Here is a 55,525-nt window from a genome sequence, read left to right as displayed (position 1 = left end):
CTCGTCCGTCAGGCGGGCGCCGTCGACCTCGGCCGCGACGAGACTGGTCATCAGGTCGTCGGTCGGGGTTTCGCGGCGGCTCTCGGCGAGCTCCAGGCCGGCGATGATCAGCGTCTGCGTCGCGTCGTTGATGATCTCGAGCGGATCGAGGTCGCCCCGCACGTCGGCGTCGTTGCTCGAGACGATCAGGTCCGCGGCCCGCGCCACGGGAACGCGCTGGTCCTCGGGCAGCCCGACCATCTCGTAGATGGTCCACATCGGCAGCTTCGCCGAGACGGCGTGGACGAAGTCGCAGTCGCCCGTGTCGAGCAACTGGTCGACGATGCGGGCGGCCTGGCTGCGGATCTGGTCCTCGATGGTGCGCACGCGCCGCGGCGTGAAGGCCGAGCTCACCAGTTTGCGCAGCAGGGTGTGCCGGGGCGCGTCCATGGCCAGGAAGGACTGGGTCGCCTCGAGGAACATCTCGGGGATGTTCTCCAGTTGGACGCCCTGGCCCGAGCAGTAGAGCTCGGGGTGGTGGCTGACCTCGCTGATGTCGGCGTGCCGGGTGACGGCCCAGTAGCCGTCGTCGTCCTCGATGGGCATGAGACCGCCGTCGGCCGGCCGCTGCCAGCTCACCGGCTCGTCGGCCCGGAGCCTCGCGAAGGATCGCTCGCGCACGTCGGCCGGCTCGGCCCAGAACGCCGTGGACGACACGTCGATCGATGAGTACTCGCGCACCTGAGCGGTCATGCCTGACTCCTCCACCCTCGACTGGCGGGAACGTACCATAGAGCACTGTATGTTTGCGCTCTCAGCTCACATTGAGCGATCCAAGATCAACGCGTAACGTAACCTACGGTATGTCTGCCACCAGACATGTCCGCCGGCGAAGGGATCGACCCATGACCGTCTCATCACGCAGCTCCGCGGCCACCCAGCGCAGCATCCCCGACACGGTGGCCCAGCTGCGGGCCACGTTCCGCAGCGGCCGCACCAAGCCGGTCGAATGGCGCCTGGCCCAGCTCCAGGCGATCGTGCGGATGGTCGAGGAGCGCGAGTCCGAGATGGCGCACGCGCTCGCCCAGGACCTCGGCCGCCCGGCGGTCGACGCCTGGCTGGCCGATCTCGCCCCGGTCACCTCCGAGGCCAAGTACGCCATCAAGAAGCTGCGCAGCTGGATGCGTCCGACCCGGGTGGCCGTCCCGATCGGCGTGCAGCCGGCCAAGGCCTGGTACCAGTACGAACCGCTCGGCGTCGCGCTGATCATCGGCCCCTGGAACTACCCGCTGCACCTCGTGCTGGCCCCGCTCGTCGGCGCGGTGGCAGCCGGCAACTGCGCGGTGCTCAAGCCGTCCGAGCACACCCCGGCCTGCTCGGCCCTGCTGGCCCGGCTTGTCCCCCAGTACCTCGACACCGAGGCGATCGCCGTCGTCGAGGGCGCGGCCGAGGCCACCCAGGGGCTGCTCGACCAGGCCGTCGACCACTGCTTCTTCACCGGCGGGCCCGAGATCGGCAAGGCCGTCATGGCCGGCGCGGCCAAGCACCTCACGCCGGTCACCCTCGAGCTCGGCGGAAAGAGCCCGGTCATCGTGGCCGACGACGCCAAGCTCAAGGTGGCCGCGCGGCGCGTCGCCTTCGCCAAGCTGCTCAACTCGGGGCAGACCTGCGTAGCGCCCGACTACGTGCTCGTCGACCGCTCGATCCGCGACCAGTTCGTCGACGAGCTGAACAAGGCGCTCGACGCCTTCACCGACAAGCCGACGCTCCCCCTCGTCAACACCCGCCAGGCCGGACGCATCGCCGGGCTGGTCGAGAAGGCCGGCGGGCGCACCGTGCGCGGCGGCACCGTCGAGGCCGACGCCAAGCGGGCCCAGCTCACCGTCATCGTCGATCCGGACGCCGAGTCCGACCTCATGCGCGAGGAGATCTTCGGCCCGGTGCTGCCGCTCGTCACCGTCGACTCCATGGACGACGCGATCGCCCACGTGCAGCGCGGCCCCAAGCCGCTGGCGGTGTACCTGTTCAGCGAGAGCCGGGCCAACGAGGAGCGCGTGCTGAACGAGATCAGCAACGGCGGCACCGTCATCAACCAGCTGATGTACCACCTGCTGGTCAACGACCTGCCGTTCGGCGGCGTCGGCAACAGCGGCACCGGCGCCTACCACGGCAAGTGGGGCTTCGAGACATTCAGCCACCGCAAGGCCGTGCTGCGCAAGCCGACCTGGCCCGACCCGTCGCTCGCCTACCCGCCGTTCACCAAGATCAAGCAGATGATCATGCGGAAGGTCTTCTGACCCAGCGAAGGGATTCACCGTGCGACTGGTCGTGACCAAGGACGACTACTTCGCCGCCGCGCTCGACGTGCTCGCCACCCAGGGGCACGGGGCGCTGAAGATCGGGTTGCTGTGCCGCACCATCGGCGTCACGACCGGCTCGTTCTACCACTACTTCGGTAGCTGGGACGGCTTCGTCGACGAACTGCTGAACCACTGGGAGCAGGAGAAGACGCAGCGGGTGTTCGCTCTCGCAGCGGCCGAGCCCGACCCCACGGCCCGCATCCGGCTCATCAAGAAGGCGGCCGTCGCGCTGCCGCACGAGGCCGAGACGGCGATCCGGGCGTGGGGGCACATCAACCCCATGGTCGCGACGGTGCAGCGACGGGTGGACGAGGAGCGTCTCGAGGCCCTGCGCACCGTCATCATGGGCGTCGTGCCGAACCGGCGCGAGGCCGAACAGCTGGCCATCATGGGCATCTCGCTGCTGGTCGGGCTGCAGCAGTGGCGCAGCCCGGTCGACCTCCGCGAGCTCGGCCGGGTGCTCGACGACTACGAATCGCTGATGCTCGGCCGGGCGGCCGCGCTCGCGCACTGACCGCCGTCGAGCGCCGACGTGGGACGGGGAGCCCCCCGGCCTCCCCGTTCCGCCCGCGCTCAGTCGCTCTGCGGCGTCCCGCGCTCGTGCACCTGCGCGGCGCGGCCGGCCGCCTCGCGGATCTCGAAGACGTCCGAGGCCCACTCACCGACCTCGTGGGTGAGGTCGCGGACGGCGCCGGTCAGGATGGTCGCGATGCGCCCCACGTGGGTGGCGGCCGACTCGGCGATCACCTGAGCGGTGTCCTTGCGGATCTCGAACCTGCTGACCATGACGTCCTCACCTCGACTCGCGCGGCTGACCGGCGGGTCACGCCGCGACGGGCACCAACTCGGGCCCAACCGTAGCCGCGGTCGGCGCGTCCGAGCCGCCCCGCGTGCCGAAGGGCACAGCGAGCCGGAAGATCTTGGCCCAGGTCGAACCGATCTGCTTGGAGAACCGGCCGGAGTTGTACGGCAGGCCGTACTTCTCGCACACCGCCTTGACCTCGGGCGCGATCTGCGGGTAGCGCCGGGCCGGGATGTCCGGGAAGAGGTGGTGCTCGATCTGGTGGCTGAGGTTGCCCGACAGGATGTGGAACAGCTTGCCGCCGGTGATGTTGGCCGAACCCATCATCTGCCGCACGTACCAGGCCCCGCGCGACTCGTTCTCCGTCTCCTCCTGGGTGAAGGTGGCGGTGCCGCTCGGGAAGTGGCCGCAGAAGATGATCGAGAACGACCAGAGGTTGCGCACCAGATTGGCCGTCGCGTTCGCGGTGACGGTCGAGACGAACTGCGGGCCGGTGAGCGCCGGGAAGAGGACGTAGTCCTTCAGCGTCTGCCGGCCGATCTTGCGGACGATGCCCTTGCGCAGCTTCTCGTTGTCCGACCACGACCGCTTGCCCGAGAGCAGGTTCTCGGCCTCGAGGTCGTGCAGCGCGACGCCGTACTGGAAGAACGTCATCAGCAGGAAGGCCCACACCGGGTTGAAGAAGTAGTACGGATTCCACTTCTGGCTCTCGTCCATGCGCAGGATGCCGTAACCGATGTCGCGGTCCTTGTCGAGGATGTTGGTGTACGTGTGGTGCATGTAGTTGTGCGAGTGGCGCCACTGGTCCGACGGGCACGCGGTGTCCCACTCGAACATCTTCGAATTCAGCGCCGGGTCCCGCATCCAGTCGTACTGGCCGTGCATGACGTTGTGGCCGATCTCCATGTTGTCGAGGATCTTCGACAGGCTGAGCGCCGCGGTGCCGAGCAGCCAGAACGGCGGCAGCACGCTGAGGAACAGCGACGCGCGGCCGCTGACCTCGAGCGCGCGCTGCGCCTTCACGATGTTGTAGATGTAGTCGCGGTCCTCCGTGCCGAGGTCGGCGACGACGCGCTGCTTGAGCGCGTCGAGCTCGCGGCCCAGCTCGTCGAGCTGCTGGTCGGTCAGGGTGATGGTCTTGCCCATGATGATCTCCTCGGAGATTCGGTCGGGTCAGAGGTCGAGGGTGACGTCGCCGACGGCGCGGTTGATGCACAGCTGGATCTCCACGTCGGGATCGCTGTTCACCTCGCCGGTGCGCACGTTCTGGGTGCAGCCGGTGGTCTTGATCTGGGTGCAGGAGAAGCAGATGCCCATGCGGCAGCCGTGCTCCGGCGAGAGGCCCGCGGCCTCGGCCTGCTCGAGCAGCGTCTCGCCGGCGTTGGTCGCCGTGACGTCGCTGCGCAGGTAGGTGACGGCTCCGGTGACGTCGCCGTCGGCGGGGACGACCGGGGCCGGCGCGAAGTCCTCGCTGTGCAGGTGCCCGGCGAGCCCGTGGGCGGCGTAGTGCGAGGTGATGGCCTTCATCAGCCCGGGCGGCCCGCACAGGAAGGTCTCGGCGTCGGCGTGCCACGGCGCGGCGGCGGTCAGGTGCTTCTGGTGGAACAGGCCGTGCAGGTCACCGCCGGTCGACTGCTCGGTGTAGGCGAGCACGACGCGGACGTTGTCGCGCGCGGCGTCGAGCTCGCGCAGCTCGTCGAGGTAGGGCACGTGCTTCTCGGTGAAGGCGTAGTGCAGGAACACGACCTCGCCGGCGTAGTCCTCCTCGCACAGCGTGCGCAGCATCGACATCACCGGGGTGATGCCGCTGCCACCGCTGATCAGCACGATCCGATCCGGTCGCGGGGTCGGCAACCGGAAGACGCCGTCGGCCTGGGCCAGCCCCACCACGAGCCCGGGCGCGGCGTGCGCGTTGAGGTACTGCGACACCAGCCCTTCGGGGTGGGCCTTGACGGTCAGCTCGAAGCGGCCGTCGGCGCGGTACTGCGAGCAGGCCGGCGAGTAGCAGCGGGTGCGCCGCACGCCGTCGATCTCGACGGTGAGCTGGACGAACTGGCCGGCCTCGAAGCCCTTCCACTGGCGGGTCGGGCGCAGGGTGAGCGTCACGCTGTCGGCGGTGTTGCGGCGCACCTCGGTGACCTCGGCGCGCAGCTCGCGCACGGTCAGCATGGGGTGGACGAGCTCGAGGTAGCGGTCGACGCCGTGCGGCGTGGCGAGGGCCTCGAACATCGCGAGGGGGGCGAGTCGGCGGGGCGAGAAACGGCGACGCGCGGGGGTCAGCAGGGACATGGCGTCACTCCTCACTCAAGTAGGTAAGCCGGCACTGTTTTCAGTGCACGTTTGTACACTCACTAGTCTCGCGAGATTGCCGAGCCCCTGTCAATTCAAGACACGCGTGACGGCCCCCACGTCGAGCGCCGGAACACACGGGTGTACGCGCGTACGCTCGGGACCGTGGGTGATTCCAGGTCGCAGTCCCGCTCGCACGGTGCGTCCGGCGAGCGGCCGGAGAGCACGTCACGCGCCGAGCGCAAGGAGCGCACCCGCCAGCGCCTGCTCGACGTGACGCTGCACCTGGTCAACGAGCGCAGCCTGTCCGCCATCAGCCTGCGCGAGGTGGCCCGCGAGGCCGGCATCGTCCCCACCGCGTTCTACCGGCACTTCGCCTCGATGGACGAACTCGGCGTCGCCCTCGTCGACGAGAGCATGCGTCCGCTGCGGCAGATGATCCGCGACGCACGACGGGGCCGGGCCGCCCACAGCGACATCATCGTCGACACCGTGGCAGTGCTCGCGAAACAGGTGCGCGGGCACTCCGACCAGTTCAGCTTCCTGACCCGCGAGCGCTTCGGCGGCGTGGCGGCCGTGCGCCGCGCCATCGCCACCGATCTGCGTCTGTTCACCAGCGACCTGACCGTCGACCTCGCCCGGCTGACCGCCGGTTACGACTGGTCGACCGACGACCTCGAGATGGCGGCCGACCTGATGGTCACGTCGATGCTCGGGACGGTGATGGACCTCCTCGAGGTCGACGAGCGGCATCCCGAGGACACCGCGGCGATCCTCGACCTCGCCGAGCGACAACTGCGGCTCATCGTGCTGGGCATGGGGGCCTGGCGCAGCAAGCCCTGAGGTTCAGCCGGCCCTGAGGATCAGCCGGCCCTGTAGTTCGGCCGGCCCTGTAGTTCGGCCGGCCCTGAGCGCTCACCCGCCGGCGAGGGGCAGGTCGGCCGAGTACTCGTCGATGATCGCGGCGAGGTCGAGGTCGAGGTCGGTGACACCCCCGGCGCTGTGCGTCGACAGGTCGACGTGCACCCAGCGCCAGCGCAGCGAGAGGTCGGGGTGGTGCTCCATCTCCTCGCAGCGCGGGGCGAGCCGGTTGATGAACTCGACCGCGGTCGGGAAGTCGGCGAACTCGATGGCCCGGGACAGCTTCTCCGGCGTGCCCGTCCAGTCGGGATGGCGGCCGGCCAGCGCCGCGTCGATCTCGGCCTGGTCGAGCAGATGGGCTGCCATGATCGCCTCCGAGGTCGGTCTGCTCACCCCACCGTAACGCCGCCGTATAGCCTCAACCCTCATGGCTGATCGTCTGGTGTGGATCGACTGCGAAATGACCGGGCTCGATCTGCGCCGCGACGCGCTGATCGAGGTCGCGGTCGTGGTCACCGATGCCGAGTTGAACCTGCTCGACGAGGGGCTGGACGTGATCATCCACGCCGCCGACGACGTCCTCGACACGATGATCCCGTTCGTCCGGGACATGCACGCGTCGTCCGGGTTGACCGAGGCGGTGCGCACCTCGACCGTCGGCCTCGGCGAGGCCGAGAAGCTGGTGCTCGACTACGTGAAGTCGCACATTCCGGACGCCCGCTCGGCGCCCCTGTGCGGCAACTCGATCGGCACCGACCGCGGCTTCCTCGCCCGCGACATGCCGGCCCTCGACGAGCACCTGCACTACCGCATGGTCGACGTCTCCTCCATCAAGGAGCTGGCCAAACGGTGGTACCCGCGGGTCTACCAGTGCCAGCCCGAGAAAGGCCTCGCCCACCGCGCGCTCGCCGACATCCTCGAGAGCATCCGCGAGCTGGCCTACTACCGCGCGACGCTGTTCGTCCCCCAGCCCGGGCCCAACACCGACGAGTCGCGGGCGGCGGCGAATGCGGTTCTCGGCATCCAGGTGGGCCAGGTAGACTGACCGCGCTCGGCGACGTTCCCCCGGGAACGACGACGGCATGGTGGGTGTAGCTCAGCTGGTAGAGCGCTGCGTTGTGGTCGCAGATGTCGCGGGTTCGAGTCCCGTCACTCACCCCATCCCCGCAGCCCCCGGATCGCTCCGGGGGCTGCGTCCGTTTCCGGGCGCACTCAGAGGGTGGTGACGAGGCCGCCGTCGATGACGTTGTCGCTGCCGGTGGTGTTGCCGGCCCGATCGCTCGCGAGGAAGACCACGAGGTCGGCGATCTCCTCCGGCTGGGTGAACCGGCCGGTGACGCTCTGGCTCGCGGCGCCCTGGGCCACGCTGTCGGGCGTCGTCCCGCCGGCCTTCGCGAACGCGGCGGCGACACCGTCGTGACCCAACCAGAGGTCGGTCGCCACCGGACCGGGGCTGACGGTGTTCACCCGCACCCGCCCGCCGAACTCCTTCGACAGCGACTTGCACACGTTGGTCAGCGCCCCCTTGGCCGCGCTGTAGTCGATGACCGCCGGGTCGGGCAGGAACGCGTTCACGGAGCTGACGGTGACGATGCTCGGCCCCTCGCCGTCGAGCAGGGCCGGGAGGGCGGCCCGCATCGTCCGGACCGCGGCGAGAAGGTTGATCGTGAGCGTCCACTGCCACTCGTCGTCGGTGACGGCGAGGAAGCCGTCGACCCGGGGCCGGACCCCGCCGACGTTGTTGACGAGGATGTCCAGGCGGCCGTGACGTTCGAGGGCGGCAGCCACGAGACGGCCCGGGCCATCGGGATCGGTGAGGTCGACCGATACGGGATGGACGTCGTGTTCCGCGCTCAGCGCTTCGAGTTCGGGGCTGCCGCGCAACGCTCCGGCGACGACGCGCACGCCCTCGGCCGCCAGTGCCCTAGTGACGGCCAGTCCGATGCCCTTGCTGGCTCCGGTGACGACCGCGACCCGCCCCTGCAGTCCGAGATCCATGGCTCAGAGACCCTGCTGGGCCAGCCAGCCCAGGGCGGCGTCGGCGACCTCGGCCCACCCGTGATCGACGGTCAGCGAGTGACCGCGGTCGGGGAACTCGAGCAGGTCGGTCACGGCCTCGCTGTGCCGGTACTGCTTCAGCGTCGCGCGGGTGACCGACTCGGGCACCGTGTGGTCCTTGCCGCCGGTCATGAGCAGCAACGGGCCGCGGCCGGAGTTGTCGGTGTCGACCTTCGCCGGCGAGTGCGGGTTGAAGTTGGCCGCGGCCGCCTCGAACAGCGGCTTGCCGGGCGCCGGGATCACCCAGCGCCGGAACAGCTCGTCCGACTCCTCCGGCGGCAGGGCGTTGCCGAACGCGTAGCGGAACTGCTCGACGGTCAGCTCGACGGTCCGGTGCTTGTTCGCCGGGTTCTTGAAGACCGGCAGGGTGGCCTTCAGGGCCGAGAGCGGCAGCGGCAGCACACCCTTGATCTGGGCCGCGTCGATCGCCACGACCGCCACCGCGCGGTCCTGCCCGAGCAGCTTCTGCGCGATCATGCCGCCGAAGGAGTGCCCGATGAGGATCGGCCGGCTCGGCAGGTCGTTGATGAGCTTCGAGTAGTGCTCGACCACGTCGTCGATCCCGTGGTCGGCCATCTCCTCGGGGCGCTCCCGGGCCGCCTCGAGCTCGGCCGGCTCGCCCGGCCAGCCCGGGGCCGACGTGGGATAGCCGGCCGCCTCGAACCGCTCCCGCCAGGACGCCCAGGACGTCGCGTGCAGCCAGAGGCCGTGGATGAACAGGACGGGGGTCTCGGAACTCATCAGGTGCTCTCCTCGGTGGCGGTGACGTAGGTATACCGACCGTTCTACCTACCGTGCTGCCTACACTAGGACCACAGACGCGTCGACGGAAGAGGTTGGGAGTCACCCGCGATGTCACCACGCTCCGCCGCCCGGCAGCGCATCCTCGACACCGCGGATCGGCTCTTCTACGACGAGGGCATCCGTGCGGTCGGGATCCACCGCATCGTCGAGGAGGCCGGCGTCACCCGGGTCACGCTGTACCGGCACTTCCCGTCCAAGGACGACCTGATCTCGACGTATCTGGAGAACCGCGCGCAGTACGACCGCGATCAGGTCAACGGGCTCGTCGCCCGGCACGCCGACAACCCGAGACAGGCCCTCGTCGAGCTGGCCACCGTGCTCACCGACGACGACTTCGCCGCGATGCAGCGCGGCTGCCCGTTCATCAACAGCTCGGCCGAGTTCACCGGCGCGCACGTCGCTCGCGAGCACTCCCGCACCCACCGGGCCTGGGTGACGTCCGTGCTCGAGGAGCTGCTGACCCGGATCGGCCACCCCGCCCCCCGGTCGGCCGCGCATCAGCTCATGATGGTCCGCACCGGGGCGGTCGTGTCGCGGGCGCTCGACCGCAACCCCGAGCTCAGCGCCGACTTCCTGGCCGGGTGGAACCTGATCATCGATGGTTCGGTCTCGGCGTAGCCGCCCGACGGTCCTATCCTGGGATCAGCGGCACCTCTCAGGACGGACGCCATGACCGGGTTCCTCGAAGCTGTACTGATCATCCTTCTCGTCGTCGCTGCCCTCGGCGCAATCGTGGTGTGGGCCGGGCTGCGGCTCGTCCGCCGCACGGTGGCACTCGGCCGCCGGCGCGCCCTCGAGTTCCGGGCCCGGTTGCTCCCGCCCGGTCCGCGCCGCGATGCCGCCGCCCTGCGCCATCAGCTGGCCGCCGAGCTGCACGCGATGCAGCAGGCGATCGCGGCTGCGCCGCCCGGCGCCCGGATGTTCCGCGCCGACCCGGTGGCCGTGCTCGCCGAGGCCACCCGCATCGCGACCCGGCTCGATGCCGACCTCGCCACCATCGAGACCTTCCTCGACCGCGCCCGGCAGCGGACGGCGCTGGCCACGGTCACCCCGCAGGTCGTCCAGCTGATCGACTCGATCTACTCGGCCCGCCAGACGGTGCTGCAGACGGCCGCCCTGGATCGCGAGCGCGACCTCTCCGTGCTCGGCAGCGCTGTCGCCGACGAGGCGGCATCGCTGCGCAACTACGAGCAGAACCGGCGCGACCTGACCATCTGAGCGGCTACTCCCAGGCGAACACCGGCGCCTCGTAGTGGGCCACGCGGGTCGCCCGGCCGCGGATCGCGACCTCGCAGAACTGGTGGACGACAGCCGCCGTCGGCGCGTGCAGGTGGCGGCCGAACAGCGGAAGGCGGATGACCGGCCGATCCGATTCGGGGATCGTCTCGAACTCGGGCTCGACGTCGAAGTCGGCGATAGGGACGCGATGGACCCGGGCGACCTCGGACTCCGGGCCGGCCAGTGGGGCGGCCGAGACCGGCGCCCACAGCACGACCGGGGACATCACGTAGCCCGACCGCGTCACGTAGTCGTCGAGGCACCCGAGCACCGCGTCGGGCTCCACCTGCAGGCCGGTCTCCTCGGCGAGCTCGCGCCGCGCGGCGTCCTCGATCGACTCACCGGCATCGCGGCGGCCGCCCGGCAGGGCCCACTGGCCGGCGTGCGCGCGCAGGCCGCGGGCCCGGCGGGTGATGAGCAGCGTCGCGCCGTCGGTGCACAGCGCCACCGACGCGGGCAACAGATCCGGCCGGTCGGCCGCCCGACGCTCGAAACCGGCGAGGTTGGCGGCGACGGACTCCCGGGTCGCTGTCATCCGACGCGCAGCCCGGCGAAGGCGATGGCCGCGACCGTGCCGGCGAGCTCGTCGGCGTCGTGATCGGCGCCGGGGCGCAGCCACTCGGTCAACGAGTTGACCATGCCGAACAGCAGCCGGGAGGTGAGCGCCGGGTCGAGATCGGGCCGCAGCTCCCCCGCGCCGACCGCCTGGCGCACCAGTTCGGCGCCGAGGCGGTCGATGCGGCGGCGGCGCACGAGCGCCTCGCGCTCGACCTCGCTGTTGCCGCGAACCCGCAGCAGCAGCGTGACGTAGGGCAGCCGCTCGACGAGCACCCGCACACTGCCGCGCACGAGGGTCTCGAGCCGGTCGACCGCCGGGCCGTCGAGGCGGCGCACGGAGTCGGCGACGTCCTCGAGGCCCATGAGCGCGCGGTCCAGGGCCAGGCCGAGCAGCGCGTCCTTGCTCGGCACGTGGTGGTAGATCGCCGACTTGCCGGTGCCGAGCGCGCGGGCGAGGTCGTCGATGCTGGTGCCCTCGTAACCGCGTTCGGTGAAGACGGCGACCGAGGTCGTCAGCACCGACTCGAGGTCGTGCCCGGGCCGCCCGCGGCGGCGGGTGAGCGGCACGGTCACGGCCGGCGCTCCGCGAGCTGGTGGCTGCGGCCGCGGAACTCGGCGACGACCTCGTCGCCGCGACGCACGGTGACGTCGTAGATGCCGTGCCGCTTGTAGCGGGTGCGGGCCTCGGCCCGGGCCTCGAGGACGTCACCGAGCCGGGCCGCCGCGACGAACGTGATCTCGCACCCGGCCGCGACGGTGACCGGCCCCCAGCTGTTGCATGCGCAGGCGAAGGCGGTGTCGGCGAGGGTGAAGACCAGCCCGCCGTGGGCCATGTCGTGCCCGTTGGTCATGTCCGCGCGGACGGTCATCCGGGTGAGCGCCCAGCCGGGGCCGTGGTCGACGAGCTCGATGCCCAGGGCCGCCGAGGCCCGGTCGTCGGCCATCATCCGCAGCACCGAGGAGCGGGTTGACTCGGTCTCCGTCATGGGCCCAGAATAACTGAACGATCGTACAGTTTGTCTACCGAACGCTCGGAGGTTCTGGTGCCGGTACTCCCCAGCTACGTCGCCGGTGCGTGGCGCGCGCCGTCCACCGACGGCGTGCCGATGCACGACGCGGTCACCGGCGAGGAGATCGGGCAGCTGTCCACCCAGGGCATAGATCTGTCCGGCGCGCTGGGGCACGGCCGGGCGGTCGGCGGCCCGGCGCTGCGCGAGCTGACCTTCCAGCAGCGGGCGGCACTGCTGAAGTCGCTCGGCTCGTTCCTGCGCGAGCACCGCGAGGAGCTCTACGCCGTCTCGGCCCGCACCGGCGCGACGCTCGGCGACTCGAAGTTCGACATCGACGGCGGCATCGGCGTGCTGCTCACCTACGCCAGCAAGGGCAAGCGCGAGCTGCCGGCCGGCGGCGTGCTGGTCGACGGCGCGGTCGAGCCGCTCGGCCGCGGGGGCACCTTCGTGGGCCAGCACATCTGGACCTCGCTGCGGGGCGTCGCGGTGCAGATCAACGCGTTCAACTTCCCGGTCTGGGGCCCGCTCGAGAAGTTCGCGCCCGCCTTCCTCGCCGGCGTCCCCAGCCTCATCAAGCCGGCCTCGCCGACGGCCTTCCTCACCCACCGCCTGGTCGAGCTGATCGTCGAGTCCGGGCTGCTGCCCGAGGGGTCGGTGCAGCTGATCGCCGGCAGTGCGGGCGACCTGCTCGATCACCTCACCGAGCAGGATCTCGTCGGGTTCACCGGGTCCGCCTCGACCGCGGCCAAGCTGCGCACCCACCCGGCGGTGGTCGGCAACGCCGTGCGTTTCACCGCCGAGGCCGACTCGCTGAACTGCTCGATCCTCGGCCCCGACGCCGAGCCGGGCACACCCGAGTTCGACCTGTTCGTCAAGGGCCTCACCACCGAGATGACGGTCAAGGCCGGGCAGAAGTGCACGGCCATCCGCCGCGCGCTCGTGCCCACGCATCTGGTCGACGCCGTGGCCGAGGCGGCCGCGGCCCGGCTGGCCAAGGTGACCGTCGGCAATCCGGCCAACCCCGATGTCCGGATGGGCGCGCTGGCCGGGCTCGAGCAGCGCGAGGAGGTGCGCCGCTCGCTCAAGGCGCTCACCGACGTCGCGTCGATCGTGTTCGGCGACCCCGAGCAAGTCGACGTCGTCGATGCCGACGCCGACCGCGGCGCGTTCCTCTCCCCCGTGCTGCTCAAGGCCACGGACTCCGACCGCGACGAGATCCACAGCGTCGAGGCGTTCGGACCGGTCAGCACGCTGATCGGCTACGGCTCGCTCGACGACGCCATCACCCTGGCCGCGCGCGGCCGCGGCAGCCTGGTCGGCTCGATCGTCACCGCCGACCCCGAGGTCGCCCGCGCGCTCGTGCTCGGCGTCGCGCCCTGGCACGGACGCCTGCTCGTGCTCGACCGCGACGACGCCGGCGAGTCGACCGGCCACGGTTCGCCCCTGCCGACGCTCGTGCACGGCGGCCCCGGCCGGGCCGGCGGCGGCGAGGAAATGGGTGGCATCCGCGGCGTGCTGCACCACATGCAGCGCACCGCCGTGCAGGCCTCCCCCCAGGCGCTCTCCGCGATCACCGGGCAGTGGGTGGCGGGCGCCGGGCGCACCGTCACCGACGTCCACCCGTTCCGCAAGTCGCTCGCCGACCTGCGCGTGGGCGACACCGTCGTGGCCGGCCCGCGCACCGTCACCCTCGACGACGTCGACCACTTCGCCGAGTTCACCGGCGACACGTTCTACGCCCACACCGACGAGGACGCCGCGAGGGCGAACCCGTTCTTCGACGGCCGCGTGGCGCACGGCTACCTGGTCGTGTCGTTCGCGGCCGGGCTGTTCGTCGATCCCGAACCCGGGCCGGTGCTGGCGAACTACGGCCTGGAGAACCTGCGCTTCCTGACCCCGACCTACCCGGGCGACTCGCTCACCGTCACCCTCACCGCGAAGGCGATCACGCCGCGCGAGGGCGAGTACGGCGAGGTGCGCTGGGACGCCGACATCACCAACCAGGACGGCGCGTCGGTGGCCAAGTACGACGTCCTCACCCTCGTCGCGAAGGAGTGGCCGCAGTGACCGCTGTTGATGACAACACCGTGCTGGAGCAGCATTTCGACGCGACGATCGAGCACGAGAAGCGCATCGAGCCGCGCGACTGGATGCCGGACAAGTACCGCGCCTCGATGATCCGCCAGATCGCGCAGCACGCGCACTCGGAGATCATCGGCATGCAGCCCGAGGGCAACTGGATCACCCGCGCGCCGTCGCTGCGGCGCAAGGCGATCCTGCTGGCCAAGGTGCAGGACGAGGCCGGCCATGGCATGTACCTCTACTCCGCGGCCGAGACCCTCGGCGCCGATCGCGCCGACCTCACCGAGCGGCTGATCGGCAATCGGCAGAAGTACTCGTCGATCTTCAACTACCCGACTCTGACCTACGCCGACGTGGGCGTGATCGGCTGGCTCGTCGACGGTGCCGCCATCTGCAACCAGGTGCCGCTGTGCCGCTCGTCGTACGGGCCGTACGCGCGGGCCATGGTGCGCATCTGCAAGGAGGAGTCGTTCCACCAGCGGCAGGGCTACGAGCTGTTGATGACGATGATGCGCGGCACCGAGGCGCAGCGCGAGATGGTGCAGGACGCGACGAACCGCTTCTGGTGGCCGTCGCTGATGATGTTCGGGCCGCCCGACGACCAGTCCCCCAACACCGCGCAGTCGATGGCATGGGGCACCAAGCGGCACACCAACGACGAGCTGCGGCAGCGTTTCGTCGACATGTCGGTCCCGCAGGCGGAGAAGCTCGGCGTGACGCTGCCCGACCCCGACCTGCGCTGGAACGAGGTGCGCGGTCACTACGACTTCGGCCCGGTCGACTGGAGCGAGTTCGCCGAGGTGATCAAGGGCAACGGACCGTGCAACGTGCAGCGCGTCGCGCACCGCAGGGCCGCGCACGACGAGGGTGCCTGGGTGCGCGAGGCCGCGCTCGCCCACGCCGCGAAGGGACGAGCATGAGCACCGGCTGGCCGTTGTACGAGGTCTTCCTTCGGGGCAAGCGGGGGTTGAACCACGTGCACGTCGGATCGCTGCACGCCGCCGATCCGCAGATGGCGCTGCACCACGCGCGGGACCTTTACACGCGCCGCAACGAGGGCGTGAGCATCTGGGTCGTCGCGGCCACCGACATCACCGCGTCCAGCCCGGACGAGAAGGACCCGTTCTTCGCGCCGTCGGGCGACAAGGTGTACCGGCACCCGACGTTCTACGAGATCCCCGACGACGTCCCCCACATGTGATGGGCGCATCGATGAGCGACGAGGGCGGCACCCCCTACGACGGCCTGACCGACGAGCACGGCGAGGATCACCGCTGGGCGTTCGGCACCGGCTTCACCGACCCGCTCGAGGGCATCGACACATCCGTACCTCACGGTATGGAAGCTCCGGAACTCGCGGCCTACTGCCTGGCGCTCGGCGACGACGCGCTCATCTACAGCCACCGGCTGCAGCAGTGGATCACTCGCATGCCCGAGCTCGAGGAGGAGACGGCGCTCGGCAACATCGCGCTCGACCTGCTCGGCCAGGCCCGCATGCTGCTCGCGCGGGCCGGTTCGATCGACGGCCGCACCGAGGATGAGCTCGCCTTCTTCCGGGCCGAGAAGGAGTTCCGCAACGTCCGCCTCGTCGAGCGGCGCGACGAGGACTTCGCCGAGCTCGTCGGCCGGTTGCTGGTGTTCTCGACCTGGCGCCTGGCGCTGTTCGACCACCTGCGCGACGCCGCCGATCCGGTGCTCGCCGCCATCGCGGCCAAGGGCGTCAAGGAGTTGACCTACCACCGCGACTACGCGGCCCAGTGGGTCGTGCGGCTCGGTGACGGCACCGAGCTGTCGCACGAGCGCATGCAGGGCGCGCTCGACCGACTGTGGCCGCTCGTCGACGAGCTCTTCACCCCGCGCGCCGGCGACCTGGCCGACCCGGCCCGACTGCGGGGCGAGGTGGACGTCGTGCTCGACACCGTGTTCGCCACCGCCGGGCTGGACCGGCCCGACGGCGCGCCGCTGGCGTTCGTCGGCGGCCGGGCCGGGCGCGACGGCGTGCACACCGAGGCGCTGGGCTACGTGCTCGCCGAGTTGCAGAGCGTGGCCCGGGCGCATCCGGACGCGACGTGGTGAGCACCGCCTGGGACATCGCCGCGACGGTGCCCGATCCCGAGCTGCCGATGCTGACGCTCGCCGACCTCGGCATCCTGCGCGATGTCGACGAGACGGGCGGGCGGGTCACGGTGACCATCACCCCGACGTACTCGGGCTGTCCGGCGATGCGCGAGATCAGCCACGACCTGCAGCACCAGCTGCGGCGCGCCGGCTACGACGAGGTGTGCGTGCGCACCGCCCTCGCCCCGGCCTGGAGCAGCGACTGGATCACCGCCGAGGGCCGGCGCAAGCTGGCCGCCGCGGGCGTCGCGCCGCCGAACCCGGCCGGCCCGGCCCGCGGCCCGATACCGCTCACGCTGACCCCGCGGCTCCGCTCGGTCACCTGCCCGCACTGCGGTTCGGCCGAGACGGTCGAGACGGCGGCGTTCAGCGCGACGGCCTGCAAGGCGCTCTACCGGTGCACCGCCTGCGCCGAACCGTTCGAGTACGTGAAGGAGATCTGACGGTGGCCCGCACCGACTTCCACCCGCTGCGCGTGGCCGCGATCGATCCGCTCACCGACGACTCGGCGGCCGTCACCTTCGCCGTGCCCGACGACCTGCGCGACGTGTTCGTCTTCGCGCCCGGGCAGTCGTTGACGGTCAAGCACGGCGACGAGCGCCGCTCCTACTCGATCTGCGCCCCCGCCGGCCGCGCCCCCCGCATCGGCGTGCGCGAGGTCGCCGGCGGCGCGGTGTCGGGCTGGCTCGTACACCAACTGCGCCCGGGCGACACCGTCGAGGTACAGGCGCCGAGCGGCTCGTTCACCCCCGACCTGACCCGGGCCGGGCAGCACGTGCTAATCGCCGCCGGGTCGGGCATCACGCCGATGCTGTCGATCGCGGCGTCCGTGCTCGCCGCGAACGACGACTCCACCGTCACGTTGCTCTACGGCAACCGGCGCAGCGACTCGGTGATGTTCGCCGACGACGTCGCCGACCTCAAGGACGCCCACCCGGCCCGGATGCGGCTCGTGCACGTGCTCTCGCGCGAACCGCAGGAGGTCGAGCTGTTCACCGGCCGGCTGGACGCCGCCAAGCTGCGTGAGCTGCTGCCGGCCACGGTCGACGTCGCCGAGATCGATCACTGGTGGCTGTGCGGTCCGTTCGGCCTGGTCACCGACGCCATCGACGTGCTGCACGGCTTCGGCGTCGCGAACGAGCGGATCCACCGCGAGCTGTTCTACGTCGAGGACGCCCCGCCGGACGAGGTGCACCACGTCGATGCACCGGCCGGTCCGGGGGCCGAGGTCACCGTCGTCCTCGACGGCCGGGCCAGCACCGTCACCGTAGGCCCGGACACCCCGGTACTGGACGGCGCGCAGAAGGTGCGTCCGGATCTCCCGTTCGCCTGCAAGGGCGGCGTGTGCGGAACCTGCCGCGCCCTCGTCACGCACGGTGAGGTGCGCATGCGGCGCAACTACGCCCTCGAACAGTCCGAGATCGACGCCGGCTACGTGCTCACCTGCCAGGCCCTGCCGATCACCGACACGGTGACCGTCGACTACGACAGCTGAACGTCGTCGCGGGCCGATTCCTTGCGCAGCGCGACGATCTCGCGGGTGAGAACCTCGATGCGCCGCGCCATCTCCTCGAGGTCGTGCTGGGTGGCGGCCTGGGCCTCGACCTCGGTGTCCCGCACGCGGTCGATGAACCACGCGGCGAACGACGCGGTGACCACGCCGATGAGCGCGACCCCGCCGATCATCAGGCCCACCGCGATGAACCGCCCCTGCACCGTGACCGGGTAGTGGTCGCCGTAGCCCACGGTCGTGACCGTGGTGACCGCCCACCACATGGCGTTGCCGAAGCTGGTGATGTTCGAGCCGTTCGCGTGGCGCTCGGCGTCGAGCACGGCCAGACCGGCGCAGAAGACCAGCGTCGCCGCCGAGATGGTCACGTAGCTCGCGACCCGGCCCTGCATCGACGCCGCCGCCTTGCGGTTGAGGATGCGGAACAGGACGACCAGTCGCATCAGCCGCAGCGGACGCAGCAACGGCAGGGCCACGATCACGAGATCGAGCAGGTGCCGGGTGAAGTAGCTCCTCCGGTCGGCCGCGGCGTAGACCCGGGCCATGTAGTCGAGCGCGAAGACCAGCCAGGCCACGAACTGGATGGTGCTGCACACGTGCTTGAGCGGATGGTCGAGCTGCGGCCGGAGGATCGGCGTGGCGTAACCGACGAGGAACAGCACCGCGAAGGCGGCCAACACCCAGTCGCCGGTGTCGAGCCAGCGCCGCAGCCGCCGCCGGTCGAGCGCGGCGCCGCGCCACAGGCCCCGGCCGGAGTCGGCCACGTCGTCGGTCATGGTCCCCGAGGATAGGTGGGGCATGCGGACTTATGCCCTGAATGCACCGTCGCGCCGCGGCGTGCTCTCAGCCCCGGGGCCGCGATACGGGGCCGCGGCCTCGTGATAACGTTTGTGCTCGGCCCGCTGCGGTGGGCCGATTGCATGACACGCGCCGTTAGCTCAATTGGCAGAGCAGCTGACTCTTAATCAGCGGGTTCGGGGTTCAAGTCCCTGACGGCGCACCGACACCAGGCCCCCGGTTCTCCGGGGGCTTTCGTGTTCCTGCCGGGCTTCACCCCTCCCAATCCGGACCGCGAGGAGTCGATCGTGACCGACACCGCCCCCGACCTGCAGGATCTGCTGAGGGACTCGCCCAGCAACTGGGGCAAGTGGGGCGACGACGACGAGGTCGGCTCGCTGAACTACCTCGGCGCGGAGCAGGTGCTCGCGGGCGCGGCCCTCGTCCGGTCGGGCAAGACGTTCACGCTGCAGCGCCTGATCGGCGACCCGAAGGGCGACCCGGTGTGGCCCGGTCGCGCGCCGGCCGAGCGCACCCAGATCCGCGACGAGTCGACCTGGGACGCCACTGACGCGCCTGTCGCCCCCGGCGGTCTGCACTACGCCGACGACAAGATCGAGGCCTTCCTGCAGGGCTCCACGCAGTACGACGCGCTCGGGCACGTCTGGTACGGCGGCAAGATCTGGAACGGCTACGACGCGCGGACGACGATCGGCGGTCTGACGAAGGCGAGCGTGGAGCCGATCGCCCGGCGGGGCGTGGTCGGGCGCGCCGTGCTGCTCGACATGGCGCGCTTCCGCGGCAAGGACAACCTCGACGCGGGTGAGACCTTCACCCACGAGGATCTCCTCGCCTGCGCCGAGGCGCAGGGCGTCACCATCGAGAAGCGCGACATCCTGATCATCCGCACCAACTTCCTCAAGCTGTTCCACGACCTCGGTGACACGTTCTACAAGGGCTTCTGCGAGCCCGGCCTCGTCTACAGCCCGGAACTCGTGCAGTGGTTCCAGGACATGGAGATCCCGAACCTCGTCACCGACACGATGGCGAACGAGGTCACGACCGATCCGAACAACGGCGTCACCCTCGTGCTGCACAACGCGCTGATGCGCAACCTCGGCCTCGCCTTCACCGAGATCGCCGACCTCGAGGCCTACGCCGCCGACTGTGCCCAGGACGGTCGGTACGACGGCTTCTACGTCGCCGCGCCGCTCAAGGTGCATCGGGGCAGCGGCTCGCCGGTGAACCCCATCGTCATCAAATAGGAGCCGGAACTCTTCGCGGGCGGCGATATCCCCGTAGCCTCGGGATCGTGGACGAGCGACCGAAGTCGGTGACCGGCAAGATCCCGCGGCGCGAGCCGCGCGACCGGGCTGCGGCCGAGGCGAGAGCCTGATGGCCGGCACCGAGGAGACGATCTTCACCTGGGGTGCGCCGCCGCTGAAGTTCGGGCCGGGTGCGTCGGACGAGATCGGCTTCGACATGGCCCAGTTCGGCGCGCAGCGGGTGCTGATCCTGACCGATCAGGGCGTCGCTCGCAGCGGGGTCGCGCACCGCATCGCCGACGCCCTGACCCGCTATGGCATCACGTCGGAGATCTTCGACGGGGTGCACGTCGAGCCGACCGACGACAGCATGCACAAGGCGGCCGAGTACGCCCGGCAGCAGGGTCCGTGGGACGGCTTCATCGCGGTCGGCGGCGGTTCGGTCATCGACACCGCGAAGGTGGTCAACCTGCTCACCGAGCAGGGCGGCGAGCTGATGGACTACGTCAACCCGCCGATCGGCGGTGGTAAGGCCCCGACCGGCCGGCTCAAGCCGCTGATCGCCGTGCCGACGACGGCCGGCACCGGCTCGGAGAGCACGGCCATGTGCGTCATGGACATCCTGGCCATGAAGGTGAAGACCGGCATCAGCCACTGGCGGCTGCGCCCGACGATGGCCGTCGTCGATCCCCTGCTGACGATGACGCTGCCGCCCGAGGTCACCGCTGCTTCGGGCATGGACATCGTCTGCCACGCGCTCGAGTCCTACACCGCCCGGCCGTACGCGACCTACCCGGCGAAGACGGCCGAGCAGCGGGTCACCTACTGCGGCGCGAACCCGGTGTCGGACGTGTGGTCGGAGCGCTCGATGTCGCTGATCGCGTCCTCGTTCCGCCGGGCCGTCTCGCACGGCGCCGACGACCGCACCGCGCGCAGCGACATGATGCTGGCCGCGACGTTCGCCGGCATGGGCTTCGGCAACGCCGGGGTGCACATCCCGCACGCGAACGCCTACCCGATCGCCGGCATGGTGAAGGACTACCGGCCGTCCGGCTACCCGCCGGACGAGCCGATGGTGCCGCACGGGCAGGCGGTGTCGCTGACCGCGCCGGAGGCGTTCCGGTTCAGCTTTCCCAGCGCGCCCGAGCGGCACCTGCGCGCGGCCGAGCTGCTGGCGCCGGGGGCCGACATCGCCGACAAGCCGTCCGAGCAGCTGCCGTCGGTACTCATCGACCTCATGCGCGAGATCGGCATCCCCAACGGCATCGGCGCGGTCGGCTACAGCGAGGCGGACGTACCCGATCTGGTGCCGGGCACGATGAAGCAGCAGCGGCTGCTTTCCACCTGCCCGCGCGAGGTGACCGAGGACGACATCGCCGGCATCTTCAGCCGCTCGATCAGCAACTGGTGAGCAACGGCGCTCGACGCCGGTCGGTGCGTCCCGCGCCGAATGTCCCGTCCCGTCAGTGCCGTTGGCCCGGTGGCGCCGACGGGCGGACGTAGGACGCTTGACGGGCAGGCACCAGTTCGTTCCAGGGTGAATCCGACCGGTACGGGCCGTGACGGGGTCGGTGCCGCTCCGGAGGCGCGGCGGCCGGTCCTTCGAGGCGGTGAGTCGGACATGACCAGAGACCGACGGCGGGCGGTCGTGACGGGTGTGCTGTTGATCCTGGCCACCGGAAGCAGCCTGTCGAGCGCACCATTCCTCGCTCCGCTGGGTGCCTCGGACTACCTCACGCAGGTCGCGGCGCACAGCACTCGAGTGGAGGTGGGCGCGTTGCTGGCCTCGATCGCCGCGCTGACCGCCCCGGCGATCGCCGTCGCGCTGTACCCGGTCGTGCGGCGCGTCGGCGAAGCCCGCGCCCTCGGCGCCGTCGCGTTCCGGGTCATCGAGGGCATGTCCTACCTCGCGAGCGCGATGCTCGTGCTGTCGCTGGTGACGCTGAGCCGCGACTACGTCTCCGCCGGACGGCCGGACACGCCGGATTACCGCCCGGTCGCGGGCACCGTGCTGTCCGCCTATCGAGTACTGGGCAACGTCGCGCTGCTGCTGGCATTTGCCGTCGGCGGCCTGCTCTACTACCTGGCCTTCTACGAGGGACGCCTGGTGCCGCGCTGGCTGTCCGGCTGGGGCATCGTCGGCGTGGTTCTGCTGTTCGGGGCCGGGGTGCTGGTGACCCTGCGCGTGATCGCCCCCGAGTCCGCCACGCAGTTCGCGCTCGCCGCCCCGATCGGGGTGCAGGAGATGGTGCTCGCGGGCTGGCTGATCGCCAGGGGCTTCGCGGTAGCGCCGTCCGAATCGAATCTCTCACCCGCCGTCGGTGCGGGGTCAGCGGCCAGGACCGGTGGCCCGGAGGGCAGAGAGGTAGATCCTCGTCGCCCACGACTCGGCCATCCCGATGGCGCTCGCGAACCCGTCCCGGGGGTACGCCATGAACCACACTGACGTGACCTACGTCGATGCCCGGCCGTCAGCGCGCACCGTTCTCGCCGCGCTCTGGACCTCGACGCTGTTCGTGTTCGCCTACGTCGACATCTTCACCTTCTTCCGCGCGGATGTGATCAAGGGCGCGCTCGCCGGCAAGGTCGCCGGCCCCGGGTTCGAGATCGATCAGGGCTACCTGCTGCTCACCACGGTCTACATCGTCGTGCCCAGCTTGACGATCGCAGCGACCATGCTCCTGCGGGCCGACGTCGCGCGGATGCTGAATATCGTGATCAGCGGCCTGTACCTCGCATCGATCGTTGTCTCGGTCGTCGGTGAGCACTGGGCGTACTAACTGCTGGGCAGTGCCGTGGAATGCGCCCTGCTGTTGACGATCGCCTTCGTGGCTCGGGGCTGGCCGCGTCGGTCGGCGCCTCTCCACGGGGGCGTCGGGTCGGACCGTGCCGGCACGACGTCGGCGAAGTCGCAGGAGCGCTGACGACCCGCCCGCTCGGTCAGAACGTGAAGCGGGTGCAGTCGGTCGGGAAGGCGAACCAGGCCAGCGCCCGCTTCGGGGTGATCACCCGCAGGCCCCCGCCGCCGTCGCCGGCCCACGAGTCGGGGCCGGGGGCGTACTCGGGGTGGTACTTCGCGAAGGCGGCCGAGATGCGAGCGCCGAGGCTGTCGGGGTCGGCGGTCGTCGCCATCGAGTCGCCCTCGACGATGACGACCTCGGTGCCGCTCTCGAGAGTCAAGGTGCAGGCCGGATTGTGGGTCAGGTTGCGCACGTGGCGGGTGGTCGGCGCGCCGTCGTAGTAGAAGCGGCCGTCGACCCACACACCCCAGCGCGGCACGGAGTGCGGCGTGCCGTCGGGCCGGACGGTGGCCAGCCAGTAGTGCTTCGACGCCCGCAGCCGGGCCTCGACGTCGGCCCAGCTGAGCAGCCCGTCGGTGGTCGCCGGCAGCCCGTAGCCGTCGGGCATCGTCGGACGCGAACTCCGCGGCGTGTCGGTCATGGCGCGAGGTTAGCTCCGGACGCCGACAAACGGGCGCCGGATCAGTGCCCCGCAAGGGAATCGAACCCTTGCCATCGCCCGTGCTGTACTGCCGATGCCTGCCCGATCAGGGGCGGGCCGTGTCCGTTTCTCGCCGGTGTCCGTGTTGTCCGACTGCGCATCCAGGGGAGGCTTGCCCCCTCAGTGTGCCGCTCGCCCGGCGTGATCACCCGAGGCGTTCGGCGGGGGCGGCGCGGGCTCTTCGGCACCGACGGCCCAGGTCGAAGCGACCTCAGGCGTAGACGTAGCGCGCCACGAAGTCGTTGCCGAACCGGCGCTCCGGGTCGTGCCGGTCGGCGAGGGCGCGGAAATCCGGCAGGCGCGGGTAGATCGACTCGAACGTCGACCGGTCGGCGGCGAGGAAGACCTTGGCCCAGTGCGGCCGCGCGTCGAGCGGCCCGAGCGCGCGCTCGACGGCCGCCAGGGCCGGCCGCACGAGGTCGAAGTCGGAGACCCAGGTGAAGTGGGCGGCGACGGTGTCGCGGCCGTGACACGGGCTCAGCCAGAGGTCGTCGGCGGCGATGGTGCGCATCTCGAACACCTGCAGTGCCCCGGCGAAGTCGGCGGCAGCGGCGCGCAGCGCGGCCAACCCCGCCCCGGCCCGGTGACGCGGCAGGAAGTACTCCGACTGGAGCTCGTCGCCGGTGCTCGGGTTGTGCGACGGGTCGAAGTGCGGCAGCCGCTCGTGCCACGGGCCGACGGCACCGAGTTGCGGCGACGTGCCGGTGGCCGCCAGCCCCGGCGTCGGGTGGCGCTCGCGGTCGGCCGGCGTACCGAGGAAGGCCGCCGACGGCGGTGCGTCGCCGCGGCTCTTGCACCACACGAGATCGAGCACATCGGGCCGGGCGAAGTCGCTGAACAGGCTGACGCTGTACGCCGCGGCGAAGATGTCGTCGACCCGCTCGGCCGCCCGGTCGAGCGGCAGGTCGGTGAAGACGTCCTGCCGCATCGAGTAGGCCGGCTCGAGCCGCAACGTCATGCGGGTGGCGATCCCGAGCGCGCCGAGGGCGAGGACGCTGCCCGCGAACTCGGGCTCGCCGAGCGCGCAGCGCACGAGCTCCCCGTCGCCCCGCACGAACTCGACGCCGACGACCGCGCCGGCCAGGTTCCGGTTGCGGTCGCCCGAACCGTGCGTGCCGGTGGCGCAGGCGCCGCCGACGGTGATGTGCGGCAGCGACCCGAGGTTCGGCAGGGCCCACCCGCGCGCGTCGAGGTCGGCGGTCACCTCGGTGTAGCGCGCGCCCGCCGGCACCGTCGCCGTCCGCGCCTCGGCGTCGATGACGGTCGGCAGCGCGAGGTTGCGCAGCGACACGAGCGTCCCGGTCGTGTCGGCCACCGGGCTGAACGAGTGGCCGGAGCCGACCGCGCGCACCGCCGCAGCTCCGGCGACGATCGTCTGCAGTTCCTCGACCGACTCCGGTTCAGCCAGCCGGGTAGCCGAGTAGGTGATGTTTCCGGCCCAGTTCTGCACCGTTCGAGACTCCCATGATCGTGCGGCGGGCGGCAGTCACGCGGTGTCGAACGGGATGGTGCCGGAGACGTAGCCGGGCACCGATACGGTGCCGGTGGGGAGCACGGCGTCCCACTCCCAGCCGTCGGGCGTGTTCACCCGGTGGGCCGGGACGGTGAGCGAGAACGGGGCGTCGGTGTGCCCGACCTGGATCCCGTTCACGGTCACTGTGCCGCTGAGCGTCGCCGCGCTGACCGCGTCGACGGCGTGCACGGTCACCATGACGGCGCGACGCGTGGGCAGGATCGCTGGGGTGACGGAGACCGTCATCGACGGCTGCGGCGGGGCCGGCACCACGACCGGCGTGTCCGGGCTCGTGTCGCCGAACCAGGTGACGAGTTCCTGGACCATCCGCCACGCGAAGTGGTACGTGCCCGGCGTCGACGGCACCGTGACCGGCACCGTGAACGTCACCTGCTCGCCCGGGGCGACATCGTTGGGCAACTCGACGCGGTTGGTGCCCCACGTCGTGTTGTCCTGCGGGCTCTGCGCACCGAGCCGGAACGGGTTGGCGCCGCCCGACGTCCAGGTCGTGCCGCCGATGTTCTCGAAGGTGAGCTGCGCGCTCGTCACCGCGCCGGGAGGCTGCGGCGAGGCGATGCCGCCGCCGACGAAGAACGCGTTGGACGGCAGCGGCGTCGTCGGCTCGAGCGCGGCCGGGTTCGAGAACGCGTAGGTGGTGCGGAAGAACCCGCGGATCGAGCCGGAGATGTTCACGTTGTGCGTGATCGGCGACGTGTGGGTCGGGTTCGACAGATCGAGGCTGAGCCGCACGTCGTCGGCGCCCGTCGGCGAGGTGTTCGGGTCGTAGAGGTGCAACGTGAGCACGTTGCTGTCGTCGACGTCGTACGCGTAGGCCAGCACCTGATGGTTGTGCCCCATCATCGACGGGTCGGTGGTGTACACCGTCACGAGGCCGAGCGGCGACAGCACGCCGGCGTCGATGTCGGCCTTCACCCTCGGCCACTCCTCCATGATCGTGTGCCACGCGACACCGCGACGGACGAACATCCACATGCCGGTGTCGTGGTCGGGTGTGTTCATCCAGTCGTAGTACTTCAGCACGCCACCCGGGATGTCGAAGCTGGCGAACAGCCGCGAGACGAGGTAGTTGAACAGCGGAGTGCCCTGCGCGGGGTTCGTCGTGTCCGGGATCGGCGGCAGCGCGGCACTGAACACGTCGATGACCGTGTAGACCATGCCGCCGCACAGGCCGTTGCTGGCGTCGCCGATCGGGACCTTCCCGAGCGGGCTGACGTCGATGATGATGTCGGGCTCGCTCGGCCACGCGTTGGTGAAGTGCAGACCGTTCACACTGGCCCGGAACCCCGGGACCGCATTGTGCTGTGCCATGACGTGCCTTTCGTTGCCGACGACGGACACGACAGCAGAGCCTCGGCCGGCCGGCGTTGATACGTGCCCGCGCCGACAACAGTGCCCCTGGCCGGTCCTCCCGGCCAGGGGCACTGGTCACTGCTTACCGGTCGGCGTCAGTTGCCGCCGTCCGCCGACGGGATGTAGGCCCCGGGCACCTGATCGGGCGCGACGATCGCGCGCTCGCCGGGATAGGGCTTCGTCCACCCGTGCGTCTCGTACCACGTGAGGTGGTTCATCTGCTCGGGGTTCGCGTAGTCGGGCGTCGCGCTGCCGCCGGTGAGCCGCTGGTGCGACTGCCACTGCCGCCACTGCGCGGCGACCTTCTGCTCGCTCGCGGGCACCGCCGTCGACGGCTGCGCCGCCGCGTACTGCGGAGCCACGGTGTCGACGCCACAGGAGGGCGGCGTCGACAGGCCCAGGGTCAGCGAGGTGCGATTCGGCACCGCTGTGAACGGCGTGTAGTTCGCCTTGGCGGTGAACGCCGCGCTCATCGGGGTGGCCGCGGTGTCCTTCTGGTTCATCGGGTGGATCCCGAGGATCTGCTCGATGGTGCGCATCATCGTGATCTGCGAGTAGTAGTGGCTGTCGACCACACCGTGCCGCGCGTACGGGCTGATGATCTGGATCGGCGCGCGGTGGCCGTCGACGTGGTCGAGACCGGCCTGGCTGTCGTCCTCGACCACGAAGATCGCGGAGTCCTTCCAGTACTTGCTGTGCGAGATGCGGTCGACGATCTTCCCGGTGGCGAGGTCGTTGTCGGCCACCTGCGCCGCCGGGCTCAGCGGGCCGCCGGTGTGGTCGCTAGAGAGCCACAACATGTTCAGGTCGGCCGGGCCGTTCTTCTCGAAGTCCTGGTTCCAGATCTCGTAGCGGTACTGGTCCGGCACCGAGGTGTCGAACTTCGGGAAGCCGGGCACCGAGACGCTGTTGAGCGACGGGATCGGCGAGGACGACATCATCGGGTAGGCGCTGGGCTGCCCGGTCGCGTCCATGTTCTTGGCGTCGCAGTACAGGTTCTGCCACGTGGCGCCGGCCGGCTTGGTGAGGAACTGGTGGAACTCGCCGAAGTCGCGCACCGACTTGCCCGCCGCCTGGGCCCCGCTCCAGATGAAGCCCGAGCTCTGGTGGCCGAGCGCGTCGTCCTCGGTGTCGTAGCTGCGCAGGTACTCACCGGCCGAGGACTCGGTGTACTCCGGGTCGTCGGCCTGCATGAGCCAGTTGTGCCCCTCGGCGGAGTTGGTGCCGATGTCGTAGGTGTTGTCGTAGAGCCCGAACTGCTGGGTCAGCGCGTGCTGGTTGGGGGTCACGTTCTCGCCGAACTGGGCGAGCGCCGGGTTGCCGTTGCCGCTCGCGATGTCGCCGAAGTCCTGGTCGTACGTGCGGTTCTCCTTCACGATCAGGAAGACGTGCTTGATCGTCGACGGGTCGCCGAGCCGCTGCGGGACCGGCACCGGGGCCACGTTGCCGTGCCCGGTCGCGTAGCGCACCGAGTTCGGCGTCCAGCCGTTCTGCCGGAAGACCTCGGCCGTGTCCCGCCGGACGACCCGATCGGACGGCAGCGTGAAGCGGGTCAGGCTGGACGTCGTGTCGTGGGTGCCGTGCCCGGCGTTCGTCGTCGGACGCAGGGCGCCGATGCCGCGGGTGTTGGACACCAGCACCTGGCCGCCGACGGTGGCGACCGCGGTCGGGAAGTAGTCGGTGGGCAGCAGGCCCACGTAGCTCGCCGGCTCCTGCGCGCTCGTGTAGCGGTAGACCGCGACGGCGTTGGCCCGGCCGAGCGTGACCAGCAGGTGGCCGTCGTCGGTGAGCGTCACGCCGTCGGGCTCGTAGCCGATCCTGGCCTCCGGCCAGGGTTGGGTGGCGATCGTCTGCACGACCTTGTCCTTGGCCGTGTCGACGACCGACACGGTGTTGCTGTTGGTGTTGGTGACGAACAGCGCGCCGCCCTTCGCGTAGAGCGCGGTCGGGTGCAGGCCTACGTCGATGCTCGTCGGGGTGGCCGCCGGGTTCGCGAGATCGATGACGCTGACGGTGCCCGTCGTGGTCGAGCCGGTGACCGGGCTGGCCGGCACCTGGGTGTTGTAGGAGTTCAGCGTCGAGTCGCCCGGCCGGGCCGGGCGCCCGCCCTCGTTGCCGACGTAGATCTTGTCGCCGACGCGGACGAGGTCGCGGGGTGCGTTGCCCACCGCCCAGCTCTGGCCGAGCGCGCCGGTGGCGGCGTCGATCGCGACGACGCGGTTCTGGCCGTTGATCGCGGCGTAGACCGTCGAGCCGTCGGCCGAGAAGACCGCCTGGGCCGGCAGCCCGTGCTTGGGGCCGTCGGCCGGGATCGGCACGAACGTGGGTGCCCCGACGCTGCCGTCGGCGTTGACCGGGAAGCGGCTGTAGCCGTCGGTCTGGGCCATCCACAGTGTCTTGCCGTCGGGTGAGTACGAGGGCCCCTCCTGGCCGACGTCGTTGCCCTTGATCTTCAGGTCGGCCGTCGCCGAGTTGCCGACGAGTTGCTGCACCTTCCAGCTCTTGAGGTCGACGATGGTCAGCGCGATGCCGCCGTCGGTGGTGAGCGCGGCCAGATGGCTGCCGTCGGGGCTGACGGCCGAGGCCATGATCTTGCCGTTGTTGATGACGAGGCGGTCGCCGACCGGCTTGATGTACTGGTCGTCGGCGACGACCTGGCCCCTGTCGGTCACCTGGCCGACCTGCTGGGTGCCGAACTGGTGGGTCGACGCGAGGCCGATCCCGGAGCCGACCGCGACGAGCGCGAGACCGGCGGCGCCGGCGGTGACGAGGCGGGTCCGGCGGCCGCTGCTGCGGTCGGGGGTGCCGGAATCCTTCTCGTCACGCCGATAGTGGCGCGTTACCTGCATGGGTCATCCCTTCGTGGTGGAAAGCAGACCGACATTGGCGTCGAACTGCCAGAGGGGGTTCGGTTCGTCCCCGGTGGGGGTCCGCACGGGGTAGTAGCCGTTGACGTCCTTCGGGCCGTCCCCGTCGGCGGTGAAGCGGCCGTCGGACTTCACGTCGAGCTGGTAGATCGCGGTGCCCTGCGCCGCAACGCGCGGCAGGTGCCAGGTGACGACGCAGCGCCAGTCGTTGCCGGATCCTTCGGCGGCGATCAGCCCGTCGCCCTTGTCGCACGACGAGGTGACCGCGAGCCGCGCCTCGGTGACCGCCGGCCGGTGCAGTAGCGCCGCCTGCAACCGGTACAGGTGGCCGAACGCCACCGAGACCGAGCGCTGCACCTTGGCCTGGTCGATGCCCGAGCCCGAGGCGGGGCTCACCGCGGCGACGACCGCCACGGTGGCGCCGAGCAGGGCGATCAGGGGTAGCGCGCCGGCGGTGACGGCCCGCCGTCCGGAGCCGTCGTGGCTCAGGCTGGTGAAGTCGCGCCGCACGAACACGACGTAGGCCAGGGCGGTCGCCGCGACCGCCCACACCAGGCTGACCGCGACGCCGACGAGCAGCGGACCGAGTTGCCCCGGAACGGTGAACAGACCGTTCCAGGCGACGAAGGCGTAGCCGGGCAGTGAGAGCCGCACCGCGACCGGCAGCGGCAGCATCTGGGCGAGCTGCATCGCGAGTGCCACCGCGGTGGGCAGCAGCAGACCCATCGGGGAGCCGCCGAGAGCGACCGAGCCGAGCAGTCCGATCGCGGCCAGGGCCAGGGTGGGCGCGAGCACGGCGAGCCAGGCGAGCAGCACCTTGCCGGCCGCGTCGCCCGGGGTCAGGAGGTGGCCGTCGAGGCCGACGAGCGGTCGGTTTCCGACGGTGAGCAAGCCACCCAGCACGCTGGACGTCGCCAGCCCGACGACGACCAGCAGGATCACCGACAGGCTGGCCAGCGCCTTCGCCACGAAGATCCGCCGGGTCGAGCGGACAGCCACCAGCAGATGGCGCCAGGTGCCGAGCCGGTCCTCGGCGGCGAACACGTCACCGGCGACGACCGAGGTGACGAGCGGCAGCGCCCAGGTGCCGCAGAAACCGAGCATGACGAGCGCGCCGGCCCAGCCCGTGGTGTGCATCCATCGGCCGAACAGGGTGTCGGTCGGCAGTGACGACTGCTCGCTCACGAAGGCGATGAAGACGGCCGGCGCGAGCCAGCAGGCAAGCAGCAACAGACGGACGCGCCATTGGGAAAGCAGCTTGACCAATTCGAAACGGTAGCCGCGGCCGACCGGTACGCGCGTCGCGACCGGTGTGACAGTCGTCCGTTCGAGGGTGGCGGTCATCGGTCGCCCTCCTGCTCGGTGAGGGCGAGGAACGCGGCCTCCAGCGGCGACACCACCGGGGCGATCTCGCGGATCGCGATGCCGGCGTTCACGAGCCGTACGACGAGTTCGTCGAGGGCGGGAACGGCCGTCCGGACCACGAGGTGTTCCGAGTCGGCGCGGCCCGCCGGCGTGCCGTCGTCGACGACGCGGAGGCCGGGCAGGTAGCCGGTGAGTTCGCGGGCGCCGTCCGGGTCCGAGGTGAGGATGCGGTAGTCGAGCTCGCGGCTCTCGGCCGACAGCTTGCCCAACGGTCCCGAGAACACGACCCGTCCGGTGGCGAGGATGGTCACCTCGGAGCACAGGGCCTCGAGGTCGTCCATCCGGTGGCTGGACACGACCACGGCCGAACCCCGCGCCGCGAGACGGGTGAGCACGCCGAGCACCTGCCTCGTGCCGGCGGGGTCGAGGCCGTTGGACGGTTCGTCGAGCACCAGCAGCCGCGGCTCGGTCAGCAGCGCGGCGGCCAGGCCGAGCCGCTGCCGCATGCCGAGGGAGAAACCGCGCACCCGTTCGTCGGCGACCGCGGTGAGCCCGACGTCGCGCAGCACCTCGTCGATGCCGGCGGTGCGGGCGGCGCGGCCGCGGAGCCCGGCCAGGGCGGTCAGGTTCTGGCGGGCGCTGAGCGAGGGGTACAGGCCCGGGCCGTCGACGAAGCCGGCGACGCCGTCCGGGACGGCCAGCGCCCGGCCGACCGGCGACCCCAACAACTCGAGGTGGCCCCGGTCGGCGACGGCCAGGCCGAGCAGCAGCCCGAGCATCGTCGTCTTACCGGCGCCGTTCGGCCCGACCAGGCCGTGGATCTCGCCCGGCGCGACGTCCAGGTCGACGCCGTCGAGCGCCACGACGTCGCCGAAGCACTGGGTGATGCCGCGGGCCCGCACAGCGAGGGTGGGTTCCATGCCTGCCTCGTTTCTCGACATATCGCGAGAAACGTAGAGCGGGTGAACGACCCAAAAGGTGCACTTCGGCAAACAGCGGAGGAACGCCAGCCGACCGGATCGCGCCACCGGCGGCCGCGTAGCCTGATCGCGTGGCGGGGCGTTGATCAGGTTGTCCGATCCCGCCGTCGCCGTCGCCGCACCGTCGCCCCCCCAGATCACGGCCGGGGTGCGCAGCACCTACATCGCCTTCGCCGGCAGCGGGTTCGCCTTCGCCAGCTGGGCCTCGCGCATCCCGCAGGTGCGTGACCACCTCGACCTGACCCCGGCCCAGCTCGGCCTGGTGCTGCTGTCGATCGCGGCCGGGTCGGTGATCGCCCTCCCCCTGGCGGGTCCGGTCATCCACCGCCTCGGTTCGCGCTACACCGTCGCGGCCATGGCCCTGCTGCTCGGGGTCGGGCTCGCCACCGTCGCGATCGGCTACCTCGTCGGGATCGTCGTGGTGGTCATCGGGCTGTTCCTGCTCGGGTTCGCCAACGGCGCGTGGGACGTCGCCATGAACGTCCAGGGCGCGCTGGTCGAACGGCATCTCGGCCGCTCGATCATGGCCCGCTTCCACGCCGGCTACAGCCTCGGGACCGTCGCGGGCGCACTCATCGGCGCCGTCCTCGTGGCCGCGCACACGCCGGTCAGCGCCCATCTGGCCGTCGTCGCCGTCGGCGTCGCAGCGATCGTGTGCTGGGGCACCCGCGGGTTCGTCCACGACAGCGCCGGCCTGGACGAGCCCGACGAATCGACCCCGCAGCGCAGCGCCCTCGCCGCCTGGCGCGAACCTCGCACCCTGCTCATCGGACTCTTCGTGCTGGCGTTCGCGTTCGCCGAGGGCACCGGCAACGACTGGATCAGCGTCGCCACCATCGACGGCTACCACGCCGCGCCCGCGGTCGGCACGCTCGCCTTCGCGGTGTTCCTGGCGGCCATGACGATCGGACGCTGGTTCGGCCCGGGGCTGCTCGACCGGCACGGCCGGGTGGCCGTCGTCCGGCTGCTGGCGGGTGTCGGGATCGCCGGCACGCTGCTGTTCGTCTTCGCTCCGGCCACCCCGCTGGCGTTCGCCGGCGCCGTGCTGTGGGGGTTGGGCGTCTCGTTGGGGTTTCCGGTCGGCATGAGCGCCGGCGCCGACGAACCCCGCCACGCCGCCGGGCGCGTGAGCGTCATCGCGTCCATCGGCTACTGCGCCTTCCTGGGTGGCCCCCCCGCCGTCGGCTTCCTCGGCGACCACCTCACCGTGCTGCGCGCGATCACCGCCGTGGCCGTGCTGCTCGGCATCGCCGCCCTCATCACCGCCGTGGTCGCGCCACCCGCCGGAGCGGACGAGACCGCCTGATGACAATGAGCGGTCCGAGACCGCTCAGAGGCAGCGTCGCACGGCGTCGATGAGCGCCCGCCACCGTGGATCGCCACCGGGGCCGATGTCGCGCATCAGGCTGCACACGTACCCGAAGCCGACGCGGTGCTCGGGGTCGGCGATGCCGAGCCGGCCCCCTGCTCCGGTGTGGCCGAACGTGGTCGGCCCGAAGCCCGGCATGCCGGGCGAGGCCAGCTGGTAGCCCAGCCCGAATCGGATGTCCGGCCCGGCGGTGCCGCTCTCGACCAGGGTCTCGACCTCGTCGGTGCGAGGCCGGGTGACCAGCGCGAGCGTCTCGTCGTCGATCAGCCGGGTTCCGTCCACCGGTTCGAGCAGGGCCGAGTACATCGTGGCCAACGCCCGCGCGTCGGTGATGGCCCCGATCGCCGGTCGCTCCGCGGCGTAGTGCTCGCGGACCTCGTCGGCGTCGGAGAAGTCCGGGTCCATAGGTGGGTTCTCGCGGAGGAACGCCTGTCGCTGTGCCGCGTACGACCCGGGTTCGGGCGTGGCGTCGTCGTCCGGCTCCATCGGACTGGTGTCCTCCCAGTGCCCGGGCACGACCCGGGGCACCAGGTTCTCCGGGAGGCCCATCCACATGTCGACCCCGAGCGGCTCGGCGATCCGTTCGCGCACGTGTCGTGCGACGGAGCGTCCGGTGGCGCGGCGCACGATCTCGTCCAGGAGCGTCCCGTAGGTCACCGGGTGATACGCCATGGCCGTGCCCGGCGGCCACAGCGGCGTCGCCCCGGCGAGCGCCCGGGTGACCGCCGGCCCGCGGTGCAGGTCCAGCCCACGCAGACCGGTGCCCAAGGGCGGGTACGGCAGGCCAGCGGTGTGGGAGGCCACCATGGCGACGGTGACGTCGCCCTTGCCGGCGGCCGCGAACTCCGGCCAGTAGGCGGCCACCCGTTCCTCGGGGTCGAGGTCACCCTGCTCTACGAGCAGCGCCAGCACCGTGGCCGTGATGCCCTTGCTGCACGAGGCGACCATCATGAGCCCGTCCACGGGCATCGGGCGGCGATGGACGACGTCGGTTCCGGCGACGAGGTCGACAACCTTGCGCCCCTGGTGCACGACGGCGACCGCCGCAGCGTCCTCACCCGGATCGGCGAGGGTCCGCCGGAAGGCGTCGGCGACAGCGCCGAACCCCTCCTCGACCCCGCTCGGCTCCACGATTGACACGGTGCGCCTCACCGCCTTCCCGCGCAACCGACCGGTCAGCGCAGCAGCGCGGTCAGGTCGTCGACGTACGTGCTCCCGTAGCGCGTGAGCGGGACGACGTAGGTCCCCTCGGTGATCTCGTTCCACGAGATCAGGGTCCAGCCGTCGGGGTGCGACGACGCGTTGCCGTCGAACAGAGTGCGCAGGGTCCGGCCGTCGTCGCGTGGGACACAGGTCTTCGTGCCGTAGAGCAGCATCGCGTTGTAGCCGGGCGTGAACGGAGCGAGCCAGGTCTTGGCGTGGCCGTCGGGATTGCGGACGGCACGCACCTTGGCGGCGAACCGCTGGAGCGTGGCGAAGGAGGTCGAGTTCCTGACCGGGTTCTGACTCGACCAGTAGTAGCTGGTGCCGTCGAGGTACTGCTCGCGGGCGGCGTCCCACGTCGAGGGCTTCTCGTCGCCGAGCAGGTACATGCGTGAGCGCATCGCGCGCGACACCGCGGCGAGGTCGGCGTCGGAGTACTTCCAGGTGCCGGCCATGACGACCTCGGGCCGCGGCGAGAACGTGTGATCGAGCGCCGGGTCGTCGCCGTAGCGCGACAGGTAGTAGGCGAAGTCGTTCGTGAATTGGGCCGGCGTCAGATGCCGGGCCGACGACTGGTAGTTGAGGATGATCCGGAACGGGGTGCCGGCCGCGTTGACCTGGTGCACCGCGGCGAAGACGTACCCGAGCCGCCGGTTCAGGCTGGTCGACGTCGGGCTCTGGACGGCCGCCCCGGAACCGACCCAGTTCACGATGAACCCGGCGAGTCCGGCGGCCGCGGCCAGGCGCACGTCGCGGACGATCGTGGCCGGGTTGTCCTGGTCGTAGGCGAGCCCGGGGCTGATGTCGGTCTCGACGTTGCCGGCGAACCGGTTCACGGTGCCGCACCCCGACGCGTCGAGCGTGGCCGGCAGCGGCGGGGCGGGCGCCGTCACCGGGTAGGCCGACCCGAGATGGCTCGTCCAGTGGTGGTGGTCCCACCACAGGTAGTAGATCGCGAAGACCGGTGCGTGCCGGGTCGTGGGAGCTTTGGATCCGGTTGCCCCTGGAGTCGTCGATCCGGACGCCACCGCGGCCCGTGAACCCGCACGGGCGTCGACCCCGTGTCCCGTCCTGCTGCTGGTGCATCCGCTCGCCGCCGCGGCCACGGCCACCAGCGCGACAGCGCCGATCCGGGCCCGGAGCGGCCGCCCCACCATCCGAGTTTTCATGTCCTCCCCTCCCGGCCCCAGTCGATCATGCGTTTGGCGGAGCTGTCCTCATCCGTTTGACCGACGCGGAGCGGATGACGAAATCCAACACTGGGGCCTACCCCCACGCGAAACGCCGCGTCCGCCGCTCCGCTCTAGGAGTCTCCATGGTTCTCGCTGCCGGCGTCCACAGGGCGCTTCCCCTCTCCTCCCGGATCGGCGGCGTCGCGCTGCTCGCCGTCGCCGGCCTGGTGGCGTCCGCGAACCCGGCGGCGGCCGTCGACACGTCGCCGCCGACCGAGCCGGGAACGATCACCGTCTCGGGTCTCACCTCGAGTTCGGCGGCGCTGGCGTGGGCCCGGTCGACCGACGACGTCGGCATCGAGGGTTACCGGGTCTACCGCGGTTCCACGGTCACGTCGATGAGCCTGATCGCCACGACCGACGCCGTCGCCTCCTACTCGGCGAGCCATCTCTACGCCAGTGGCTCCTACGTCTTCGGCGTCACCGCGATCGATGCCGCGAACAACGAATCGCCGATGCGCACCGTCGCCGTCACGACCCGCGCCGTGTCGGACTCGACGGCCCCGGCGGCCCCCAGCGGCGCCAGCATGACGCTGCACGCCTTCTCCTCGACCCGGATCGACATCACGTGGGGCGCGTCGAGCTCGAGCGACGTGTCCGGCTACCGGGTCTACCGCAACGGCGTCGAGGTCGCTCGGATCGCTCTGCCGAACGGGCTGCGCTACTCCGACAACGGGCTCGCCGCGGCCACGTCGTACGCCTACGCCGTGCGGGCCGTCGACAGCGCCGGCAACCTGTCGGCCGCATCGAGCGCGAAGGCCGCGACGACGCTGCCGACGGACACGGTGCTCATCGCCCGGGGGCCGTACGTGTCGAACACGACCGGCACCTCGGCCCTCGTGTCCTGGTGGACGAATCTCGCCACGACCGGATCGGTGACGATCGCCGGCCGGACGATCACGGACTCCTCCCGCCAGCACCACGCCGTCGCGGTGACCGGCCTGTCGCCCGCGACGAGCTATCCCTACACGGTGGCCGGCGGGAGCGTCACCGCCACCGGGGTCGTCCGCACCGCCGCGACGCCGGGGCAGACCTTCAGCTTCGCCGCGATCGGCGACTTCGGCGGCAACTCGATCGGCGAGAAGCAGAACGCCACGAACATCGCCGCGGCCGGTACCCAGTTCATCCAGACGTTGGGCGACAACATCTACCCCGCGGCCGGCCTGCCCGATCCGGGCTTCGGCCGCACCTACTCCGACTTCGACCAGCGCTTCTTCAAGCAGTTCGCTTCGGCGATCCGCAGCCAGACCTTCTTCCCGGCCAACGGCAACAAGGAGTACTACGGGAACGGGGAGTTCTGGTCCGCGTTCCCAATGCCCGGGACCAACCACAGCTGGTACGGCTACGACTGGGCCGACGCACACATCCTCGTACTCGACAGCGAGCAACCGGTCGCGCCGGGCACGGCCCAGTACGCGTTCGCCCAGAGCGACCTCGCCGCCCACCAGAGCGCCCGGTGGCGCATCGTCGCGATCCAGCGCCCGCCCTACAGTTCGGCCACGAGCAACTCGAGTTCCCAGCCGGTCCAGCAGTACCTGGTGCCGCTCTTCCAGGCGCAGCACGTGCAGCTCGTGCTGTCGGGCAACACGCACGACTACGAGCGATCGCACCCGCTGGTCGACGGCCGCCCGGTGTCGACCGGCGGCGTCACCTACATCGTCAGCGGCGGCGGCGGCAACGGCTTCAACCCGTTCGCGCTCGCCCAGCCGGACTGGTCGGCCTGTCGCGAGGCCGTGTACTACGAGTTCGCGAAGGTCACGGTCGCGCCGGATCACCTGACCGTGGAGGCGATCCGCGCCGACACGAACACGGTGCTCGACACCACCACCCTGACTCCCTGACGCAGCAGCGCGGCGGTTGCCCGGGGCAACCGCCGCGCTGTGACCAGTCGGCGTCGTGGACTCAGGTCAGCACGACCACCTTGTGCATGCCCATCAGCGCGTGCGGCATGCCGGTCATGTCATCGGCGACGAAGCACAGCAGCACGTAGGTGCCCTTGGGCAGCGAGTACGACAGCACCGCCCGGCGCCCGGGCGACTGGACGTCCATCCCCGCGGTCGGGCCGTTCACCGCGAACGGCGGCTGACCCTGCGCGCCGCTGGCGAAGTACGCCTGGATCTGGGCGTCGGTGGTTCCGGGCTTCACCGGCTGGAGATCCATGAAGTGCAGGGTGTCCGAGACGTTCGCGACGACGACCGACCCGCGCGCGTGCAGCCGGCCGGTGACGAGGAACCGGTCGTTCGAGGTCAGCCTCACCGTCGCCGCGCCCCGACCGGGCCAGTCGCTCGACTCCTCGTTCTCGCCCCGCACGACCAGGGTCTGGAGCTGCGGACCGTTCGGGCCGGGCGGCGCCGCGAGGTCGGCGACGTAGTACGTCGCCCTCGTCAGGTTCTCGGTCACCGTGACGGGCGTGCCCGGCACGACGTCGCCGCCGCCGTAGAAGCGGGCGTCGCGGGTCAGGTCGCGGGTGCCCTTGGCGTCGGTCGCCGGATCCGGCGAGAACTCCTCGGCGAAGTCCGCCAACACCGTCGCGAGGCTCACGCCCCGGGCCGGCCGGAACACCAGGACGTTGCTGCCGTTCGGGCTGGTCGTGTCGACCGTGATCCGGATCCGTCCGGCGTGGACGCTGTGCCGGCTGAGCGTGACAGCGCCGCCCGTGGCGTGCACCGCGAGCGAGGTCGTGTCGTGGCGCTCCGACGCCGCGGCGGGTGCGGCTCCGGTGGCCACACCTCCGGTCAGCGCCCCGATGGCGAGTACTGCGGTCAGTCCCTTACGCATTCGGTTCCTCCCCTTCACGTCGCCCCCGGGCGGGGGCTGGACACGGGGAGTTTGATCATCGGGACGGCGGAGGACAACCTCCAAACACATGAGTTCGGTCGGCCCGGAACCGGCCCGGGTCACCTCACGTCCGGCGGCCGGCGTTGTAGGCCTCCAGGATCAGCGACAGCAGGGCATCGAGCCCGGCGGGCGGATCGTCGTGCCACCAGGCGAGCCGCACCGCGATCGGTTCGGCGTCGAGCACCGGCTTGTAGAGGACGCCCTCGCGCGGGTGCTGGTGGGCGGTCGCCTCGGCCGTGATGCCGACCGCTTCCCCGGCCGCGATGCTGTTGAGCCACCGCTCGACCCCGTGGATCTCGCGCAGTTCGACCGGCGCCCGGTCCCCCGGCCAGAGCCGGGCGTCGGTGGTTCCCGTCCGCGAGTTCACCGCCACCACCCGACCGTCGAAGTCGGCGAGGCGGACGAATCGACGACGGGCCCACGGATCGTCGGACGAGATGACCGCCATGCGCGCCTCGGTGCCGACGAGACGGCTGTCGAAGCGGTCGTCGTCGATCGTCCGGCGCACGACGGCGACGTCGGCCCGGCCCTCCACCAGGCCGGCGGTGGGCGTGTCGGAAGGCACCAGGTCCAACCGGCCGCCCGGGTGCGCGGCGGCCCATCGGCGCTGGACGTCGGCGGTGCGCCGGCCGAGGGCCGACCACTGGTACCCGACCCGCAGGCTCGACCCGCTGTCGGTCACCGCCCGGGTGAGCGCATCGACCTCGGCGAGCACGCGCCGGGCGTGCCGGACGACGGCCGAGCCGGTGCCGGTCGGCGCGACGGTGCGGGTGGTGCGGCGCAGCACCCGCGCGCCGAGCGCATCCTCCAGTGCCGCGACCGCCCGCGAGACCGACGCCTGCGAGACGCCGAGTTCGATCGCGGCGTCGGTGAACGTCCCGGAGTCGACGACGGCGACCAGGGCTCGCAGTTGGCGCAGTTCCACACTCATACGCCAATCGTATAGCTGACCCGCTTGTTGCATTTCTCGAAATCGAGCTGGGCGCGCATCCTGCTCGGGTGAACAACTCCCGTCGCCGGTCCGCCGCCGGCGCCGCCACGCTCGTCGCCAGTGGGACGAGCAATCAGTTCGGCGCAGCGATCGGCGCTCACGCCTTCGGCGCGATCGGTCCGATCGGCGTGGTCGCGATCCGCCAGATCGTCGCCGCGCTGGTCCTGATCCCGGTCGCGCGACCGCCGCTGCGACGACTCCGCTGGGCCGAGTGGTGGCCGGTGCTCGCGCTGGGCAGCGTGTTCGTCGTCATGAACTTCAGCCTGTACGCGGCAGTCGACCGCATCGGCCTGGGACTGGCGGTGACGCTGGAGTTCCTCGGGCCGCTCGCGGTTGCGCTCGCCGCCTCGCGCACCCGGGTCGACCTCGCTGGTGCCGTCGGTGCCGGCGTCGGCGTCTACGTGCTCGTCCTGCCCGGGCCGAGCTCGGACGTGCTGGGTCTCGCGCTCTCCCTCGCCGCGGCGGCCTGCTGGGCGAGCTACATCCTGCTCAACCGGCACATCGGGACGCGGCTGCCCGGCCTGCAGGGACCCGCCGTGGCATCGCTGGTGGCGACCGTCCTCACCGTTCCGGTACTCGTCTGGCTCGCCGCCGAAGGACGGCTGACGGCGCCGGCCGTCGCGCTCGCCGCGGTGGCCGGCGTACTCAGTTCGGCCGTGCCCTACACCGTCGACCTGGTCATCCTGCGCCACGTCGCGCCCGGCCTGTTCGGCGTGATCATGAGCATGCAGCCCGCCCTCGCCGCGCTGGCCGGGCTGGTCGTGCTCGGCCAGCGGCTCGAGGGTCACGAGCTGGTCGGTATCGCGATCGTCGCCGCCGTCAACGCCGTTGCCGCCCGCTCGCACGCGGTCGCACCGGACCTCGACAGCGGCTCAGTACTCGCCCTTGATGACGAAGTAGGAGCCGCGGATCATCCCGGCCAGCTTCGACTTCTGCCGCGCGAACTTGAAGCGCGACGCGAGTTCCTCGGGCACGTCCATGCCGTCGGACAGCTTGAACCCGACCGCTCGCTTGGACCCGGCCTCGAGCCCGTACATGACGTTGATCGACAGGCCGGACTCGTAGAACACGTAGGTCATGCGTAGGCCGTCGACCTCGAACGACGTCGCCTCGAGCGGGCGCGACTCGATCACGATGTCGCGCTCCTCGGCCAGGACCCGGTGCACCAGGTCGACGGCATCCGCCGCCTCGCTCGCCGGCTCCACGGTGAAGACGTGGTCGTACTTGTTCTTGTAGTAGCGGGCCTCGTTCGCCCGCAGCCCGGCCAGCGCCTCGGCCACAGGCGACGACTCCAGCCCGACGGTGGACACGTTCTGGAAGTCGACGACGTAGGTCATGGCGCTCTCCCCCGCTGCGGATCCGATCACCGCACGCTACCCACTGCCCCACCAGGGACACCTCCCGTCCCCAGGTCGTATTGCGTGGTGATCAACCTGCGGAGACGACCGGGCTCGCTCGGCACCGGCCGCATGACAGGGTGGAGCGATGGCAGGAATCAACGGGCTGACCGGCTGGGTCGGCGTCGTGCTCGACGCCCCTGACGCGCAGGCGCTGGCGTACTTCTACCGCGACCTGTTCGGCTGGCCGCTCACCGACGACGACCCGAACTGGTGCACGATCCGGATCCCGGGTGCGCCGGCCAACCTGGCGTTCCAGGCCGAGCGGATCTATCGGCGACCGACGTGGCCGGCCGAAGAGGGCAGGCAGCAGATGATGCTGCATCTCGACATCGGCGTCCGCGACCTCGAGGCCGCGGTGGCCGAGGCCGTCGCGCTCGGCGCAGAGGTGGCCGTCCACCAGCCGCAGGACGACGTGCGGGTGCTCCTCGACCCTGCCGGTCACCCCTTCTGCCTCTATCTGGACCTCGACCGCTAGACCCTGGGTCGAACGGCTCAGCCGCCAGCCGCCGATCTGCTCTGCTCCTCCCGCCCGGTGGGTGATGTCCTGGAATCGACGGGCCGCGTCGCAGCCCGCGATCGGAGGCCGTGATGGTCAAGGCAGCGCCGCGTCGAGGCCTCGTGCTGGGCGCGGGTGGCGCGCTCGGTGGCGCCTGGATGGTCGGCGCGCTCCAGGCCCTGGCCGACGAGGAGGGCTTCGAACCGCGATCGGTGGACGTTGTCCTGGGCACCTCGGCCGGCTCCGTCGTGGCGGGCCTGCTCGGCTGCGGGGTGCCGGTCGCCGATCTCGCCCACCGCCTCGACACCTCGGACGAACCACACGTCGAGGGCACCGGGCCGGTGAACCCGTTCGACGTGCACGAGGCCCTCGCCACGGTGCCGCGGCCCGTGCTCCTGCCCGGCAACCTGCGCCTGGCCGCACGCACGATCTGGCGGCCCCACCGGCACACCTTACTGACCATGGCGGCCGGACTCGCGCCGCGCGGTCGCGGCGACCTCGGCGTCCTGGCCGAACTGATCGCCGAGGCGAACGCCGACGGGCCGGGTTGGCCCCGGAGGCCGCAGACGTGGATCGCCGCGATGGACTTCGACTCAGGCCGGCGCGTCATCTTCGGACGGGACGGGACGGCCGAGGTGCCGCTGCCCGATGCCGTGATCGCATCGTGCGCCGCGCCCGGGTTCTTCCCGCCGGTGCGCATCGGGGGCCACCGCTACGTCGACGGCGGAGCGGTCTCGATGACCAACGCCGACGTGCTGGTCGGGACGCCGGTGGACGACGTGCTCGTCCTCGCCCCGATGGCGACCTACGAACCGACCCGGCGCTGGTCGGCGGTGGGCCAGGCCGAGCTCGGGCTGCGCCGGCGGGTGACCCACCGGCTGGACATCGAGGTGGCGCGGCTCGTCGCCGCCGGGGTGCGGGTGCGGGTGCTCACGCCGACGGCCACCGACCTCGAGGTCATGGGGCTCAACGTGATGAACCCGGCCCGCCGCCGCGAGGTCTTCACGACGGCGTTGAGCACCACGCCCGAGCAGCTCGACCGGCAGCACAGCCTCCGCTGACCGACCGGCTGGGGCCGTCAACCGTCGCTGCCACCGTGGCTGCTGCCGCCGTCGCCACCGCCAGAGCTGTCGCCGCCGGAGCCGTCGTGATTCCCGTCGCGCCCGGAGCTACTGCCGCCGTGGTCGTCGCCCGGCTCGGAGGCGCCGGTCGACGCGGAGCTGGTGCGCCCCCCGTGGTCGTCGCCCGGCTCGACCGCGGTGCCGTGGTCGTCGCCCGGCTCGACGTGGATGCTCGACGGGGCCGACGGGTCGTCCGGTGAGGAGTGGTCGTCGCCGGGCTCGACCGGCGCGCTGGTGCTGGCGGCGGACGACGTGCCGTGGTCGTCACCGGACTCGACGGGCGGGCTGGACGGCGCGGCCGGGGTGCTGCTCGCGGCCGCCGAGGACGGCAGGTCGTCGGTACCGTTCCCGCCGCGGCCGTGGTCGTCGACGAGGCGGACGACGGGGGTGCGCACGGCCGGGCGGCCACTCGACCCGCTGCTCGCGAGCGCCGAGACGGTCGGGATCGCGATGCCACAGGCAGCGGCGGCGATGGCGGCGGAGATCGTGATGCGGTTCATGGCAGGGCTCCTCGGTTCGGTGATCGGGTTTGCCCTTACAGGTATGCCGGAGGTGGGGAACTAGCCGCCATACGACCTAGGTACTAGTCCCGACCCCGCCAGCGCGCGCCGTCCCGGCGCCGAACCGTCGACACCGCCCCGGTCGGGCAGCTACCTTGCGCGCAACATCGAGGGGAGGTCCGGGCGTGACCTTCAGCTGCTTCGCGCCGGCACACCCCGAACGCGTGTGGGACGCGCTCACCGACGCCGCGCTCACCGGGCGCTACCTCTACGGCCTCGAGCTGCACTCGCAGTGGCAGCCCGGCTCGCCCATCGAAGCCCGCGCGACCGACGACCGCACCGTGTTCGTCGGTGGCGAGGTGCTGTGCCGGCACACCGGTACCCGGCTGTCGTACCTGCTGCGCAGCAGTGCTGCCGATCCGCCGGTCTACGTGACGTGGCTGCTGCGATCCGCGCCCGGCGGCAGCGTCGTGACCCTGCAGATCGACGACCTCGATGCCGCCGCCTGCCCGATCGACACCGAGGATGTGTGGCTCCCCGTCCTCGCCGGGTTGGCGGCCACGGCGGCCACGGCCGTTTAGTCCGGCGGTCAGACGGCGGCCGGCGCCGCCGGCTCGGCCGTCACGACCGGCCGCAACCGGGTGGCGGCCACCCGGCGGGCCACGGCGGTGAGCAACGGCTGGGCGACGAGGCGGCCGATCAGCACGACGACGGCCCCGAGGGCCAGCCCGGCCGCGACGTCGTGCGGGTAGTGCGCGGCGACGTACACCCGGGCGAAGGCGAGGACGAGCGCGGCGACCCAGGCGACGATGCCGAGCCGCTTGTTGACGAACAGCAGTCCGGTCGCCACCGCGCCGGCCATCGTCGCGTGGTCGGAGGGGAAGCCGTAGTCGCTCGAGCGGCTCACCAGCACGAGGATGTGCGGGATCGTCGTGTAGGGACGGGCCTCGTGCACCGCGCTCACGATCGGCTGGTTGATGCCGACGGCCACCAGCGTGCCGAGGCCGGTCCAGGCCACGGCGGCCATGCGGGGCAGGTCGTTCGCCCGGCGGGCCAGCCACCAGCCGACCGCGATGAGCACGACGAAGGCGATCAGGCCCTGGTCCGCGACGGCTGACATGATGCCGTGCAGCCACCCGGTGCGCTGAGCGAAGCGGTTGACGAGGAGGAAGTCCCCGGCGTCTCCGACGTACACATCGGCCTGTGACAGCATGAACGCTCCGTTGGTGCGGGGACAGGACTTCCCAGTACCGCCCGCCCCGCCCCGCGTGGCCCGCTCGGCCTCAGCCGGCCGTCACCGCACCGTCAGCGTCGCGTGCTGGCCCCCGACCGAACTGTCGCCGGCCCAGACGTCGAAGTCGCCCGGTTCCACCGCGAAGTGCGCATTGTTGTCGTAGTAGCCCAGCGCACTCCGGCCGACGCTGAACCGGAGCGTCGTCGTCCGGCCCGGATCCAGCGTCACGCGGCGGAAGCCGACCAGCTTGCGCACCGGCTGCAGGATGCTCGCGACCCTGTCGTGGATGTAGATCTGGGCGACGTCCGAACCGGCCTTCGAACCGGTGTTGGTGACGTCGACCGACACGGTGGCCGTCCCGTCGCGCCCGATCGAGGACGACGAGAGCCGCAGGTTCGTCAACGAGAACGTCGTGTAGCTCAGGCCGTATCCGAACGAGTACTGCGGGCTGTTCGGCACGTCGAGGTAGCGCGACGTGTACTTGTTGTTGGCATCGTAGGGACGCCCCGTCGGCAGCTCGTTGTAGGAGATCGGGATCTGCCCGACGTTGCGCGGGAACGTCATCGGCAGCTTGCCGCCCGGGTTGAACGACCCGAACAGCACGTCGGCCACGGCGTTGCCGCCCTCGGTCCCGGGCTGCCACGCCTCGACCAGGCCGGGCGCGTTGTCGGCCAGCCACGGGATCGTGAGCGGACGGCCGTTCAGCAGGACCACGACGTAGGGCTTGTGCGTGGCCGCGATCGCCTGCACGAGCGCGAGCTGCTTGCCCGGCAGGTCGATGTTGCTGCGCGAGGACGCCTCGCCGGAGTAGGACGCCGGCTCCCCCAGCACCACGACGGTCGTGTCGGCCGCGTTCGCCGCGGCGACGGCGTCGCCGAAGCCGGCGTCGGAGTCGCACACCGCGTCGCAGCCCTGGGCGTAGGTGACCGACGCGTTGGGCACCGCGTTCTTGATGCCCTTCAACACGGTGACCGTGTTCGCCTCGGCGATCGCGTTCTGCCCGATGGGCACGTTGGAGCCGAGCTGGTCGGGCGCGTTGTCGGCCAGCGGGCCGACGACCGCGATCTTGCCGGTCGTGGTCGACAGCGGGAGCGCGTTCTCGTTGCGCAGCAACACCATCGACTCGTCGGCCGTGCGGCGGGCCTGGGCCAGGTTCTGCGGCGTCAGCTCGGCCGTCGCGACGCGGGACGGGTCGGTGTACGGGTGGTCGAACATGCCGGCCAGGTACTTCAGCCGCAGCACGTGCCGTACCAGCCGATCGACCGTGGCCACGCTGATCTTGCCGGACTTCACGAGCGCCGGGCCGTAGTTGTCGTAGGTGGAGTTGATGCTCGGCACCTGCACCGCCATCTCGATGTCGACGCCGGCGGTCAGGGCCAGCCGCGCGGCGTCCTGCTCGTTCGCGGCATAGCCGAACTCGACCAGTTCCTGCACGGCCTGGTAGTCGCTCACGACGGAGCCGGTGAAGTCGAACGTCGAGCGCAGGATGTGCTGCAGCGCGTAGGTGCTACCGCTCACCGGCACGCCGTTGAGCGAGTTGAACGAGCTCATCACCGTCGCGGCGCCGGCCCCGATCGCGGCCTGGTACGGCGGCAGGTAGTCGTTGAACAGCTGCTGGGTCGACATGTCGGTCGTGTTGTACTCGCGTCCCGCGACCGGGGCGCCGTAGGCGGCGAAGTGCTTCACCGTCGAGGCCATCTTCTCGGGCCGGCTGTAGTCGCTGCCCTGGTAGCCGCGCACCTTGGCCGCGGCGATGGCCGAGCCGAGGTACGGGTCCTCCCCGGCGCCCTCGACGACGCGTCCCCAGCGGGGGTCCCGCGCGATGTCGACCATCGGGTTGAACGTCCACTTGATGCCGTCGGCCGTGGCCTCGCGGGCCGAGACCGACTCGTCGCCACTGACCGTCGCCGGATCCCAGGTGCTCGCCTCGCCGATGCCCAGCGGGAAGATCGTGCGGTACCCGTGGATGACGTCGAGCGAGAAGATCAGCGGGATGTGCAGGCGCGACGACAGCGCCGCCTTCTGCGCCTCGTTGATGTTGTCCACCCCGACGAGGTTCAGCACCGAGCCGATCGTGCCGTTCTTCGCGCCCGCTGTGAGCAGCGGACCGGGGGCGCCGTTCGCGCCGTCCGGACCGGCCATCGTGAGCTGACCGAACTTCTCGGCGAGCGTCATCCTCGACAGCAGCGCCTCGACCTTCTGGTCGATCCGGCTGCGCGCGTCGTGCCGGCCGAGAGCCTTCGACAGCGAGGTCGATCCCGCCACCACGCCGACCACCAGCAGGACGGCGGCGAGCGGGGCGAGGATCGCAGAGCGACGTTGGGCCTGGGTCATGGCTGCGCCTTCCGGCCAGGTGCCTGCACCGGCTCCGGCGCTCCTCGCGGGGGCGGGAGAGGGCCGGACGGGGGGTCGATACAGGCGGTTATGGGGTATTTCCGAGCATTGCCCCCAGAGGTAACGGGTGTCAAGGAGCCCGGCGCCCGAAGGCGCGGGAAGGACGGATCAGTAGGTGAGGTTCACCGACGCGGTCGCAGGCACCGCTGCGTAGACGTCCCGGATCGGCGCGATCGAGTAGGTGACGACCCCAGCGGTGGGCGCCGTCACGGTCATCGCGAAGCGGCCTCCCTGCACGCTGTCGGTCGAGCCCAGCCACACGGCGCGACGCCCCGGCGCGTGCAGCCACGCGGTCACCCGCGTCGGACGCAGATAGGCGGCGACGATCGGGTAGCCGCGTCCGGCGAGTTGCCCGGACAGCGTGGCCGCGCCGTAGCGCAGCCGCACCGTCGCGGCGCTGGGACGCACCACCAGGGCGGCGGGGATCACCCGGATCACGACGCTGGTGCCGAGTGCCGACAAGCCGCCGGCCGGGGTGCTCGACATGACCCTCCAGATGCCGGAGCGGGTGATCGTCGCTCTGAGCACCGCGATGCCCAGAGCGTTCGCCCGGGACGCGATCGGCCGCACCGACGGCTGCTCCAGCGTGGTCACCGACGTGGGCATCGGGTGTCCGAGAATCGTGTTACGCACCTGGACGGACACCGACTGGCCGTAGCCACCGGTGACGGCGGTGCCCGATACGCGCAGGCCGGGCGCACGCACGGGAGTGACCTGCTGGGCGGCGACCGGCACTCTCGCGGCGGCGGCGCTGAGCCCGACCGTCGGGTCGGAGGTTGCCGTCACCCACACCGATCCGGCGGGCACGGAGAGCTGAGCGGTGTAGGAGCCACTCCGGAGGAGGGCACGAACCGACGACAGCACGCTGCCGGAGCCGCTGAGTGCGCGGAGCGTGATCGCGGCGTTCCGCGGGAAGGGATTGGGCACGGCGCCGGCCTGGAGGGACTGGGCCAGGTCGGCGGCATTCGCCGGGTCGTCCGGATTCGTGCCGTACCGCCCGAAGGCCGGCAAGCTGACGCGACCCGTCATCGTGGTGCTCGCCGTTGCGCCCCATCCGCGCCGACCCGTCGGCAGGGTGGCCCGGGTGGGGTACCGGCCGGCCTGCACCCCGTGCAGCAGGAGCTCGGGATCCCCGTCCGTCACGTCGAGGTAGGTCTTCACCGAGCTGTACCCGATGCCGTACGGCGACTTGTAGGAGTCCACCGCGCTGTGGATCTCGTCGAGGCACTGCTGGTCGGGGCAGCGGAGGAGTTCGGTGGCGATCGGGTACCCGCGCACGACTCGCAGCAGGGCGGCGTCCGCGGACAGGGCGAGGGCGCGCTGCGGGTAGTCGTAGGCCCAGTACCACCGGGCCAGGGTGAACAGGGCCTGGGCTGCCGGGAACTTGCCCTCGGCGACGAGCGCTCGCAGGGCGACGCCGGCCGAGGAGTGGTCCGGGTTGTCGTCGAGCCAGCTCATCGTGACGAAGGTGGCGTCGTGGAACTCCGGCAGCGCGTAGTAGTACTGGAGCATGGCCGTGGCGTACGGCGCGTCGACCGTTCCGTCGCGACGTCGCTGGCCGTACGGCCCGTAGAGGTGGATGTGGTCCGCGGTGATCCCGAGCGCCTCGACCGAGCCGGTGAGCTCGGCATCCCGGGCGGCGATGAACCGGGCGACCGGCCATCCGTAGTACGGAGCGGAGCCGCGGCAGATCCCGTTGAAATCGACCGAACAGACCTTGGTGCCGGCGCCGTCGGTGTAGTAGACGACGTCGACGGTCTTGCCCGCACGAACCAGGCTCTGCATGAGCACGCCCATGCTGAGCACGTCGTCGTCGGCGTGGGGCACGAAGAAGACGACATGATCGCGGGGCGCCGGCACGCTCGGGGCGCCCGTCGCGCCGGCGGCGCGTCCGGACCCGAGGGAGAGCCCACCCAGCAGGAGGACGGCCGCCAGCACAGCAGCCAGGCCGCCACCCGTTCGTGCACGCATCAGGTCGTTCCTTCATTCGCTCGATCGATTTCACGATCACCATCGACCGCGTTAAGGCAGAGTAAAGATGATCAGACCACAATATCGGCTGAGAACGGACATGCTCGCGGGTCCGGACCCGCAACGGATCAGGCGGTGAGGCTCACCGACGCGGTCGAGGCCACCGGCGCGTACACGTTGCGGACCGGCGCGATCGAGTACGTGATCACCCCGGTGGAGGGCGCCGTCACGGTCATCGTGAACCGGCCGCCTTGCGCGCTGTCGGTCGAGCCCAGCGGCACGGCACGACGACCCGGCGTGTGCAACCACGCGGTCACCCGGGTCGGGCGCAGGTAGGCGGGTGCGATCGGATAGCTGCGCCCGCCGAGCTGCCCGGACAGCATGGCCGTGCCGTGGTGAAGCCGCACCGTCGGGGCGCTCGGGCGCACCACCAGGCCGGCCGGGGTCACCCGGACGACGATGCTGGTGCCGACGGCGGCCAGCGCTCCGGCGGGCGCGCTCGACACGATCCGCCAGGTGCCGGAGCGGGTGATCGCGGTCGTCAGTTCGGCGATGCCGAGGCGGTCGGCGCGCAGCATGTCCGGACGGAGCCCGGCACCGTCCAGAGTCGTCGCGAACCGGGTGATCCGACGCCCGAGCAGGCTGCTGCGCACCTGTACCGCCAGCGGATCGCCGTATCCCGCGGTGATGTCGGTGCCGGACACGCGCAGGCCGGGGCCGATCATCGCCGTCACCTGCTGGGCGGCGACCGGCAGCCGTGCGCTGGTCCCCCTGAGCCCGATCGACGGCTCCGACGTCGCGGTCACCCAGTCAGCTCCGGCCGGGACGGCGAGACGGACGGAGTAGGAGCCGTCGCGCAGAGGGGTGCGAACCGACGACAGCACCGCGCCGGTGCTGCTGAGCACCCGGACCGTGACCTCGGCACCGGCGGGGAACGGGTTGCCCACGGCACCGGCCAGAATCGACTGGGCCAGGTAGGGGGCATCGGCGGGGCGGTCGGGGTCGGTTCCGAACTGCCCGAACGCCGGCAGGCGGAACGCGCCCGTCAACGAGGTGGTCACCGCGTAGCCCGCGCCCCGGTGCCCGGACAGCGCCGCCGCCCGGATCGGATACCGGCCGGTCTGCACGCCGTGCAGCAGGATCTCCGGATCCCCGTCGGTCACATCGAGATAGGTGCGCACCGAGCTGTACCCGATGCCGTACGGCGCCTTGTAGGCATCCACTGCGTGGTGGATCGCGGCCAGGCACTGCTGGTCGGGGCAGCGAAGGAGTTCGGTGGCGAGCGGGTACCCCCGGCGCACCCGAAGTTGCGCGGCCGCCGTCGACAGGTGGGCCGAACGATGCGGGTACGCGTAGGCCCAGTACCACCGGGCGAGCGTGAACAGGGCCTGCGTCGAAGGGAACCGGCCCGCGTCGACGAGCGCGCGCAGGGCCAGGCCGGCCGCCGCGTGGTCGGGGTTGTCGTCGAGCCAGCTCATCGTCACGAAGGTGGCGTCGCGGAATTCCGGCAGGGAATGGTAGTGCTGCAGCATCGCCGTCGCGTAGGGCACGGACATCGTGCCGTCGCGACGCCTCCGGCCGTCGGGCGCGTAGATGTGGACGTGCTCCCGGGTGACCCCGAGCGCCTGCACCGAGGCGTTGAGCTCGGCATCGCGGGCCGCGACGAACCGGGCGAGGGGCCAGCCGTAGCACTGCCGGTCGCCCCGGCAGATGCCGTGCCGGTCGACCTTGCAGACCCGGCTGGCGGCCCCGTCGGTGTAGTACACGACGTCGACGGTCTTGCCGGACCGGATCAGGCCGTGCATGAGCACGCCCATGCTGAGCACGTCGTCGTCGGCGTGCGGCACGAAGAAGACGACGTGATCGCGCGGCGTCGGCACCATCGTCGTGCCGGCCGCGCGGCGGGAGCCGCTCGACAGCGCGCCCAGCAGGAGCACGGTCGCAACGCAGGCGGCCAGCATCCCGGACAGTACGGCGCGCATCAGGCTGGTCTCCCTCCGAGCGGCAGGTCGAACATCGACTGCTGGATCGACATGGTGATCGCAGGGTAAGGGCGCTTCCTCGGCGAACGAGGTTGCTACCAGGGGTAATTCACAGTTCGCGGACGGCTCCGGCCGCGACGGCGACGTGACGAGTCGTCTCGACGGTGTCGAGCAGGCGGCGGTCGTGGCTGACGAGCAGCAGCGTGCCGGGGTAGGTCGCGAGCGCCTGCTCGAGCTGCTCGATCGCCGGCAGGTCGAGGTGGTTCGTCGGCTCGTCCAGGACGAGCAGGTTGACGCCGCGGCCCTGCAGCAACGCGAGCGCGGCCCGGGTGCGCTCGCCGGGCGACAGGCTGGACACGGTGCGGCCGATGTGGTCGGCCCGCAGCCCGAACTTGGCCAGCAGCGTGCGCACGTCGGCGTCGGGCCAGTCGGGCAGCAGCCGGCCGAAGCCGCGGGGCAGCGTCTCGTCCGGGTCCAGCAGCGTGCGGGCCTGGTCGATGCCACCGACGACCACACCGGGGCCGAGCGAGGCGCGTCCCTCGGCGAGCTCGGCCTGGCCGAGCAGGGCGGCGATCAGCGTCGACTTGCCGGCGCCGTTCGGGCCGGTGATCACGACCCGGTCGCCCCACGACACCTGAAGATCCACCGGGCCGAGCGTGAACGGCCCGCGCCGCACGACCGCGTGGTCGAGCACGGCCACGACGCTGCCGGCCCGGGGCGCCGCCGCGATCTCGAACTGCAGCTGCCACTCCTTGCGCGGCTCCTCGACCACGGTGAGGCGCTCGATCATGCGCTCGGTCTGACGCGCCTTGGCGGCCTGCTTCTCGGTGCTCTCCTGGCGGGATTTCCGGGTGACCTTGTCGGAATCCGCGCTTGCTTTCCGCCGCGCGTTGCGCACTCCGTTCTCGAGCCAGTTGCGCTGCATGCGGGCGCGGTCGTCGAGCTGGGCCCGCCGGTCGGCGTACTGGTCGTAGGCCTCGCGCGCGTGCCGGCGGGCGATCGCGCGCTCCTCCAGGTACGAGTCGTAGCCGCCGTCGTACCAGGACACCTGCTGCTGGGCGATGTCGAGCTCGACGATCTCGTCGACGGTGCGGGCGAGGAACTCGCGGTCGTGACTGACCAGGACGACGCCGGCCCGCTGGGAGGTGACGAACTCCTCCAGCAGGTCGAGCCCGGCGAGGTCGAGGTCGTTCGTCGGCTCGTCGAGGGCGAAGACGTCGAAGCGGGCCAGCAGCAGCGAGGCGAGACCGGCCCGGGCCGCCTGCCCGCCCGACAGCGCCGCCATCTCGGTCTCCGGGTCGAGCGGCAGGCCGAGGCGGGGCAGCTCGGTGGCGATGCGCTCGTCGAGGTCGGCGCCGCCGAGGGCGAGCCAGTGCTCCAGCGCGACGGCGTAGCGGTCGTCCGCCCCCTCGGTGCCGTCGCCGAGCGCGACCGAGGCGTCGTCGAGCTCGGCACTCGCCGCGGTGACGCCGGTGCGCCGGCCGAGGAAGGCGGCGACGCTCTCCCCCGGGCGGCGTTCGGTCTCCTGGGCCAGGTAGCCGACGGTGGCCGTCGCCGGCACCCGCACGACCGTCCCTTCCTCGGGCTCGATCGATCCGGCGAGGATCTTGAGCAGCGTCGACTTGCCCGCGCCGTTCGCCCCGACGAGCCCGACGACGGAGCCGGGGTCGACGACGAGATCGAGGCCGCGGAACAGGGAGCGGGCCCCGAAGCCGGCGGCGACGTCACGGACCAGCAGCGAGGCACTCACCCCGCAGACGCTAAACGACGCGGTTGCTCACGCCGCCTTGGGCGTCGCGGTCGCGACGAGGGACGAGGCGCGCTTGTCGAGCAGCCGGGTGAGGAACTCCTGCCCGAAGCCGAACAGCCCAGCGTAGGCGGCGATCGCGCCGGTGGACACGGGCTGGATCTGGTTGAAGATGCCACCCTGGGTGAGGACGACGCCGAGCAGCGCCACCGCCGCGCCGGCAATCGGCTTGAGGATCAGCTGCGCCACCTGCAGCGACGACGGGCTGATCGAGATCGGTATGCGACCGAGGGCGGCGATGATGCCGACCGTGCCGCCGAGGGCGCCCCAGAGCTCGATCTGGGCCAGGTCGCCGCTGCTGAGGCGATCCACCACCGTCGGCGAGCCGGCCGCGGCCACCTCGTGCCGGATCGTGATCAGCGATCCGCCGAGGTGCGGCGCCAGCAGTGCGAACAGCGGCAGCACGACGAGCAGCACCACGGCGAGCGTCAGGGTGAACTTGCGCCAGGTGCGCAGGGAGGCCAGCACGGTGACCTGCCGGTCGGCCAGGTCGGCCAGCATCACGCGGAGCAGCTCCGCGTCCGACGCGGTCGGCCCGGTGGCCGGCGCGCTCACGACGGGCTCCCGAGATCCACGACCCGATCCACCGGCGCGGGCGGCTCGGCCGTCCCGATGCGGTGCAGGAGGCGCAGGTAGGCGTCGAAGGCCGGCTCGTCCTTGGACACGAGGCGCTTCACCTCCTCGGTCAGCTCGGGCACGTGCGCCCCGGCCACGGTGAAGTCGCCGCCCTCCGCCCCGGCGACGAGCACGGCCCGCCGCAGGTCGAGCAGGGCGATCAACGCGTCCTCGTAGCGGCGCGCCTCGGACGCGTCGAACCACTCCGCGAGGCGGGCGACGGGCCGGGTCCGGCTCCGCCGGGGCCGGGTGGCGTCGTCGACCGCGCTCTGCTTGGCGTCGAACTCGGCGACGGGCGTGCGAGGCGGCGGCGCGAGCCCGGCGGCGCGGGCGCGGACACCGGCTCTCCATCCACCGGGATGTGGGTTCGGCTCCGTCATGGCGCACCTCCGCTCACCGTGTGGCGGCATTGTCGAGCCGTGGGACGTCACGGTCAACGGGCGTGGGGACAGCCTCGTGGGACGATCTCGCGATGCCTGCCGTGACCGTCGCCCGGTCGGTGTCCGCCGGTGACCTGCTGCTGCGCGCGTTCACCGCCGCCGACGCCCCGCAGATCACCGCCGCGCGCACCGACCCGGACATCGAGCTGTGGAACCCGGTGCGCAAGCCGTCCGAGCAGTGGTGCCTCGATCGGGCCGACTGGTCCAGCGGCACGCACGCGAGCTGGGCCGCTGTGCGTCCGGCGAATCCGGACATCCTCATCGGCGCAGTGTCGCTGCACCAGATCGACCACGACCAGCTCGACGCCGAGGTCGGCTTCTTCGTGCTGCCCGGGTACCGCCGGCAGGGCGTCGCCGCGGCCTGCCTGGAGACGGCGACGTGGTTCGCCTACGGCGAGTTGGGGCTGCGCCGCACGCACCTGTTCCACGCCGTCGAGAACGCCGGCTCGTGCGCGGTCGCGACCGCATGCGGGTACCGGTTCGAGGGGGCGCATCGCGAGTCCTACCGCTGCGGTGACGGCGTGTGGCACGACGAGCACAGCCACGGGCGCCTCGCCTCCGACCCGGCTCCGGCGCTGTAGCGTCTCGGTGACGGCGGTCATCAATGGCGATGACCGCTCGTCCTGACGAGGAGGCCCGATGGCGATCGCGCTGGTGACCGGCGCCGGCCGGGGCATCGGGCGGGCGGTCGCGGTGCGGCTGAGCCGGGCCGGCCTGCAGGTCGCCCTCACCGCGCGCAGCCGCGACGAGCTCGACGCCGTCGCCGCCGAGTGTCCGGGCGAGACCCTCGTGCTGCCGGCCGACATCACCGAGCCCGGTGCCGTCGACTCGATCTTCGACGCCGTCGAGCAGCGGTGGGGCGCGGTCGCGGTTCTCGTCGCGAACGCCGGGACGGGACACTCGGCCCGGCTCGAGCGCACCACCGATGCCGACTGGCAGCGCATGCTCGACCTGAACCTCACCGCCCCGTTCCGCTGCCTGCGCCGCGCGATCCCGGCGATGCGGGCGGCGCGGCACGGCCGCATCGTCGTGATCGCCTCGGACGCATCAAGGGTCGGCGAGCCCTACATCGCCGCGTACACCGCGGCCAAGCACGGCGTGCTCGGGCTGGTCCGCTCGTCGGCGGCCGAACTTGCATCCGACGGGGTCACCGTCAATGCCGTCTGCCCCGGCTACGTCGACACTCCGATGACCGACGCGACGATCGCCAACATCGCAGCGAAGACCGGGCGCGACCCCGACGCCGCCCGCGACCTCCTCGCCGCCAAGCAGCCGATCGGACGCCTCATCACCGCCGACGAGGTGGCCGACGCCGTCTGGTTCTGCGTCGGCAACGGCGCGTTCACCGGCCAGGGCGTCAACGTCGACGGTGGGGCGGTGCAGTCGTGAGCGTCGAGCGGATCAACCCGCCCGAGCTGGCGAAGCCGGCCGGGTTCGCCCACGCGACCTCCGGCACCGGCCGCGTCGTGTTCCTCGCCGGCCAGACGGCGATGGACCCGGGCGGGCGCATCGTGGGCGACGGCGTCGTCGCGCAGTTCGCGGTCGCGCTGGGCAACCTGCTGACGGCCCTGCGGGCGGCCGGCGGGCAGCCGGGCGACCTCGCGAGCCTCACGGTCTACATCGTCGACATGGACGACTACAAGCAGCACGCCCGCGAGATCGGGGCGGTGTGGCGTCAGCTCGTCGGGCGCGACTACCCGGCGATGGCCGGCATCGGCGTCGCCCGGCTGTGGGACGTCGAGGCGCTCGTCGAGGTGCAGGGCTACGCGGTGATCTGAGGCGCCCGCAGCGTTTCGACGAACTCGTGCGCCGGGCCGGCGAGCCGCTGCTGCAGCTCGACGAACGTGTCCGCCGCTCGCACCCCGTTCCACTGGCGCGGCAGCAGCTCGGGCGCCAGACCGGGGTCGAGGAAGGGCAGCCGCCGCCAGTCGGTCAGCGCCGCGACGTAGTCGGCGAACGCCGTGCGCGGATCGGTTGTGCGCCGCCGCCGGTACGAGGTGAGGGTCCGCGAATAGCGGGCGAGGAACTCGGCGTAGAGGGCCTGCAGGCGGTCGAGATCCCACCACTGCGGAACGTGCGCCGCGACGTCGCCGAAGCCGGCGTGCGCGGCCCGGAACAGGTCGACGTAGCCGGTCAGCCCGGTGCGGCGCAGCACGTCGGCGGTCTCGTCGAGCAGGTGGGCCGGGGCGATCCAGACGCCGGCCGACACCGTGCCGAAGCCGAGCCAGGCCAGCCGCGAGCGCAGCTGATGGCGCTTCTCGCGCTCGAACTCCGGCACGCTGAACACGGCCAGCAGCCAGCCCTCGTCGACGGTGGCCCGGCGCCGCTCGAAGATGCGCCGGTCGCCCTCGTCGAGGATGGCCCGGGCCGCGTCGGACAGCCCGTACCCGGCCACGCCGTCGCTGCGTTCGGCGAGCAGCAGGCCGCGCCGCTTCAGCCGCGAGATGGACGAGCGCACCGCCGGCTCGTCGACCCCGAGCTCGGCCAGCAGCCGGATGATCGTGGCCACGCCGAGCCACCCGCCGGCCTCGCGGGCGTACAGGCCGTAGACGGTGACGATGAGGGCCCGGGGCTTCTGGGCTGG

The 55,525-nt window shown here is 71.4% G+C and carries 55 protein-coding genes, 2 tRNA genes and 1 pseudogene (2 of these 58 only partly in view); 27 read left to right on the top strand and 31 right to left on the bottom strand.

The features are described 5' to 3' along the window. Positions 1–732 carry the 5' portion of a cytochrome P450 gene (locus VGN18_RS10785; RefSeq protein WP_327539688.1) on the bottom strand. It extends 516 nt beyond the left edge of the window, so 732 of the gene's 1,248 nt are visible here — the first part of the coding sequence; the start codon lies at positions 730–732; its stop codon lies beyond the left edge, outside the window. A gap of 152 nt (positions 733–884) precedes the next feature. On the opposite strand from VGN18_RS10785, the gene VGN18_RS10780 reads away from it, so the two are divergent. Continuing rightward, entirely contained in the window at positions 885–2,276 is a 1,392-nt protein-coding gene (locus VGN18_RS10780) for an aldehyde dehydrogenase family protein (protein WP_327539687.1), read from the top strand. Positions 2,277–2,295: 19 nt separating this feature from the next. Then, complete coding sequence (locus VGN18_RS10775) at positions 2,296–2,853, top strand: TetR/AcrR family transcriptional regulator (protein WP_327539686.1); 558 nt, start codon at positions 2,296–2,298, stop codon at positions 2,851–2,853. Between the two features lie 59 nt (positions 2,854–2,912). Here VGN18_RS10775 and VGN18_RS10770 read toward each other — a convergent pair whose 3' ends face one another. Genes VGN18_RS10770 through VGN18_RS10760 form a run of 3 tightly spaced genes read right to left on the bottom strand, consistent with a single transcriptional unit; the run spans position 2,913 to position 5,430 of the window. Beyond that, the gene (locus tag VGN18_RS10770; protein WP_327539685.1) at positions 2,913–3,125 is read right to left on the bottom strand and encodes a hypothetical protein; all 213 of its coding nucleotides are present in this window, start codon (positions 3,123–3,125) and stop codon (positions 2,913–2,915) included. A 37-nt stretch (positions 3,126–3,162) separates the two neighbouring features. Beyond that, a complete protein-coding gene (locus VGN18_RS10765) occupies positions 3,163–4,287 on the bottom strand; it encodes an acyl-CoA desaturase (RefSeq protein WP_327539684.1) in 1,125 nt (374 codons plus the stop codon). 27 nt (positions 4,288–4,314) lie between these two features. After that, complete coding sequence (locus tag VGN18_RS10760; protein ID WP_327539683.1) at positions 4,315–5,430, bottom strand: ferredoxin reductase; 1,116 nt, start codon at positions 5,428–5,430, stop codon at positions 4,315–4,317. A gap of 165 nt (positions 5,431–5,595) precedes the next feature. On the opposite strand from VGN18_RS10760, the gene VGN18_RS10755 reads away from it, so the two are divergent. Next, positions 5,596–6,273: a TetR family transcriptional regulator gene (locus tag VGN18_RS10755; RefSeq protein ID WP_327539682.1), complete on the top strand. Its 678-nt coding sequence runs from the start codon at positions 5,596–5,598 to the stop codon at positions 6,271–6,273. A gap of 72 nt (positions 6,274–6,345) precedes the next feature. Here the strand turns inward: VGN18_RS10755 and VGN18_RS10750 are convergent, their stop codons facing one another. Beyond that, positions 6,346–6,657 carry a 4a-hydroxytetrahydrobiopterin dehydratase gene (locus VGN18_RS10750; protein ID WP_327539681.1) on the bottom strand — a complete coding sequence of 104 codons (312 nt, stop codon included), beginning with the start codon at positions 6,655–6,657 and terminating at the stop codon, positions 6,346–6,348. Positions 6,658–6,718: 61 nt separating this feature from the next. On the opposite strand from VGN18_RS10750, the gene orn reads away from it, so the two are divergent. Further along, positions 6,719–7,336, top strand: a complete 618-nt coding sequence (gene orn / locus VGN18_RS10745; RefSeq protein ID WP_327539680.1) for an oligoribonuclease — start codon at positions 6,719–6,721, stop codon at positions 7,334–7,336. A gap of 40 nt (positions 7,337–7,376) precedes the next feature. Then, positions 7,377–7,452 (top strand) — tRNA-His (locus tag VGN18_RS10740). Positions 7,453–7,503: 51 nt separating this feature from the next. Here VGN18_RS10740 and VGN18_RS10735 read toward each other — a convergent pair. Both VGN18_RS10735 and VGN18_RS10730 read right to left on the bottom strand, forming a co-directional pair. After that, complete coding sequence (locus VGN18_RS10735; RefSeq protein ID WP_327539679.1) at positions 7,504–8,289, bottom strand: SDR family NAD(P)-dependent oxidoreductase; 786 nt, start codon at positions 8,287–8,289, stop codon at positions 7,504–7,506. A gap of 3 nt (positions 8,290–8,292) precedes the next feature. Then, positions 8,293–9,090: an alpha/beta hydrolase gene (locus VGN18_RS10730; RefSeq protein WP_327539678.1), complete on the bottom strand. Its 798-nt coding sequence runs from the start codon at positions 9,088–9,090 to the stop codon at positions 8,293–8,295. A gap of 111 nt (positions 9,091–9,201) precedes the next feature. Between VGN18_RS10730 and VGN18_RS10725 the strand changes: the two genes are divergently transcribed. Beyond that, entirely contained in the window at positions 9,202–9,771 is a 570-nt protein-coding gene (locus VGN18_RS10725; protein WP_327539677.1) for a TetR/AcrR family transcriptional regulator, read from the top strand. A gap of 51 nt (positions 9,772–9,822) precedes the next feature. Beyond that, positions 9,823–10,371 (top strand): hypothetical protein, encoded by a 549-nt coding sequence (locus tag VGN18_RS10720; RefSeq protein ID WP_327539676.1) that lies wholly within the window; start codon positions 9,823–9,825, stop codon positions 10,369–10,371. A 4-nt stretch (positions 10,372–10,375) separates the two neighbouring features. On the opposite strand, the gene VGN18_RS10715 is transcribed toward VGN18_RS10720, so the two are convergent. From VGN18_RS10715 to paaI, 3 genes are read right to left on the bottom strand one after another with little or no spacing between them, the layout of a single operon-like run. Then, positions 10,376–10,966, bottom strand: a complete 591-nt coding sequence (locus tag VGN18_RS10715) for a CoA pyrophosphatase (protein WP_327539675.1) — start codon at positions 10,964–10,966, stop codon at positions 10,376–10,378. Continuing rightward, positions 10,963–11,562 carry a TetR/AcrR family transcriptional regulator gene (locus tag VGN18_RS10710; protein ID WP_327539674.1) on the bottom strand — a complete coding sequence of 200 codons (600 nt, stop codon included), beginning with the start codon at positions 11,560–11,562 and terminating at the stop codon, positions 10,963–10,965. Before VGN18_RS10710 ends, VGN18_RS10715 begins: the two co-directional genes overlap by 4 nt. Then, positions 11,559–11,975, bottom strand: coding sequence for a hydroxyphenylacetyl-CoA thioesterase PaaI (gene paaI / locus VGN18_RS10705; protein ID WP_327539673.1), 417 nt, complete (start codon positions 11,973–11,975; stop codon positions 11,559–11,561). Before paaI ends, VGN18_RS10710 begins: the two co-directional genes overlap by 4 nt. A gap of 57 nt (positions 11,976–12,032) precedes the next feature. On the opposite strand from paaI, the gene paaZ reads away from it, so the two are divergent. The 6 genes from paaZ to paaE are packed head-to-tail and all read left to right on the top strand — an operon-like array spanning position 12,033 to position 17,694. After that, positions 12,033–14,066 (top strand): phenylacetic acid degradation bifunctional protein PaaZ, encoded by a 2,034-nt coding sequence (gene paaZ / locus VGN18_RS10700; RefSeq protein WP_327539672.1) that lies wholly within the window; start codon positions 12,033–12,035, stop codon positions 14,064–14,066. Further along, positions 14,063–15,001 (top strand): 1,2-phenylacetyl-CoA epoxidase subunit PaaA, encoded by a 939-nt coding sequence (paaA, locus tag VGN18_RS10695; RefSeq protein WP_327539671.1) that lies wholly within the window; start codon positions 14,063–14,065, stop codon positions 14,999–15,001. Before paaZ ends, paaA begins: the two co-directional genes overlap by 4 nt. Continuing rightward, the gene (gene paaB, locus VGN18_RS10690; protein WP_327539670.1) at positions 14,998–15,282 is read left to right on the top strand and encodes a 1,2-phenylacetyl-CoA epoxidase subunit PaaB; all 285 of its coding nucleotides are present in this window, start codon (positions 14,998–15,000) and stop codon (positions 15,280–15,282) included. Before paaA ends, paaB begins: the two co-directional genes overlap by 4 nt. A gap of 11 nt (positions 15,283–15,293) precedes the next feature. Continuing rightward, the gene (gene paaC / locus VGN18_RS10685; RefSeq protein WP_327539669.1) at positions 15,294–16,157 is read left to right on the top strand and encodes a 1,2-phenylacetyl-CoA epoxidase subunit PaaC; all 864 of its coding nucleotides are present in this window, start codon (positions 15,294–15,296) and stop codon (positions 16,155–16,157) included. Further along, positions 16,154–16,642 carry a 1,2-phenylacetyl-CoA epoxidase subunit PaaD gene (paaD, locus tag VGN18_RS10680; RefSeq protein ID WP_327539668.1) on the top strand — a complete coding sequence of 163 codons (489 nt, stop codon included), beginning with the start codon at positions 16,154–16,156 and terminating at the stop codon, positions 16,640–16,642. The genes paaC and paaD overlap by 4 nt, the downstream gene beginning before the upstream one ends. Before the next feature lie 2 nt (positions 16,643–16,644). Next, the gene (paaE, locus tag VGN18_RS10675) at positions 16,645–17,694 is read left to right on the top strand and encodes a 1,2-phenylacetyl-CoA epoxidase subunit PaaE (protein WP_327539667.1); all 1,050 of its coding nucleotides are present in this window, start codon (positions 16,645–16,647) and stop codon (positions 17,692–17,694) included. On the opposite strand, the gene VGN18_RS10670 is transcribed toward paaE, so the two are convergent. Then, the gene (locus tag VGN18_RS10670; RefSeq protein ID WP_327539666.1) at positions 17,682–18,485 is read right to left on the bottom strand and encodes a potassium channel family protein; all 804 of its coding nucleotides are present in this window, start codon (positions 18,483–18,485) and stop codon (positions 17,682–17,684) included. The two genes, paaE and VGN18_RS10670, sit on opposite strands and share 13 nt — an antisense overlap. A gap of 151 nt (positions 18,486–18,636) precedes the next feature. Between VGN18_RS10670 and VGN18_RS10665 the strand changes: the two genes are divergently transcribed. The 5 genes from VGN18_RS10665 to VGN18_RS10645 all read left to right on the top strand — a co-directional run bounded on the left by VGN18_RS10665 (position 18,637) and on the right by VGN18_RS10645 (position 22,531). After that, a tRNA-Lys gene (locus VGN18_RS10665) sits at positions 18,637–18,709 on the top strand. Positions 18,710–18,794: 85 nt separating this feature from the next. Further along, positions 18,795–19,751 (top strand): cyclase family protein, encoded by a 957-nt coding sequence (locus tag VGN18_RS10660; RefSeq protein WP_327539665.1) that lies wholly within the window; start codon positions 18,795–18,797, stop codon positions 19,749–19,751. A 130-nt stretch (positions 19,752–19,881) separates the two neighbouring features. Continuing rightward, positions 19,882–21,162, top strand: a complete 1,281-nt coding sequence (locus tag VGN18_RS10655; RefSeq protein ID WP_327539664.1) for a hydroxyacid-oxoacid transhydrogenase — start codon at positions 19,882–19,884, stop codon at positions 21,160–21,162. A 210-nt stretch (positions 21,163–21,372) separates the two neighbouring features. Continuing rightward, positions 21,373–22,197 (top strand): DUF4386 domain-containing protein, encoded by an 825-nt coding sequence (locus VGN18_RS10650; protein ID WP_327539663.1) that lies wholly within the window; start codon positions 21,373–21,375, stop codon positions 22,195–22,197. After that, positions 22,184–22,531: a DUF6326 family protein gene (locus tag VGN18_RS10645; RefSeq protein WP_327539662.1), complete on the top strand. Its 348-nt coding sequence runs from the start codon at positions 22,184–22,186 to the stop codon at positions 22,529–22,531. Before VGN18_RS10650 ends, VGN18_RS10645 begins: the two co-directional genes overlap by 14 nt. 160 nt (positions 22,532–22,691) lie before the next feature. Here VGN18_RS10645 and VGN18_RS10640 read toward each other — a convergent pair whose 3' ends face one another. From VGN18_RS10640 to VGN18_RS10615, 6 genes are all read right to left on the bottom strand, one after another. Further along, a complete protein-coding gene (locus VGN18_RS10640; protein WP_327539661.1) occupies positions 22,692–23,192 on the bottom strand; it encodes a pyridoxamine 5'-phosphate oxidase family protein in 501 nt (166 codons plus the stop codon). A 271-nt stretch (positions 23,193–23,463) separates the two neighbouring features. After that, a complete protein-coding gene (locus VGN18_RS10635) occupies positions 23,464–24,702 on the bottom strand; it encodes an FAD-binding protein (RefSeq protein ID WP_327539660.1) in 1,239 nt (412 codons plus the stop codon). A 36-nt stretch (positions 24,703–24,738) separates the two neighbouring features. Then, complete coding sequence (locus tag VGN18_RS10630) at positions 24,739–26,094, bottom strand: NBR1-Ig-like domain-containing protein (protein WP_327539659.1); 1,356 nt, start codon at positions 26,092–26,094, stop codon at positions 24,739–24,741. 137 nt (positions 26,095–26,231) lie between these two features. Beyond that, a complete protein-coding gene (locus VGN18_RS10625) occupies positions 26,232–28,985 on the bottom strand; it encodes an alkaline phosphatase family protein (RefSeq protein WP_327539658.1) in 2,754 nt (917 codons plus the stop codon). A gap of 3 nt (positions 28,986–28,988) precedes the next feature. Next, positions 28,989–30,347, bottom strand: a complete 1,359-nt coding sequence (locus VGN18_RS10620; RefSeq protein ID WP_327539657.1) for an ABC transporter permease — start codon at positions 30,345–30,347, stop codon at positions 28,989–28,991. Further along, positions 30,344–31,288 carry an ABC transporter ATP-binding protein gene (locus VGN18_RS10615; protein WP_327539656.1) on the bottom strand — a complete coding sequence of 315 codons (945 nt, stop codon included), beginning with the start codon at positions 31,286–31,288 and terminating at the stop codon, positions 30,344–30,346. Before VGN18_RS10615 ends, VGN18_RS10620 begins: the two co-directional genes overlap by 4 nt. Positions 31,289–31,439: 151 nt before the next feature. Between VGN18_RS10615 and VGN18_RS10610 the strand changes: the two genes are divergently transcribed. Continuing rightward, on the top strand, positions 31,440–32,654 hold the full coding sequence (locus VGN18_RS10610; RefSeq protein WP_327539655.1) for an MFS transporter: 1,215 nt from the start codon (positions 31,440–31,442) through the stop codon (positions 32,652–32,654). Positions 32,655–32,678: 24 nt separating this feature from the next. Here the strand turns inward: VGN18_RS10610 and VGN18_RS10605 are convergent, their stop codons facing one another. Together VGN18_RS10605 and VGN18_RS10600 are read right to left on the bottom strand one after the other, a co-directional pair. Beyond that, entirely contained in the window at positions 32,679–33,848 is a 1,170-nt protein-coding gene (locus tag VGN18_RS10605; RefSeq protein ID WP_327539654.1) for a serine hydrolase domain-containing protein, read from the bottom strand. Positions 33,849–33,892: 44 nt separating this feature from the next. Next, entirely contained in the window at positions 33,893–35,089 is a 1,197-nt protein-coding gene (locus VGN18_RS10600) for a hypothetical protein (protein WP_327539653.1), read from the bottom strand. Positions 35,090–35,235: 146 nt separating this feature from the next. Between VGN18_RS10600 and VGN18_RS10595 the strand changes: the two genes are divergently transcribed. Then, positions 35,236–36,993, top strand: a complete 1,758-nt coding sequence (locus VGN18_RS10595; protein ID WP_327539652.1) for a hypothetical protein — start codon at positions 35,236–35,238, stop codon at positions 36,991–36,993. A gap of 61 nt (positions 36,994–37,054) precedes the next feature. Here VGN18_RS10595 and VGN18_RS10590 read toward each other — a convergent pair whose 3' ends face one another. Next, complete coding sequence (locus tag VGN18_RS10590) at positions 37,055–37,930, bottom strand: hypothetical protein (RefSeq protein WP_327539651.1); 876 nt, start codon at positions 37,928–37,930, stop codon at positions 37,055–37,057. A 124-nt stretch (positions 37,931–38,054) separates the two neighbouring features. Next, positions 38,055–38,921 carry a LysR family transcriptional regulator gene (locus VGN18_RS10585; protein WP_327539650.1) on the bottom strand — a complete coding sequence of 289 codons (867 nt, stop codon included), beginning with the start codon at positions 38,919–38,921 and terminating at the stop codon, positions 38,055–38,057. 311 nt (positions 38,922–39,232) lie between these two features. On the opposite strand from VGN18_RS10585, the pseudogene VGN18_RS21090 reads away from it, so the two are divergent. After that, positions 39,233–39,736, top strand: a pseudogene (locus VGN18_RS21090) (EamA family transporter); the annotation flags it as partial. 117 nt (positions 39,737–39,853) lie between these two features. Here VGN18_RS21090 and VGN18_RS10575 read toward each other — a convergent pair. Further along, positions 39,854–40,318, bottom strand: coding sequence for a phage tail protein (locus VGN18_RS10575; RefSeq protein ID WP_327539648.1), 465 nt, complete (start codon positions 40,316–40,318; stop codon positions 39,854–39,856). Positions 40,319–40,466: 148 nt separating this feature from the next. On the opposite strand from VGN18_RS10575, the gene VGN18_RS10570 reads away from it, so the two are divergent. Then, on the top strand, positions 40,467–40,856 hold the full coding sequence (locus tag VGN18_RS10570) for a VOC family protein (protein WP_327539647.1): 390 nt from the start codon (positions 40,467–40,469) through the stop codon (positions 40,854–40,856). Between the two features lie 113 nt (positions 40,857–40,969). Continuing rightward, positions 40,970–41,938: a patatin-like phospholipase family protein gene (locus VGN18_RS10565; RefSeq protein ID WP_327539646.1), complete on the top strand. Its 969-nt coding sequence runs from the start codon at positions 40,970–40,972 to the stop codon at positions 41,936–41,938. Positions 41,939–41,955: 17 nt separating this feature from the next. Here VGN18_RS10565 and VGN18_RS10560 read toward each other — a convergent pair whose 3' ends face one another. Further along, positions 41,956–42,498 (bottom strand): hypothetical protein, encoded by a 543-nt coding sequence (locus tag VGN18_RS10560; protein WP_327539645.1) that lies wholly within the window; start codon positions 42,496–42,498, stop codon positions 41,956–41,958. A 185-nt stretch (positions 42,499–42,683) separates the two neighbouring features. On the opposite strand from VGN18_RS10560, the gene VGN18_RS10555 reads away from it, so the two are divergent. Next, the gene (locus VGN18_RS10555) at positions 42,684–43,079 is read left to right on the top strand and encodes an SRPBCC domain-containing protein (RefSeq protein WP_327539644.1); all 396 of its coding nucleotides are present in this window, start codon (positions 42,684–42,686) and stop codon (positions 43,077–43,079) included. Positions 43,080–43,087: 8 nt separating this feature from the next. Here the strand turns inward: VGN18_RS10555 and VGN18_RS10550 are convergent, their stop codons facing one another. From VGN18_RS10550 to VGN18_RS10520, 7 genes are all read right to left on the bottom strand, one after another. Continuing rightward, the gene (locus tag VGN18_RS10550; RefSeq protein ID WP_327539643.1) at positions 43,088–43,711 is read right to left on the bottom strand and encodes a phosphatase PAP2 family protein; all 624 of its coding nucleotides are present in this window, start codon (positions 43,709–43,711) and stop codon (positions 43,088–43,090) included. A gap of 81 nt (positions 43,712–43,792) precedes the next feature. Further along, positions 43,793–46,066: a glycoside hydrolase family 3 N-terminal domain-containing protein gene (locus VGN18_RS10545; protein ID WP_327539642.1), complete on the bottom strand. Its 2,274-nt coding sequence runs from the start codon at positions 46,064–46,066 to the stop codon at positions 43,793–43,795. 168 nt (positions 46,067–46,234) lie between these two features. Then, positions 46,235–48,097: a PIG-L deacetylase family protein gene (locus VGN18_RS10540; protein ID WP_327539641.1), complete on the bottom strand. Its 1,863-nt coding sequence runs from the start codon at positions 48,095–48,097 to the stop codon at positions 46,235–46,237. Positions 48,098–48,225: 128 nt separating this feature from the next. Continuing rightward, complete coding sequence (locus VGN18_RS10535) at positions 48,226–50,079, bottom strand: PIG-L deacetylase family protein (protein ID WP_327539640.1); 1,854 nt, start codon at positions 50,077–50,079, stop codon at positions 48,226–48,228. A 109-nt stretch (positions 50,080–50,188) separates the two neighbouring features. Then, positions 50,189–51,829 (bottom strand): ABC-F family ATP-binding cassette domain-containing protein, encoded by a 1,641-nt coding sequence (locus VGN18_RS10530; protein WP_327539639.1) that lies wholly within the window; start codon positions 51,827–51,829, stop codon positions 50,189–50,191. A 27-nt stretch (positions 51,830–51,856) separates the two neighbouring features. Further along, positions 51,857–52,441, bottom strand: a complete 585-nt coding sequence (locus VGN18_RS10525) for a hypothetical protein (protein ID WP_327539638.1) — start codon at positions 52,439–52,441, stop codon at positions 51,857–51,859. Further along, positions 52,438–52,881 carry a hypothetical protein gene (locus VGN18_RS10520; protein WP_327539637.1) on the bottom strand — a complete coding sequence of 148 codons (444 nt, stop codon included), beginning with the start codon at positions 52,879–52,881 and terminating at the stop codon, positions 52,438–52,440. The genes VGN18_RS10525 and VGN18_RS10520 overlap by 4 nt, the downstream gene beginning before the upstream one ends. A gap of 92 nt (positions 52,882–52,973) precedes the next feature. Between VGN18_RS10520 and VGN18_RS10515 the strand changes: the two genes are divergently transcribed. The 3 genes from VGN18_RS10515 to VGN18_RS10505 are packed head-to-tail and all read left to right on the top strand — an operon-like array spanning position 52,974 to position 54,719. Next, on the top strand, positions 52,974–53,522 hold the full coding sequence (locus tag VGN18_RS10515; protein ID WP_327539636.1) for a GNAT family protein: 549 nt from the start codon (positions 52,974–52,976) through the stop codon (positions 53,520–53,522). A gap of 58 nt (positions 53,523–53,580) precedes the next feature. Beyond that, entirely contained in the window at positions 53,581–54,330 is a 750-nt protein-coding gene (locus VGN18_RS10510) for an SDR family NAD(P)-dependent oxidoreductase (RefSeq protein WP_327539635.1), read from the top strand. Beyond that, a complete protein-coding gene (locus VGN18_RS10505) occupies positions 54,327–54,719 on the top strand; it encodes a RidA family protein (RefSeq protein WP_327539634.1) in 393 nt (130 codons plus the stop codon). The genes VGN18_RS10510 and VGN18_RS10505 overlap by 4 nt, the downstream gene beginning before the upstream one ends. Here the strand turns inward: VGN18_RS10505 and VGN18_RS10500 are convergent. Then, positions 54,704–55,525: the 3' portion of a PaaX family transcriptional regulator C-terminal domain-containing protein gene (locus tag VGN18_RS10500; protein WP_327539633.1), read on the bottom strand. 18 nt of this gene lie beyond the right edge of the window; the window shows 822 of its 840 coding nt (coding positions 19–840); the start codon falls outside the window, past its right edge; the stop codon is at positions 54,704–54,706. The two genes, VGN18_RS10505 and VGN18_RS10500, sit on opposite strands and share 16 nt — an antisense overlap.

Source organism: Jatrophihabitans sp., assembly GCF_036000465.1.
Taxonomy (GTDB): Bacteria; Actinomycetota; Actinomycetes; order Mycobacteriales; family Jatrophihabitantaceae; genus Jatrophihabitans.
The sequence above is the reverse complement of the archived record's forward strand: the minus strand, read 5'-3'. Positions and strand labels throughout refer to the sequence as shown.

Coding starts and splice junctions, on each gene's coding strand:
- VGN18_RS10565 (WP_327539646.1), top strand. CDS start 40,970: ATGGTCAAGGCAGCGCCGCGTCGAGGCCTCGTGCTGGGCGCGGGTGGC.
- VGN18_RS10780 (WP_327539687.1), top strand. CDS start 885: ATGACCGTCTCATCACGCAGCTCCGCGGCCACCCAGCGCAGCATCCCC.
- VGN18_RS10595 (WP_327539652.1), top strand. CDS start 35,236: ATGGTTCTCGCTGCCGGCGTCCACAGGGCGCTTCCCCTCTCCTCCCGG.
- paaI (WP_327539673.1), bottom strand. CDS start 11,975: ATGACGGAGACCGAGTCAACCCGCTCCTCGGTGCTGCGGATGATGGCC.
- VGN18_RS10770 (WP_327539685.1), bottom strand. CDS start 3,125: ATGGTCAGCAGGTTCGAGATCCGCAAGGACACCGCTCAGGTGATCGCC.
- VGN18_RS10650 (WP_327539663.1), top strand. CDS start 21,373: ATGACCAGAGACCGACGGCGGGCGGTCGTGACGGGTGTGCTGTTGATC.
- VGN18_RS10510 (WP_327539635.1), top strand. CDS start 53,581: ATGGCGATCGCGCTGGTGACCGGCGCCGGCCGGGGCATCGGGCGGGCG.
- VGN18_RS10645 (WP_327539662.1), top strand. CDS start 22,184: ATGAACCACACTGACGTGACCTACGTCGATGCCCGGCCGTCAGCGCGC.
- VGN18_RS10730 (WP_327539678.1), bottom strand. CDS start 9,090: ATGAGTTCCGAGACCCCCGTCCTGTTCATCCACGGCCTCTGGCTGCAC.
- orn (WP_327539680.1), top strand. CDS start 6,719: ATGGCTGATCGTCTGGTGTGGATCGACTGCGAAATGACCGGGCTCGAT.
- VGN18_RS10720 (WP_327539676.1), top strand. CDS start 9,823: ATGACCGGGTTCCTCGAAGCTGTACTGATCATCCTTCTCGTCGTCGCT.
- VGN18_RS10630 (WP_327539659.1), bottom strand. CDS start 26,094: ATGGCACAGCACAATGCGGTCCCGGGGTTCCGGGCCAGTGTGAACGGT.
- VGN18_RS10600 (WP_327539653.1), bottom strand. CDS start 35,089: ATGAAAACTCGGATGGTGGGGCGGCCGCTCCGGGCCCGGATCGGCGCT.
- VGN18_RS10725 (WP_327539677.1), top strand. CDS start 9,202: ATGTCACCACGCTCCGCCGCCCGGCAGCGCATCCTCGACACCGCGGAT.
- VGN18_RS10765 (WP_327539684.1), bottom strand. CDS start 4,287: ATGGGCAAGACCATCACCCTGACCGACCAGCAGCTCGACGAGCTGGGC.
- VGN18_RS10570 (WP_327539647.1), top strand. CDS start 40,467: ATGGCAGGAATCAACGGGCTGACCGGCTGGGTCGGCGTCGTGCTCGAC.
- VGN18_RS10715 (WP_327539675.1), bottom strand. CDS start 10,966: ATGACAGCGACCCGGGAGTCCGTCGCCGCCAACCTCGCCGGTTTCGAG.
- paaB (WP_327539670.1), top strand. CDS start 14,998: ATGAGCACCGGCTGGCCGTTGTACGAGGTCTTCCTTCGGGGCAAGCGG.
- VGN18_RS10760 (WP_327539683.1), bottom strand. CDS start 5,430: ATGTCCCTGCTGACCCCCGCGCGTCGCCGTTTCTCGCCCCGCCGACTC.
- VGN18_RS10545 (WP_327539642.1), bottom strand. CDS start 46,066: ATGACCCAGGCCCAACGTCGCTCTGCGATCCTCGCCCCGCTCGCCGCC.
- VGN18_RS10655 (WP_327539664.1), top strand. CDS start 19,882: ATGGCCGGCACCGAGGAGACGATCTTCACCTGGGGTGCGCCGCCGCTG.
- VGN18_RS10640 (WP_327539661.1), bottom strand. CDS start 23,192: ATGACCGACACGCCGCGGAGTTCGCGTCCGACGATGCCCGACGGCTAC.
- VGN18_RS10550 (WP_327539643.1), bottom strand. CDS start 43,711: ATGCTGTCACAGGCCGATGTGTACGTCGGAGACGCCGGGGACTTCCTC.
- paaC (WP_327539669.1), top strand. CDS start 15,294: ATGAGCGACGAGGGCGGCACCCCCTACGACGGCCTGACCGACGAGCAC.
- VGN18_RS10615 (WP_327539656.1), bottom strand. CDS start 31,288: ATGGAACCCACCCTCGCTGTGCGGGCCCGCGGCATCACCCAGTGCTTC.
- VGN18_RS10735 (WP_327539679.1), bottom strand. CDS start 8,289: ATGGATCTCGGACTGCAGGGGCGGGTCGCGGTCGTCACCGGAGCCAGC.
- VGN18_RS10540 (WP_327539641.1), bottom strand. CDS start 48,097: ATGCGTGCACGAACGGGTGGCGGCCTGGCTGCTGTGCTGGCGGCCGTC.
- VGN18_RS10590 (WP_327539651.1), bottom strand. CDS start 37,930: ATGCGTAAGGGACTGACCGCAGTACTCGCCATCGGGGCGCTGACCGGA.
- VGN18_RS10585 (WP_327539650.1), bottom strand. CDS start 38,921: ATGAGTGTGGAACTGCGCCAACTGCGAGCCCTGGTCGCCGTCGTCGAC.
- VGN18_RS10560 (WP_327539645.1), bottom strand. CDS start 42,498: ATGAACCGCATCACGATCTCCGCCGCCATCGCCGCCGCTGCCTGTGGC.
- VGN18_RS10520 (WP_327539637.1), bottom strand. CDS start 52,881: ATGACGGAGCCGAACCCACATCCCGGTGGATGGAGAGCCGGTGTCCGC.
- VGN18_RS10535 (WP_327539640.1), bottom strand. CDS start 50,079: ATGCGCGCCGTACTGTCCGGGATGCTGGCCGCCTGCGTTGCGACCGTG.
- VGN18_RS10625 (WP_327539658.1), bottom strand. CDS start 28,985: ATGCAGGTAACGCGCCACTATCGGCGTGACGAGAAGGATTCCGGCACC.
- VGN18_RS10670 (WP_327539666.1), bottom strand. CDS start 18,485: ATGACCGACGACGTGGCCGACTCCGGCCGGGGCCTGTGGCGCGGCGCC.
- VGN18_RS10620 (WP_327539657.1), bottom strand. CDS start 30,347: ATGACCGCCACCCTCGAACGGACGACTGTCACACCGGTCGCGACGCGC.
- VGN18_RS10575 (WP_327539648.1), bottom strand. CDS start 40,318: ATGACCTACGTCGTCGACTTCCAGAACGTGTCCACCGTCGGGCTGGAG.
- VGN18_RS10750 (WP_327539681.1), bottom strand. CDS start 6,657: ATGGCAGCCCATCTGCTCGACCAGGCCGAGATCGACGCGGCGCTGGCC.
- VGN18_RS10515 (WP_327539636.1), top strand. CDS start 52,974: ATGCCTGCCGTGACCGTCGCCCGGTCGGTGTCCGCCGGTGACCTGCTG.